Genomic DNA, 56614 nt, shown 5'->3' with positions numbered 1-56614 from the left:
GGGAGTCTGTACTGGGGTGAGCACCACTACCCGGGGTTGGCGACGGACATCATGCAGGCCATCGATGGGGACGGTGCCGGGCTGCTGTTCGCCTCGGACCTCAACACGGACTACGACGACGGGTGGCTGCAGGCGGCCTCGGCCCTGCCGGCGGTGGTGTGTGCGGATCGGCCGGATCGGGGGTTCCTGGCCGCCCTGGAGGAGTTGGTGGGGGTGCGTGCGGAGGCCCCGGTGTTCGCGGCCTCGTTGGGTACCCAGCCGATGTGCGAGTTCTGGACCGCGTGGGTGCAGCCACCGTTGCAGCTGCGGGGTGAGGGGGCACCTCCGATCCTCGTCATCGGTCGTACGGGTGATCCGGTGACGCCGCTGGAGAACTCGGCCCGGTTGAGTGAGCGGCTGGAGTCGGCACAGCTGCTGACCGTCGACGGCATCGGGCACGTCTCCCTCAATCGTCGCGATCCGTGCGTCGAGCGGGCGGTGGCACGATATCTGACGCTGGGGATTCTTCCGGGGCCGGGTGAGTCCTGCCCCGGGTGAGCTCTCGGCGCATCCTGCGTCCTTCCTCCGCGCCGAAGGCGACCGCCAGCGACAACAGCGTCATGTGGATCCAGTCGAACGCGTCGATCCTCAGCTGCAGCATCAGGACGACGGCAAACCAGAGGGTCACCGTGGCGGCGGCCGTGACGATGATCCGCCTGCCGCGCGGCAGTGCGTCGATCCAGATCCAGATGTCCTTCCATGGGTTCATGCTGTGCTCCCGCTTTGGTCCTGGGGTAAGGCTAAGGCGGGTTCGGGTCCTCCCGCTGTCCTCGCGAGTCCGCACGTCCTTCTCCCGGGCACGAATCGCCGTTCTGCTTGTCTGGCAGCGTTGACATCGCGGTCCCGAGCAAGCAACCCGCCAGTTCGTGACGGACCCGGAACCCCGCACGGTCCTCAAAGGGCGTTCGCGCCCGATACCCTTGGACCATGTCTGCCCTATCGCGGCTCCTGGATCGCATCTGGCCCCCGGCGTGGCTCTACTCCACGTATGAGTCCGGGGTCCTGAAGCGGCTCGACCCGCGGAGCCTGCCCCAGCACGTCGCCGTGCTGGCGGATGGGAACCGACGCTGGGCGCGGTTGAACGCTCCCGGGCAGCCGCTCGTCGCCGGCTATCGGGCCGGGGCGGCGAAGCTGCAGCAGTTCTGCGACTGGTGTGACGACGCCGGTATCCCCGTCATCACGTTGTGGGTGCTGAGCACCGACAACCTGACCCGTTCCGCCTCCGATGAGCTGGAGCCGTTGCTCGACGTCATCGACGAGTTGGTGGCGGCACTGGCCGCGACGAACCGGTGGCGGGTGCAGGCGGTCGGGGCCCTGGACCTGTTGCCGACGCAGCGGGCCGAGAGCCTCCGGGCCTCGGCGGAGCGCACCCGGGACGTGACGGGCATGCACATCAACGTCGCGGTCTCCTACGGGGGCAGGCACGAACTGCGGGACGCCTTCCGGTCGCTGCTGGCGGAGCGTGCCGCGCAGGGACGGAGTCTGGAGGAGGTCGCGGGCAGCCTGGAGATCGACGAGATCTCCGAGCATCTCTACACCGCGGGCCAGCCGGACCCGGACCTCATCATCCGCACCTCCGGGGAGCAGCGGCTGTCCGGTTTCCTGCTGTGGCAGTCCGCGCACAGCGAGTACTACTTCTGCGAGGCCCTGTGGCCGGACTTCCGGAAGGTCGACTTCGTGCGGGCGCTGCGCAGCTACGCCCAGCGGGAGCGCCGCTTCGGGAAGTGAGAGGACAAGCCCTCAGTCCTGCTCGTCCCGCTTGGTGCAGGCATCCGCGATCAGGTAGGCCACGACACAACCGAGCACCCAGCGCATTGCCTCGATCGATGGGCGGAAGACCGCGTCGATGACAACGAAGCCGATGAGGATGCACAGCATCAGCAACAGGACACGCACGTGGCGTGGTCGTTTCGGTTTCATGACTCCTCCTTCTCGGCGACGGCGGCCCGGGCGGCATCCAGGTGGGCCTGGCAGATGGCGGCCAGCTCCTCGCCCCGCTTCCACAGTGCCATCGTCTCGGCCAGGCTGATCCCGCCGGATTCGAGGGTGGCGACGGTGGTGGCCAGTTCGTCGCGGGCGGTCTCGTAGCTCGGGGTATCACTCATCGGTGCTCCTTGTCGCGGTGACCTTCAGGTCCAGTTCGCCGTCGGCGAGATGAGCGGTGATCGTCTCACCCACCCGGGCGGTGGCGGCGGTGACGGGGGTGGTGCCGGCGGTCAGCAGGGAGTAGCCGCGTTGCAGCGTCGCCTGCGGGGACAGCGCCCGCACCACCTGCAGGTGGGCGTCCAGTTGGCTCTGCTCAGCGGCCAGACGGCGCTCGACGGCGGCACGCAGCTGAAGTCGGAGCAGCGCCAGGCGGTCGGTGTGTCCGCTCAGGGCCGCCAGCGGGGAGGCCAGCACGGGTCGGGCACGCAGCCCGGCCAGCTCCTGTTCGCAGCGCTGCAGGAAGGTCTCGACGGCACCCTGCAGCCGCTGCCGGGCCTGGGTGAGGAACTGTTCCTCGGCGTCGAGCTCCGGCACGATCCTGGCTGCGGCATCGGTGGGGGTGGAGGCACGCAGATCGGCGGCGAAGTCGATCAAGGGGGCGTCGGATTCGTGTCCGATCGCGGAGACGACCGGGGTGCGGCAGGCGGCGACGGCCCGGACCAGGCCCTCGTCGGAGAACGGCAGCAGGTCCTCCAGGGAGCCGCCGCCGCGGGCGATGACGATGACATCCACCTCGGGGTGCTCGTCGAGGTGCCGCAGGGAGGTGATGATCTGGGTGGCGGCCTGCGGGCCCTGGACGAGGGTGTGCTCGATCTCGAAGACGGCGGGCCAGCGACGGCGGGTGTTGCGCAGCACGTCGCGTTCGGCGTCGGAGCCCTTGCCGGTGATGAGCCCGATGCGGCGGGGCAGGAAGGGCACGGGGCGTTTGCGGTGCGGGTCGAACAGGCCCTCGGCCTGGAGTGCGCGGCGACGGTGGTCGAGCTCTGCCAGGAGACGGCCCGTGCCTGCGACCTGCAGCTCCAGGCACTCGAAGTTGAGGGAACCGCTGCGCTCCCACACCCTGGGCCTCAACCGGGCGATCACCTCGGAGCCCTCGGGGATCGGACCGGCGGCGTCCAGCACGAACGCCGTCGTGGTGACGGAGCAGGAGATGTCGACGGTGCGGTCACGCAGGGTGAGGAACTGGGTGGCGTAGCTGCGGCGTTTGATCTCGATGACCTGGGCGCTGACCCAGATCTCACCGAGCCGACCGACCCAGTCGGCGACGGCCCCCACGACCCGGGACAGGGCCTGGGGACTCTCGGGGGAACTGGACATCGCCATGACCTGAGCCTATCCCGAGGACCCGACGATCAGGGGGCACGAACCGTCGGTTCCCCGGCGTTCCGACGCCACCACCTGTTTCTGAGGTTCTGAAACCGCCCACCGTCCCATCCGAGCACGAATCGCCGTTCTGCTTGTTTGGCAGCGTTGACATCGACGTCTCGTGCAGGCAGACCGGCGGTTCCTGCACGGGTTGGAAGGGGCCCGAGGCGGCTCTTGGGACCCCGGATCTAGACTTGACCCATGACGGAGCCACTGGACAAGTCCGAGTTCGAAGCCGTGCTGAAGGCCCGCCAGGATCTGGGCCCTGAGATGGAGCCGGCACTGGTGGACTCGTTCGCCGAGAAGGTGCTGGCGGAGGTCCGCAGGCAGCAGGGCCAGACCACCGGGCCGCTGACCCGCGCCCACGAGCAGCAGTTCGGTGTGGTTCCCGGACGTCAGCGAAAGGCCGAGAAGACGCAGAGCACGATACTGGCGGTCATCTCCTTGGCCCTGGCGATCCCGCTGACCGCCATCGCCTTCTCGACGGGCGGTTTCTTCGCGGGCGCGCTGGCGTGGGTCGGGATCGTGATGGTGAACTTCGCCGCGGCCCTGAACAACCGTCGCGGCGACTGACCGCCCCCGCGCCCTGTCCCCGTCGGCCCGCTCGCTCATCGAACCGCCCGCCGGTCCGCGCCGTCCCCTCGAGCACGAATCGCCGTTCTGCTTTGTTGGCAGCGTTGACATCGCGACCTCGCGCAAGCAACCCGCCAGTTGGTGCACGCTCGGGGTGCCCCTTGTGTGAAGCAGAATGGGCCGCATGGAGACGAAGCAGACAGTGAGGGACGGGGCCAGCGCGGTGTGGCGGTGGGTGCGGTCGTGTCTGGTGGGTGTGTGCCTGGGATTGGGGGCTGCTGGTCTGTGGTTCCTGCTTGCAGCTGCATTCCCTGAGGTGTCTGGGCCGAGTCAGTTGTCGGCGTTGTTGTGGGCGTTGTTCGGGTCCGGGGTCGCGGTGTTGGTGGTGGCGCTGGTGTTCCTGCGTTCTCGTGTGATGCGGGTGGCCTGTGTGGTGGGGCTGGGGCTGATGATCGCGGCGACGGTGCAGGCGTGGCGCATCGTCACCACAGCGTTGACCTGGGCGGGGCCTGATCCGGCGGCTGCGATGGGGTTCAGCTGTTTGGTGGGGGCTGGAGTTGTTCTGCTGTTCGTGATGATTCCGGTGGCGGAGAAGGAGCGGCTGCGGGGGCGTGTGGTGGTGTTGCCCGTGGCGGCTGGCGTGATGCTGGCGGTGGCGGGTGCTGGGTTCGGGGTGCAGAAGGTCACGGCTGATCTGTCGCCGGTGCTCTCCATCACGGCTGAGGCTTCTGCAGAGGTGCCGAGGATGCCGGGGCGGCTTCCGAACGACACGGTGAAGGGGGAGTTGGTGGCGACCTTCACCTCCTTGGAGCTGATGGATGGGACGCAGGTTGTTCCGGGGGCTCGGGGTCCGATCCTGAGTGACGATGACACCGTCGTCGGGGTTGACGGTGAGACGGGGGAGCAACTGTGGCAGTACCAGCTCCAGCGCCGGAAGGCCTATTTTCCGTTGGCTGGGTACCTCCTCGCAGAGGGGTGGGATGATCGGCTGGTGCTGTCCCCTGACGGTACCACCGTGGTCTTCGCCACCTGTGGTGGGAAACAGGGGGTGCTCACGGTGCTGGATGGGCTCACCGGTCAGGTGCGTTTCGTTCTTCCTTTTTCCTGTGACAAGGAGAGGGTGTCGGTGACCGATCATGTTGTGGTGGTGGATCGGATCGCCTACGACATCCACACCGGGGAGCAGAAGTGGGAGGCCAAGAGGTCTCAGGAATTCCTGCCCGGGACCAACAGCTCGTCCCGGCTGGTGGTGCTGCCTGACATCTCGGCGGCTGACGATCCAGTGCCGGGGTGTGGGGACTGCATTGTGAGGCCGATGGATGTGGTCTCGGATCAGGAGCCGACAAAGGTCGTCGCCCAGCTGGACCGAGGAGTCAAGAACCCGCCGGAGCAGCAAGTGAAGCTGTATCGGGGATGGACCCTGGTCCACGACCCCTCGGATGGGACGAACCGATGGACCAACATCGAGACCCAGGAGACGCTGCAGGCCCCTGCTGGCGATCCGGAGATCGGGGGCTCGTTCACCGGATTCCCGACGGTTTACGTCTCCTCCGAGTCAGGGCAGATGCTGGATTCGTGGAGCGGACAGGCGTGGGAACCCCCCGAGGCGAGCAAGGGTGTGGGCAATGATCCACTGGCCGAGAATGCATGGGTTCCGGGTCTGTTCGGCACTGAGGAGCTGACCCTTACCAGAAGCGATGGCGAACCCTTGGCTCCCCCGATTCCGCTCCCCACCCCGGAGGGGGAGTCCTACAGCTCCGGGTCCTGGAGCATCATGGACACCATCCGCACCCGGGACGGCGGAGCCACGCTGCTGAAGTGGGCGGACAACTCCAAGGGGGGATGGCGCATCCTGCTGGCCATCCACCGGTGACGTTTTCGCGACGACCTGCCCCGCAACCCCCCGCTCACCGCAGGGTCCCTAGTATCGGGGCATGGTGCGAGCACAGGGCCGGGGGCGCTCCCAGGGGTGGGTCCCGAATCACCACGGGGCGTGGGCGATGGTCCTCCTGCCCTACGTTTTGGCGCTGATCTGGGCCGGTGGTTCGAGTGAGTTCCACCCCGCCGTCGCGGTGCTGGGGCCGACCTGGCTGCTCGGCTACTTCGCCTTCTTCGCAGCCGGGCTGTGGCTGAAGTCGCGCTTCAAGCCGCGCTACCGCAACGCCGTCGCCACCTACGGCGGCATCACCGCAGCACTGGGGATCGTGCTGCTGGCGCTGCAGCCCCAGTGGTGGGTCTGGGGGCTGGTCTTCGGCCCGCTCACGGCAGCGGGACTGTGGTTCTCGTGGCGACGCGACGAACGTTCGCTGCTGTCCGATCTGGTCACCGTCGCCGCGGCCTGTCTGCTGCCGCTGGTGGTGAGTCCGACGCTGTACGGGGTGGCGCTGGTGTGCTTCGGCTACTTCTTCGGCACCGTGTTCTACGTCAAGACCAACATCCGGGAGCGGGGGCGCGTCGACTTCATCGTCTACTCCGTGGCCTGGCACCTGGCGTTCACGGTGCTGTTCGCCGTCTGGGACGTCGGACTGGGACGCTGGTGGCTGGTCGCCTTCTTCGCGGCGACGACGCTCAGGGCCTGGCTCGTGCCCTGGCTCGGGGCGATGCGTGGCCGACCGGTGACGGCCAAGGCCCTGGGGAGGTGGGAGATCGTCACGACACTCATTCTGGCGGCCATCCTGGTCCCGGCAGTCATCGGGTGAGTGCGGCCAGGGCCTCATCCAGGGCCGAGATGGCCGCGTCGGGGCTGAGGCTGCCCGAGGTGACGCGGAGGGCCAAACCCTCGGTAAGGGCCTGGAGGTGCAGGGCCGTCTGCTCGGGGTGAGGTGCCCCGAGGTCGCGCAGAAGGTCGGCGATCGTCGCCACCCCTGCCTCGTGGCCGTGGCGGACAAGCTCAGCGATCCCCGGGTCGCTGGCTCCCTGGGCGACGAAGCTCAGCCACACGGTGACCCCTGTGGCGAACTGTGGGGTGGTGGGGATCTGGGCGTGGAGGCAGCGGCTGAGTCGTGCGGCGACGGTGCCCCGGGTGTCGTCGGCGACGGTGGCGGCGAGGTCGAGAATCCGACGGCAGCTGTCGTGCAGCATCTCCTCGCGGCTGGGGTAGTAGTGCTGGATCCGTCCCACGGAGACTCCGGCGGCACGGGCCACCGCGCGCAGCGTGACGGCCTCGATGCCGTTGCGGGCGATGACTGCCCAGACGGCCCGGCAGATCTCGTCGCGACGGGCGTCAGTGTCGACGATTCTCGGCATGGGTGCCTCCAATGCACTTGCACTGCAACGGTTACAGTGCAATTGTATTGTCATGGCTGTGGAGCGAGAAACCAAGTCGCGGCGTCGCCGCCGTTGGATGGTCACGGTTCTGGTGCTGTCCGTGCTGTTGAACGTGGTGCTGCTGTGGCCGCGCGGACCGCAGATCGGACGGTGGCGCAGCCGTTCCAGCCGCGACGCCTACGTCGCCGCCTACGAGAAACTGATGGCTGAACTGCCCCCGGTGGACCGGACCTGGGATGTGCCGACCGACTGGGGAATGGTCCACATCGTCCGCTTCCCCGGGCCCCGAACCGGCGACCCCACTCCCATCCTGCTGCTCCCGGGCTGGGGCTCCGGTATCCCCATGTGGCGGGAACTGCTGCCCGTCCTCGCCGCCGATCGCCCCGTCTACGCCCTCGACGCCCTGGGCGATGCGGGGCTGAGTCATCAGAGCGTTCCCATCGTCTCGAGCCAGGACCAGGCCCGGTGGATCAGCCAGACCCTCGACGGGATCGGTGTGTCCCGGGCCCACGTCGTCGGGCACTCGTTCGGTGGCTGGCTGGCTGCCAACCTCGGGTATCACGAGCCGGGGCGGGTGGCGTCGGTGACCCTTCTCGACCCGGCGCAGGTGCTCTCGGGGTTGCGCCCGGAGGTCCTGTTCGAGGCCCTGCCCGCCGCGCTGCCCTTCCTGCCACAGTCCTGGCGGGACGCGGCCCTAGAACGGATCGGCGGAGGGCCCATCGACCCCGATGACACGATGGTTCAACTCATCGACGCCGGGACCAAGGGGTACTCCTCCGCACGGTCCCTGCCCGAGCTGTTCAGCGACGAACAGCTCCGTGGCTACCCGGTGCCCCTCCACGTGTCGCTGGCCGGGGACAGCGCCGTGCTGACCGACCCGGTGGTCGCAGCGGCCCGTGCGGACCTGCTTCCCGTGGGTGAGGCGACGGTGTGGCCGGGCGCATCGCATTCGCTGCCCATGGAGCAGCCCGACGAGGTCGGGGCCGCCGCGCTGGACTTCATGCGCCGTCACGACGGCTGAGCGACGCGGTCAGGTTCGTCACCTCTCGTACACTGTCACGCATGAGCAACACCAAGCGGGTCATCGTCGCGGCCCCCCGGGGCTACTGCGCGGGGGTCGACCGCGCCGTCGTCACCGTCGAGAAGGCGCTGGAGACCTACGGCCCGCCCGTGTACGTGCGCAAGCAGATCGTGCACAACAAGCACGTGGTCTCGACGCTGGAGCAGCGCGGGGCGATCTTCGTCGACGAGCTCGACGAGGTGCCCACCGATGCCCTGGTGGTCTTCTCCGCCCACGGGGTCTCTCCGGCGGTGCACGAGGAGGCCGCCCGGCGGGAGCTGCGCACCATCGATGCCACCTGCCCGCTGGTGACCAAGGTGCACCGGGAGGCCAAGCGGTTCGCCAGCCAGGACACCGACATCCTGCTCATCGGTCACGCGGGACACGAGGAGGTCGAGGGCACGATGGGGGAGGCCCCGGAGCGGACCACCCTGGTGGAGCATCCCGACGACGTGGACCACCTCGACATGCCCACCGACAAGCCCCTGGTGTGGCTGTCGCAGACCACGCTGAGCGTCGACGAGACCATGGAGACCGTCTCCCGGCTGCGGACCCGGTTCCCGTTGTTGCAGGACCCGCCGTCGGACGACATCTGCTACGCCACCCAGAACCGGCAGCTGGCGGTCAAGCAGATCGCGCCGAAGGTGGATCTCATGATCGTGGTGGGTTCGCGCAACTCGTCGAACTCGGTGCGGCTCGTGGAGGTCGCGCTCGAGGCCGGGGCGAAGCGCTCCGAGCGCATCGACTACGCCTCAGAGATCCGGCCCGAGTGGCTCGACGGGGTGGAGACCGTCGGTGTCACCTCCGGTGCCTCGGTGCCCGATGAACTGGTCCAGGGGGTGCTCGACCACCTGGAGGAACGGGGCTTCCCGAAGGCGGAGGAGGAGCGCCTGACGGAGGAGAACCTCACCTTCGCGCTGCCACCCGAACTGCGCCGCGCCATCAAGAAGCACGACCTGACGTAGCTTGCGGAGGCCCGTGCCGAGACACCGTGGGATTCCCCCTCAAGTCGAGGTCCTGCAGCGTGGGCAGAGGTCTGGTCTCGGATGGCTCGCTGGTGCTCACGCTCTGGTTCGGCCAACGGAGAAGAAGCGGAGGCGTGTTCTGGCAGGCGGTAACAGCGGATCTGGGTAGGTTGCTCCGCTGTTGCTGGAACGGGCCTCGTGGGTCAGGGTGGCTGACGCCAGGACGAGACAGGCGAAACTGCCAGGGTCGCGAACCGCCGTCCTGCTTCCATGGCAGCGTTGTCATCGGCGGGCTCAGGGAAGCAGAGCGGCGGTTCGTGTACGCCATGATCGGTCCTTCCCAAGGGCGACGTGCGGGTGCTCGACCTCGTGGCGCAGGGCGGGGCGCGCCGCGGCTCGTGATCCTGTCAGACCAGGAAGCGGAAGTACGGGCTGGTGGAGTCGACCTCGGAGACCTGCATGCCGCACTCGGCGATGCGATCCATGAGGAAGCGGTAGTCGCCCGGGTTGCTCAGCTCCACCCCCACCAGGGCCGGGCCCACCTCACGGCTGGAGCGTTTCACGTACTCGAAGTAGGTGATGTCGTCCTCGGGGCCGAGCACGTCGTCGAGGAACCGACGCAGTGCCCCCGGCTCCTGCGGGAACTCCACCAGGAAGTAGTGCTTGCGGCCCTCGTGCACCAGGGAACGCTCCACCACCTCCGCGTAGCGGGAGACGTCGTTGTTGCCACCGGAGACGATGCTGAGCACCTTCGAGCCGTGGGGGAGGTGGATCCTCGGACCGACCCCGCCGGTCGGCAGGCAGGAGGCCGCCAGGGCCCCGGCGGGTTCGGCGATGATGCCGTCACTCTGGTACATCGCCAGCATCTCGGAGCACACCTGGCCCTCCGGTACCCGGGTCAGTTCGACATCCGCCTGACGGATGATCTCGAAGGTGAAGTCGCCCACCCGGCTGACCGCGGCACCGTCGACGAAGGTGTCGATGGTGGTCAGGGCGAACGGGCGCCCCGCCGAGATCGCAGCTGCCACGCAGGGGGCGCCGTCGGGCTCCACCCCGACGATCCGCACCTCCGGATGGTGGGTCCTGAGCCAGGATGCGGCTCCGGCCAGGAGACCACCGCCACCCACCGGCAGGACCACCACATCCGGGACGAACCCCAGCTGCTCGATGGCCTCGGCGATGGCCGTGGCCTGACCGGCGGCCGTCCGGGGGTCGTTGAAGGCCGGCACGACGGTGCTGCCGCGCTCGGCAGCCAGCCGAGCCGCCGCCTCCGAGGCCTGATCGTAGGTGGAACCCTCCAGCAGCAGCTCCGCATGGCCCCGGCCCAGTGCCTGGATGCGCTGCCGCTTCTGCCGAGGTGTCGTGGTCGGCACCACGACGGTGGCCGTCATCCCCAGAGCTGCCGCGGCGAACGCCACCCCTTGCCCGTGGTTGCCCGCCGAGGCGCACACCACCCCGGCCGCGTGAGCCTCGTCGCTCAGCTGCGCCATGAGGTTGTAGGCCCCGCGCAGCTTGTAGGAACGCACCGGCTGCAGGTCCTCCCGCTTGACCCAGATCTCGGAGCCGGTGGCCTCCGTCAGGCGCAGGTTGATCTCCACGGGGGTCTGGCGTGCGACCCCGGTCAGCCTCAGACGGGCGTCGGGGACCAGGGCGGCGAGTTCGGGCAGTGTGGTCACGGTGTCCCATTGTGCTCGGTTGCCGCCTCACCCACCAGCTCGGCGGCGACCGGTTGCCTCACCCCCTCCTCCACGGCGCGGGGCTGTGGCAACTCATCGGTGGCCACCTGCAGTGCCTCGAGACGACGAGCCGTCACCAGCACCCGTGACTCCAGGGCACCCACGGCTGCGTTGTAACTGCGTACCGCCGTGCCGAGAGAACTGCCGAGCTTGTCGAAGTGGGCTCCCAGAGTCGACAGCCGGGAGTGCAACTCCCGTCCCAGCGCACTGACCTGGGCCGCGGACTCCGCCAGACGTGACTGCCGCCAGCCGTGGGAGATGGTCCGCAGCAACGGGATGAGCAGCCCCGGCCCGGCCAGCGTGATCCGACGTGCAGCCGCGTACTCGTGGAGCCCGGGTTCCTGATCGAGGGCCAGCCGGTAGAACTCGTCGCTGCCGAGGAACAGCACGACGAATTCCGGGCTACCGGCATCCAGGGCCCAGTACTCCTTGCCTGAGAGCTGATCGATGTGGGTGCGGATGTGGCGTGAGAAACGACGCAGCTGGGCGCTGCGCTCCTCCTCCGTCTCGGCCTGACAGGCCTCGATGATCGCAGCCAACGGCACCTTGGAGTCGACGAAGACCGCGCGCCCGTCGGCGAGATCCACCCGCATGTCCGGGCGCAACCGATGGCCGTCCTCGGTGGTGTAGCTGGTCTGGGTCTCGAAGTGGCAGTGCTCCACCAGACCGGAGATCTCCACGATCCGTTTGAGTGAGGTCTCGCCCCAGGTGCCCCGCACCTGAGGATTCCGCAGCGCCGTCGCCAACGACTGCGCCTCCTTGCGCACCGCCTCGGAGGACTGCCGCACCCCCTCCACCTGGGTCCGCAGTTCGGCCGACAGGCTGGCGCGCTGCTGCTCCACCTCCATCAGTCGGTGTTGCAGCAACCGGAGGGCCTCGTTCACCGGGGCCAGCCGCTGGTCGGTGGCCTCGTCGGACAGCCGGGTCTGCTTCTCCAATGCATCCGCCGACATCGAACGGAACTCCAGCGCCATCCGGGAGCGGTCCTCCGCGATGTCGACGGCGCGCTGCAGGGCCGCGTCGCGTTCCGCCTCCGCCCTGACCGCGCGGGAGTGGAGGCCGGAGCGGGCAGCGAGGTATCCCAGCGCCGCCCCCACCAGGAGGGCTGCCAGGGCCAGGATCAGGGAAGTGATGCTCATGGTCCAAGGGTTGCAGGTGGGTCTGACATTTTTTTCACGACAGGGGTGAACCCATGGGTGTGAAGAATGGGGCCATGGACCCGAACGCGGACCACCTGCTCACCCAACTGCGTGATCCCGGCTTCTTCAAGCGGCACGTGGGCAGACGGAGACGCTCCCGAACCACCGTCGTGGTGTCGGCGGTCCTGTTCCTGCTGTCCCTTTCGGGAGCGGTCGCGCTGCACCTGATGCTGCGGGACCTTCCGAACAACTCGGGACCGAAGGGGAATGCGTACTTCGACACGGGGGTGTCGCTGCTGTTCGGGATGTTGCTCCTTGGCATCGTCTCCGTCATCTGCCTGCTCGTGCTCGTGGTACCGGCCATCGGGCGTCTGTTCTGGAGGCGTGGCGATTACGTTGCCTTCCAGGAAGGGGGTGAACTGTGCTGGCAGGCCGATCTCGGGATCGTCATCGATGCGGTGGACAACGAGTCGAAGCAGGTAGCCATGCTGGGACTGATCCTGCCGCTCGACGCGTCAGAGGATCAGGCACAGCAGGCGGCAGCGGTGATCGGGCAACGGATCGCTGCGGCCCGAGGGACATCCTTCATGGCCGTCGAGAGCACCCTGGTGCAGACCGGACGGGACTGGCCGAGGCATGGGGTCGGGGTTGACGACCTCGGGCACCGGTTCGCCCCGATGGGCCCGGGACGCTACGTTGCGGTGCTGCCCGACGGTGCGGCTCTCGGCATCGACCCGGGGGTGGGACAGCCGCTGGACGTCAGCGGGATCGTGCAGGAGCAGGGCAGGAAGCCACAGTTCAGGTGCTCCGGTGGCGAGATGGTCTTCCGTCAGTCCGTCCTGGCCAAGCTGGCGGTCCTGGTCTGCATCGCTTTCATGGCCTTTGGCAGCCACAGCCTGTGGCGCTCGTTCAGCACATCCTCCGGCGTGTTCTTCCGGGTCATTTCCTGGACCATACCCGCGGCCCTGATCCCCTTGCTGGTGTATGTGCTGAACAGCTTGTTCGCCAAGACCCTCGTCGCCACCGAGGGGATCCACATGATGAGCCCGCTGCATCGATGGTCGCTGCCGTGGAACCAGGTACGGGGTTTCGGCGTGATGCGCAGCGGGACGAGTGATCGGTCGAATGAGTCCAACTGGGGCTCGGAGCACCACGGGAACGTTGGCTACCTGTACCAGATCGTCGTGGTCGATCGGAGCGGTCGGGCCAGGAGGTTGTCGGGACTGGAGTACCGGAGTCGCCGACGACAGGCGCGGCCTCAATGGGTCGTTGAGCGACTGTGCCAGCTCGATGAGTTCCGACGTGCGCGGCAGTGATCCTCCGCAGCGGACCCGACGATCCCATGCCGCGGGTTTGTGGGATGGTGGATACTCTGCGAGAGTGGACCGGTTCTTGGTGACAGGAGTGGACTGTGAGGATTCCCCCGGTGGTGCTGCTGCTGGCTGCGGCCACAGTGCAGCACGGGATCTGCAGAGGGCAGAAGGGCACCTGGGGCTCAGCTGCGGCGAGCACACCATGGTGGGCCGCGGCAGCGTGGCTGATCGGCGGCAGCGTCCTCAGGTTTCGGGCACAGCGCACCACCGTTGATCCGGTCGATGTCGGCGCTGTGAGGTCCTTGGTGACCAGTGGGCCGAACCAGGTGACCCGCAATCCGATGTACGTCGGGATGACGAGTGCACTGGTCGCTCACGCCCTGCTCCGCAGGTCGGCCGTCGCACTTCTCCCGGCTGCAGCGTTCGGCCTGGTCATCGATCGTCTCCAGATCCCGGAGGAGGAAGCGGCACTGGCCGAGGCCTTCGCGGACGACTTCGAGCAGTATCGACGTGAGGTGCCACGCTGGGTGAACACCCATTCGGTGCGGAAGCTCCTTGCTGCCGCCATCAGAGCGACGGGGCGCAGGTGACGGCTGCATCCCAGATGTCTCGTGGAATGACCCCACCCATGTGAAGAATGAGGCCATGGGGTTGAATCCGGGAGAACTGAACACCCAGGTGCAGGATCGTGGTTTCTTCATGAGGAATGCGTGGGACCGGCGTCGTCCGTGTGGTCGGCTGGTGATCCTGTGGATCGGTTTCGTGCTGTCCTCCCTGGCCGCCGGCGCGATGTGGGTGCCGGTGATCCTGATCCTCTCCGCGGCGGGTGGCCGGTTCTCCTTCGCGACGCCGCCGATGCTGATCATCGCGGTGGTGAGCTCCTTGACCGCCGTCGGCTGCCTGCTCGGGATCGTCGTCCCCGCCGTCATGCAGCGGAGGCGGGTTCGTCGCAGCCATGCCGAGTTCATGGCGGGTGGGGCCCTGTGGTGGCAGGCCGATCTGGGGATCATCATCGACTCCTTGGACTACCTCACGAAGAAGGTCGAGACCCTGGCCCTGATCCTGCCGCCCGAGGCGGGACAGGAGGAGGCGTACGCGGCCGCCCAGGTGATCGGCCAGCGGATCTCGACCGGGCAGGGAACGGCCTTCATGGCCATCGACGAGTCCGTGGTGCACCGGGGGCGCGGCTGGCCGGCGGACGGCAGCGCCGTCGATCATCTCGGGTACCGGTTCGCGCCGCTCAGGCCAGGACGTCACGTGGCGGTGCTGCCCGACGGTGCAGTGCTCGGCATCGCGTCGGGACAGCCCCTTGACGTCAGTGAGGTCGTGCGTCGTCATGACGCCGACCGCATCCCGTTGTCCGCAGGGAGCGAGCAGGTGTTCCGGACACCTGTGTGGTTCAAGGCGCTCTGCACGATGGTCATCTTCCTGGTGGCCGGGGTGCTTGGCCACATGGCAGGGATCCTCCTCGCCGTGGGCAAGGGGTTCCCCGGGTTTCCCACCGCCCTCATGATCTGGTTCCTGATCGTCGCCGGGGGCAGCCTGGGTGTGGTGGTGTTCCTGATCAGCCTCCTCTTCGGGGAGACCCGCATCGGCGACGACGGGGTCCACATCTCGCGGGTGTTCTGGCGTCGGACCATTCCCTGGCACCGGGTGCGTGGCTTCGCGGTGTGGTGCCGGGGACAGCTCACGAGGGTGGGCGAGAGCTCCATGCACACGATGCTTCGGAGTCGGCAGGTGGTTGTCGTGGAGGATTCGGGGCGCACCCGGGTGCTCCCGGGGGCGCTGGTTCCGGGAGACAGGCGTGCCCCGGAGGCCGTCGAGATGTTGTGCCGTCTCGATGGGTTGCGACGGTGGTGGCAGTGACTGCGGCTGGTTGAATGGAGCCATGTTCACCGATTCCGCATCGCATCTCGACGATCTCGCCCAGTTCGTTCTCGACTCGCCCACCAGCTTCCACGCCGCCCACACCGTCGCTTCCCGGCTGACGACGGCGGGTTTCACGCAGGTCGACGAGAAGGGGGCCTTCCCGGCCGGGGCGGGCCGGTTCTTCGTCGTGCGTGGGGGAGCGGTGATCGCGTGGCGGCAGCCGGAGCGGTTCGACGACACCACCGGACTGCGCGTCGTCGGCGCCCACACCGACTCCCCGGCGTTCAAGGTCAAGCCGGACGTGGAGTTCACCGCGTGTGGGTGGCGGCAGCTGGCCGTCGAGATCTACGGCGGGATGCTGATCAACTCGTGGCTGGATCGCGACCTCGGCATCGCCGGACGTCTGCTCAGCCGCGACGGTGCCACGCACCTGGTTCGGCTGGCCGGTGTGGCACGGGTGCCGCAGCTGGCCATCCACCTCGACCGTGGCGTGAACGACGGGTTGAAGCTCGACCGCCAGGCCCACACCCAGCCCGTCGTCGGACTGGAGACCGGGGTGGGGGTGCTGGAGGCGCTGGCCGAGCAGGCCGGGGTCGCGCCCGAGGAGGTCGTCGGGCATGACCTGTTCACCTTCGACTCCCAGGCCCCGGCCCGGATCGGGTTGGGTGGGGAGTTGTTCGCCAGCGGGCGGTTGGACAACCTCTCCAGCACGCACGCGGGCCTGGCCGCCGTCGAGGACCTCGGGGATGGCGATGATCTGGTCCTCTTCGCCACCTTCGACCACGAGGAGGTCGGGTCCGAGACCTCGACGGGGGCAGCCGGGCCGTTCCTGGCGGATGTGCTGGAGCGCATCGCCGCCGTCGCGGGATTGGGGGTCGACGGGTTCAAGGCGCTGATCGCGCGGGGTTCCTGCATCTCGGCGGATGCCGGGCACCTGGTGCACCCGAACTACCCGCAGCACCACGATCCGCGCATCGAGCTCGGCCCGAATGCCGGACCGATGCTCAAGGTCAATGCCAATCAGCGGTACGCGACGGACGCCGTCGGGGAGGCGCTGTGGGTGCAGGCCTGTGAACGGGCGGGGATCCCGCACCAGAGGTTCGTCTCCAACAACGCGATGCCGTGCGGGTCGACCATCGGTCCCATCACCGCGACCCGGCTCGGGCTCACCACCGTCGACGTCGGCATCGGGTTGTTGTCGATGCACTCGGCCCGGGAGCTGTGTGGGGCTGACGACCCGCATCATCTCAGCCGCGCGCTGCGGGTCTACCTGGCGGGGTGAGACAGTGCAGACCCGCCGCGTTCCGCCCCAAGGAGAGAGAAGAGCGGCGCGGCGGGCCTGCGGGGCGCTTGTGGCATAGCGCGCGTGCGGTGGTCCTGAACACCTGTTCCCGACGCGGAACACGTCTCCGACGTCGTTCACTGAGGCGAGCCTAACCCAGATGAATTCGGTTATGCAAGTCGAGCGTAAATCGTGTCGCGCCGGTGTTCGTGCGGTCATCGTGTGGGGTGTGCCGTAGAATCCCGCCTCGTGGCTCTCACCATTGGAATCGTCGGTCTCCCCAACGCCGGCAAGTCGACCCTGTTCAACGCGCTGACCCGCAACAACGTGCTGGCGGCGAACTACCCGTTCGCGACGATCGAGCCGAACGTCGGCGTCGTCGGGGTGCCCGATGCGCGGCTGCCGGTGCTGGCCGAGATCTACGGGTCGGCGCGGATCCTGCCTGCGACGGTGAGTTTCGTGGACATCGCGGGCATCGTGCGGGGGGCCTCGAAGGGTGAGGGCATGGGCAACGCGTTCCTGGCCAACATCCGTGAGGCCGACGCGATCTGCCAGGTGACCCGGGTGTTCGAGGATGAGGACGTCACCCACGTCGACGGGAAGGTGGACCCGGCGGGGGACATCGACACCATCACCACCGAGCTGATCCTGGCTGATCTGCAGACCCTGGAGAAGGCGCTGCCGCGCGTGGAGAAGGAGGCGCGGATCAAGAAGGAGTCGCGCCCGAAGCTGGAGGCGATGCAGGCGGCGGTGCAGGTGCTGGAGTCCGGGAAGCGGGTGCATGGCTCGGGCCTGGAGCTGGAACACCTGAGGGATCTGTTCCTCCTGACCGCCAAGCCGTTCATCTACGTCTTCAACTGCGACCAGGACGAGTTGGCGGACGAGGAGCTCAAGGCACGGATGCGCGAGGTGGTGGCCCCGGCGGAGGCCATCTTCCTGGACGCGAAGTTCGAGTCGGAGCTGGTGGAGATGGACGAGGAGGAGGGGCGCGCCTTCCTCGAGGAGATGGGGGTGGAGGAGCCGGGCCTCGACGTCCTGGCGCGCGTCGGCTACGCGACCCTCGGCCTGCAGTCCTACCTCACAGCGGGGCCGAAGGAGGCCAGGGCCTGGACGATCCCGCAGGGGGCGACGGCACCCGAGGCGGCGGGCGTCATCCACACCGACTTCCAGAAGGGCTTCATCAAGGCCCAGGTCGTGAGCTTCGACGACCTCGTCGAGGCGGGTTCCGAGGCCGCGGCCAAGGCTGCGGGCAAGCTGCGCCTCGAGGGCAAGGACTACGTCATGGCCGACGGCGACGTGGTCGAGTTCAGGACAGGACTAACTTCTAAGAAGTAAACTGGTGGCATGAGTCATCCCCTCGCCACGTCCCGCAAGGCGGCCATCTATCTGCGCATCTCTCAAGACAGGGAGATGGATGGCTTGGCCATCGACCGGCAACGCGAGCAGTGTGAGGCCCTGGCTAAGTATCGTCAGTGGGAGGTCGTCGAGACCTACGTCGACCAGTCGAAGAGCGCCACTGACAGGACGAAGTCGCGGCCCGACTACGACCGCATGGTGGCCGACTATAAGGCGGGTCGGTTTACCGCGATCATCTGCTATGACCTCGACCGGCTAACTCGTCAGCCCCGCCAGCTTGAGGACTGGATCGACGCGGCCGAGCTCAACGGGCTTGCTCTCGTCACCGCTAACGGCGACGCCGACCTGTCCACGGATGGCGGGCGCATGTACGCCCGCATCAAGGCCGCCGTCGCCCGGGCCGAGATGGAGCGCAAGGGCGCGCGCCAGTCGGCGGCGCAGCTGCAACGCGCTAAGCAAGGCCGCGCTCCCAAGGGTATGAGGCCGCTTGGCTACGCGACCAACGGCGATGTCCTTCCCGACGAAGCACAAGCGGTCCAGGCGATCTACACCCTGTTCACGCGGCCCGCACACCCGGAGTCCCTGCGCTCGCTTGCGCGTGCCCTCAGCGGCACGCAGGAGATCAAAGGGATCTCGCCCCGGCCCAAGCACTCCCACGTGGTGTCCTCCGAGCGGGCTGAGCGAAGGCTCGCCGCGGGCAAGGAGCCCCGCCCCATCGAACCTGACGGCCCGTGGAGCCCCTCGACCGTGCTGGGCATCCTGCGGAACCCCCGGTACGCGCGGATGTCCACCTATACGCCGAAGACCGCACAAGCCGACGGTGGTCGTCGGCGCTCCTGGCGTGCGCAGATCCTTCGTGACGACGCAGGCGAGCCCATCCGGGGGCAGTGGGAAGCCATCGTCGACGACGAGACCTGGTGGCGTGCCCAGGACATCCTCGACAACACCGAGCGGGTCACGAACACCTCGGGCTCGACCAAGCGCAAGCACCTGGGCTCCGGCCTGTACCGATGCGCTGTGTGTGGCGGCAAGGTGACGGGAGCGCCACGCGGATACCGCTGCGCGGGGCATGTGATGCGAACAGGCAGCCACATCGACGAGTTCGTTACCGAGGTCATCGCTGGTCGGCTCGGTCAGCCGGACGCCCTCGCCAAGCACAAGACGAGCGACAAGGCCCCAGACACTTCAGGAATCAGCGCCTCCATCGCTGAGCAACGCGGTCGTATCCTTCGGGCGCAGCGGGACTACGACGCTGAAGTGATCGAGGGCCGCGACCTCAAGCGCATTCGCGAAGCGGCGGAGGCTCGGATCGCGGAGCTTGAGGCTGAGCGCCTGCTGCGAGGTCGGGGCGGGGTGCTGGCCCCGATCTTGGGAACTGAGGACCCGGCGGCGGCGTTCCGCGAGGCACCTCTCGAGGTTCAGCGGCAGGTCATCGACACGCTCGCCACGGTGACACTCTACCCGCAGCCCCGCGGGCGCAAGGGCTTCGATCCAGCATCGGTCGACGTCGACTTTGGTGGCGCGGTTGCGACTGGCGAGATGTGAAGCGCCTTCGCTGTTTGCTCGCCCTTGACGCCTTCTCAGGATGTAACAGTTTTGATACATTGAGGTTTGCTGCCCGGTCGGGTGCCGCTGCAGGATGAGGAAGAGAGAATCGCTCCATGACGATCCAGGTTGACGCTCCGCATGGTGGCTTGGCCATCGTGCCACCGGGGAAGGTGCTCGACTTCATTGACGGCATCACCCTTCGGCAGGACACTCCCGAGGAGTATGTCCGCCAAGAGATCCTGAAGTCCTTGGTGCGCGAGTACGGCTACGCCAAGCAGGACATCCGCGTGGAGTTCCCGATCAAGTTCGGCAGCAAGCGCGTCCGTGTCGACATCGCCGTGTTCCCGCCCGGGCTGCGCCCCGCCGAGCAGACTCAAGCGGCTGCCTGGCTCATCATCGAGTGCAAGAGCGCCAAGATCCGCCCCTCGATGAAGAAGGACGGGGTCGAGCAGATGCTCAGCTACATGGCTGCGTGCCCCAACGTCGAGGTTGGCATGTGGACCAACGGCGAGGACATGGCCTCCTTCGCGTTCGATACCGACGGCAACGGCAGCCGAGTGTCGGTAGAGATCCCCGACATCCCGCACTGCGGGGACACCGCTGAGGCTGGCACCCCGCGCTTTGACCAGCTGCGACCCGCGGCGTCCGACTCGCTGCTGTTCGCCTTCCGGCGTGCACACAGTTACATCGCGGGCAACCAGGGCATGCAGAAGCCCGAGGCCTTCTGGGAGCTGCTCAAGCTCATCTTCTGCAAGATCCAGGACGAGCGTGAGTCCAGTGACCCCCAGTTCTACGCCACCCCCAAGGAGCGCCAGAATATTACTGGGCTGATGCGATGCGCGAGCCGCATCGGCAAGCTGTTCGACAGTGTCAAGCGTCAGTACTCGCAGATCTTCAAGGCCAACGAGACCATCGAGCTCGAAGACAAGGTGTTGGCCTACATCGTGACCCAGCTCCAGATGTTCTCCCTGCTGGACTCCGACGTCGACGTCAAGGGCAAGGCCTACGAAGAGGTGGTGGGCTCCAACCTGCGCGGGGACCGAGGCGAGTTCTTCACCCCCCGCAACGTCTGCAACATGATGGTCGAGATGCTGGACCCCAGCGACAAGGACCTCATCCTCGACCCCGCCTGTGGCACCGGTGGCTTCCTGATCGCCGCTATGAACCACGTCGTTTCCTCGATCAAGACCGAGGTGCGGGCTTCCGGACGCAGCCGGCAGCTGCAGGACGAGTCGATCCGTGACCGCAAACGATACTTCCTGGAGCACAACCTCGTGGGGCTGGACTTCAACCCCAACCTCGTGCGCGCCACGAAGATGAACATGGTCATGAACAACGACGGCTCCGGTGGCCTGTACCAGGCCAACTCACTGGACGCATCGTCACGCTGGAACGATGACCTGCGTGCCCGCAACCTGATGGGGGCGGTCGACGTGATCCTCACCAACCCGCCGTTCGGCTCGAAAATTCCCATCGATGACCCGGCCATCCTGGAACAGTTCGACCTCGGCCACCAGTGGGACTACGACGAGGACACCGACACCTGGATGAAGACGACCAAGACAACCTCTCGGCCGCCGGAGATCCTCTTCATCGAGCGATGTGTGCAGCTTCTCAAGTCTGGGACCGGCCGCGCGGCGCTCGTGCTGCCGGACGGCATCCTGGGCAGCCCCGGCCTCGGCTTCGTGCGCCAGTGGATCCTCACGCACACGACCATCCTTGCCTCGGTAGACCTCCACCCTGACACCTTCCAGCCCGGCACCAGCGTGCAGACCTCCGTCTTGGTCCTGCAGCGCAAGTCAGAGCGCCAGATCCGAGATGAGATCGCAGCAGGCAGGATCAAGGACTACGAGATCTTCATGGCCATCTGTGACCGGATCGGCCATGACAAGCGCGGCAACGCCGTCTACATGCGGGACGACCAGGGCTTCGAGATCGTGCGTGAGACCGCCGACGCGGTCACCACAGCTGCGGACGGCGACGACGACGAGCAGCAGCACCTCGCCAAGGAGCGCGTGGTCGACGACAACACCCAGGACATCGCCAAGGAGTTCAAGGCATGGCTGAGCACGCTCTGAACAAGGCCCTCGCGCCGGCCGGGCCGGCGATAAACTCCGACGTGCTGTGGGCACCGGTGAGCGTGAAGATGCTCACCGGAGGCGATCGACGGCTGGAAGCATCCACCTTCCTCACCGATGGCTTCGGCCTGCGTCAAGGGCTGGAGGCGGTGCCGTCGACTGTCCCCATGTCCGACCTCGCCGCGGTGTGGCAACCCTCCCGGCTCAAGGGATACCCCGTCGACCCGGGCAAGGGTCTGCCGTTCCTGTCGGCCGGCCAGGTCCTGGAGAGTCAGCATCGAGTGCGCAAATGGCTCGCAGAAGCGATGGTGCCCGCTGTGGAGACCCGCTACCTTGAGCGTGACTGGCTGCTGCTCTCGTGTTCCGGCGAGGTGGGTCGCCTGACCGCTGTCTACGACGAACACCTCAACAAGGTCATCACCCACGACCTGCTGCGCATCGTGCCCCACAATCCACAGGACTACGGCTGGCTGTACGCCTACATGAAGACGCCGACGTTCTTCGCCATCGCGCGCAGCTCCCAGTACGGCCACATGATCAAGCACCTGGAACCGGAGCACGTGCTGGCGATGCCGGTGGCCATGCCGGATGCCATCGCTCGAAACGCCATCGGGCAGGATGCGAAGAACGCGCTGGAGATGCGCCAGGCGTCTCGTCGACTGCAGGCCAAAGCAGACGCTATGTTGGCCGAGCTGGTCAACCCAGGCGGCACGCCCGCACCCGACAGCCCGACGGTGACCATCCGAGCCTCAGACATCTGGTCCGGCCGTCGCCGCATCGAGGGGCAGTTCCATCGCGCTGACGTCGTCTGGCTCGAACACCGCGTCGAGCTCGCGTCGAACTCGGTTGAGGCGCTGGAGGACCTGGTCGAGTCGGTGTCCGTGGGCTCCCGCTTCAAGCGATACTTCGGCCCAAACGGCACCCCGTACCGCTCCGCCAGCGAACTATTCGACGTGAACCCGCCCGTCACCAAGCGCATCTACTCTGCCCTGCTGCCCGATCCCGAGCGCTACATGCTCAAGGCCGGATGGATCATCATGGCCTGCTCTGGGCAGACCTATGGGCTCTTGGGACGAACCACCGTCCTCACCGGGGATCACGACAACGTCTTCGGCAGCCATGACCTCATCCGCATCGTCCCTGACCAGACCAAGGTCCGCACCGGGTACCTCCAGACCGTGCTGAACCACGTCGACTACGGACGCCCACGTGTGGTCCGCTACGCGTCAGGCACCTCAGTGCCTCATCTGGACCCCCAGGACATTCGACAAGTCCCGATTCCGCGGTTCGATCGAACCCAGGAGGACGCCATCGCGGATCTGAGCGACGAGGCGACCCACTTGGCCGCCAAAGCCGACCGCCTCGAAACTGAGGCAGTCAGCGCTGCGGAACAAGCCCTTTCACAGCTCACAGGGCGCCACGGTTCGATCAGGGTCGTCGGCGACGAGGAGTGACATGTCTGTTTCAACGGTTGACACCGGGGGCCGGGCAGCACCCTTGTCACGGAAGGTGCGCGAGGCTCGAAAGGCACGCGGGTGGAGTCAGACCGAACTGGCCACCCACGCAGGAGTTTCACGCCTCACGGTGACCCGCCTTGAAGCGGGCAAGTCCGTCTCCTCATCCACATTGCTTAAGGTCGCTGACTCGCTGGGGCTGCGATTGGCGCTGCACGAGTAGGCACCGCAACGCGGCGCCGGGAGCCCTCCTGAGAGCGGGAGTCCGGTGTAAGCGCTGATTCTCCGAGCACGGCCGGTCGGGCCCCGTTCTCATCCGAACTGCTTGGAGGAGAACACCATGACCGTCACCACTCACATCGCGCCCCGCGTCTGGGCCGCCTGTTTGAACTGCTACAACGCCGGCCGCCTCGTCGGCTGCTGGGTCGAATGCACCGATGTCGCCGAGATCACCCTGGAGACCATCCACGAGGGCGCAGACGGCCCGTACGTGGGGTGTGAGGAGATCTGGTGCCTCGACCTGGACTGCCTCCCCGTCGACCATGAGATGGATCTGTTGGAGGCTGCTGAGTGGGGGCGCGTCTATACCGAGGTGGGGGTCGAGCGCTGGCCAGCGCTGTGCGCCTGGGTGCGCTCAGGCGCGTACGTTGCCGAGGGTACTGGCGAGATCCCGTGCCTCAGCGACTTCGAGGAGTGCTACTGCGGGCTGTGGGACAGCTTCCGCGAGTATGCCGAACAGCTCGCCGACGACATCGGTCTGACTACCGGCTGGCCCGAGGAAGCCCAACGCTACTTCGACTGGAACGCATGGACCCGCGACCTGCAGCAGGAGTTCAGCGTCGTCAACGCCCCAGCGCCTGCGTACGGTGTTTTCGTGTTCCGTGACCTCTGACATCCAAGAACCCCGCAGCCGATGGCTGCGGGGTTCTGTTTTCATCACCAGTGCCGGAAGTCCTCACCGAGCCGCTGGGCCAACCACCACACGAGCGCACCGAACCCTGCCAGCCCGCCCAACGTCCCGATGGCGATGAGCGCCTTTTGCCACCACACCGATGTTCCCGAGAATGAACCCCAGGCCCAGCCCAGAAGCGGACCGACCCCGGCGGCGTAGGCCACACCCCCGACGAGCCCGCCGATCACGAGGAGCACGGCGGTCAACGGCAGTAGCGCCAGCCCCATGCGCCCGACGGCAGTCCACGTCACCTTGCTCTCCAATGCGGCCACACGCCGTTCAGCGGCCTTCACAGCGTCCACCACATCGTCGGCCTTGGCAACGACTGCCTCGACCTCCTGGACGGCCTGTACAGCGCGCTGCCTGCCAACGTTAGCCACCCGGGCCTCGAATCCGTCGAGAGCTTGCTCAAGGCGTGCGACTGAGGGCTCCAGCGCCTTCTGGAGCCGCCCGTCGAGCTGACCGGCGAAGTGCGCGTTGACCTTGTCGACGTCGATAGTCACCCGACCCCGCTTCTTCACAGCCTCCGCGAGCTCAGCCGAACTCTGGGCCGTCGTCGCGAGCTGCTTCTCGATCCTCGCCATCATCGAGTGCGCATCCAAGTCTGACCTGCGCACCGACGACCCGTCGGGCAGTTTCACGGCTTCGCTGCTGCTCAGCTGCGATGCGACGGCGGCGAGCGTCTTTTCGATCTCGGCGATCCTGCTCCTCGTCTCGTCGTCGAGCTGCGGCCTCGAGGGCTGCTCGCGCTGCTGCGAGGTCAACGCGGTCAGCTTGCCCGTCTGGGCTTCGTCCATCACCTTCACGTACTGCGCCAGCTCGCTCACTGCCGTGGTCAGCTTGGTCAACTGCTGCTCGATGGCGTCGAGCCTCGACATCGAGGGATTCGACGTCGGCGAACTCGACTGCTGCTCCTGCAAGTTCTTCAGCACGCTCATGGTTGATCCTTTCTGCGTTTGCGCGGTGATAGTCGAAGATGGGCTGCACGCCCGAAGCCGTGAACTCGTCGCACAGGCCGGAAGCCTTCTTGCGCCCGAGCTTGTTGTTGTCCGTGCGGCGCATCTTGTAGGTCCATCCGTCGCGCTCGGTCTCCGCGAGAGTGACACCCCGCTCGGCGAGGGCCTCCTCGAACCCATCCCGGTCGACCGATCGGGGGTCCATGAGCGCGTCAGCCACCTTGTCGCCAAGGGTCTGCTCGAACCCACCAGGTTTGAAGGCCTGGCGACGCAGGTCCCAGTCAGGCTTCGGGGCTTCGGGGGAGGGCAGCACCTCGCAGCCCTCGGCGCGCATGAGCTCGTCGTTGACCTGGTGCAGACCGTGGGTCCACGAGGTACAGCGCTTGAGGGCCTTCCCGGTCAACTGGTCGTGGTTGATGACGTAGATGTGGTTGTGGAGGTGCCCACCCGCACTGTCGACGTGAGTGACCACGAGGTAGTCGGCGGAGTTCATGCGCTTGGCCAGGAGCACACCGAGCATGTTGACCCGGAGCACATGGTCGGGGTTGTTGAGGTCGAACTCATCCGGCGAGAAGTTCTGCGTGTAGGTGTACAGCTCGTTGCGACGATGGTGGGCATGGGCGAGCTGCTCGGCACGGGCGATGAAGTCTTCGACCGACGACACCGACGATGAAAGAGCGGCCGCGCGCGTGGTGCGGTCCTTCTCGTGTTGCTCGCGCTGCTTCCCCTTGCCCACCAAGGCGTAGGTGATCGCGTCGCGCGCCGACGTGGATGCCTGGACGTTGACCGTGCTCACAGCGCCACCTCGTCCCCAAGGGCAGCACGCACCGCGTCGACCTGCTTGAGCACGTCGAGCAGCAGGTGGCCGTCTACGACGTCGCCAGCTCGGCGAGTCTGGTTCAGGTTGACCCCGACTCGCCGAAGCTGCTCAACCGCCCGAGCAAGCTCGGGACGAGGCCGAGGCACGACCGCTTGCGCGGCCAAGGCCTCGACCTCATGGCGTCGGTCGTCCAGCGCGTCGCGCAGGACAGCCCTGGCCCATGCACTCGGCTTGACGCCGAGTGCCTTCGCACGACGCCTGACGGCATCGCGCTCAGCACGGGAGACGCGCACATCAAGGTGCGAGTCGAGCGCCTCCCGTGGAGTCACAGCCCCCGCGCTGGAGCACCTGGGAGCGGGTTCTGTGACACGGCCAGCAGGGATCTTGTCCGACAACTTCGCTTCGCTCGTGTCGTCCAATATCCGCTGGCCTCCGTCCTCAGTCGCTTCGCTCCCTGCGGGCGGAGGGGGGTAGGACACACCAAGGACCGCGCGACGAGGGATCACCCGTTCCACGGCTGCCTCACCTCCTCGCTGTGCTCGGTGGTGTCGGCAGTCGTGGCGACGGGCTCGGCGGCAGACTCTTCTGCCGCCCGCTTCGCCTTGGCCGAGCGCTTCGCCTTCTCGGAGGCGAGGATCGACCGAGCCTCCTTGGCCAAGCGCTGGTACAGCTCCGCCGACTGAGTCTGGAGCAGCTCGACGACCTTCGCGTCGACCCTGCGCTGCTCGGCAGCGGCATCGCGCTTGAGCTTCGCGATGCGGGCATTGGCCTTCGCGCGCTCAGCGGCGATCAGCTCGTCAAGATGGGTGGACTCACTCATTGTTGTTCCTTCCGGTTGAGCGACCAGTGGGCCGCAGGTTGGTGATGCACTTCTTGATCGACCAGTTGTCGGCCGACCCGTCCTCGCGTAGGACGAGGAAGTTGCGGGTGCCCCATTCGGGGATGAGCGCGACGACGATGGCGTCAACACCCACCCCGTGCTTCCGAGGAGCGTCGGGGTGGCTGGACAGGAGGGCACGGGCGAACACGTCGTCGGGGCCTATCAGGATCTAGCCAAGCCCCACTCGGTTGAGCACGCGGCTGGCGTGCGCACGGACGTCATCCTTGGTGGCGAAGGTCAAGGTGCCGACGGTGTAGGTCATGAGGCACCCTCCCCAACTTCGACTGGGGCTGCGCTTGCGAACGGATCGACGTTGAGCATGTCCTCGACGTACGGCTCGATGGCGTCGAAGTCGATGTCGATTTGGCGTTCGGTCTTTGAGCGCGCATGGGACCAAAACCGCTCCTTCGGACGCGGCAGCCCGAACTTCTCGAAGGCATCGAGCCGCTCAGCCAGGGGACGGTCAGACGCGAGCCACGGGATGTTGATGATGCCCTGACGCTGGGCGATCACAATGCCCTTGGCGATGCGATCCAGTCGCTCGGCCTCGGCGACCGAGCCGTCCTCGTCCAGCAGCACCTGGAGTCGGTCGAAGTAGTCGAGCCACTGGTCACGGGTCCTGCGCACCGGCGAGCGATCCCACACGGGCTCACCCAGCTCATCGTCCCAACGCTTCAGCCCCCGGTCGACCGAGCGGCCCAGCTCGACCTCCTCCGGGGAGTTCCACGGCACGGTCTGGACGTGGGCGACCTCGAATACCTCGTCACCCACCATCACCATGTTGGCCGTCATGCCGTCGGGCACCGGACGACGCTTGCGGTCGAACTCGATGGTCTGCTGCTTGTGGACGACGATGGGGGAGAAGTCCAGTCGGTTGTGGACGCGGGTCAGCTCCTCCATCGACGGGAAGACCTTCATCGTCACCGGCAGTGCTCCGTCGCGGGAGACCATCAGCTCATACATGTGGTCCCGGTCGGCCTGACTGTCCTCCTCGATTCCCTCAGGCAGCTTGTACCCACCGTGGGCGAGAACACCACCAGGCTGGCGAGAGAAGTTGGCACGGGTGGTGACGTTGAGCAGGTCCGTCTGGGTGTGCTTCTCCTCCCACATGTCCCGCGAGCCAGTCAGGGCTTCCCGGGCTTCGCGCCACAGGTTCGACAGCCCGTACAGGTCCAGACCGTCTACCACAGCCAGCTCGGCGTCGGTGATGAACCCGTCGGTCGTGCAACTCGGCGTGGAGTAACCAAGGTCGTGCAACTCGTTGAGCGTGGCCAACAGCACCGCGCGGGGAAGGGACGTGGTCATGGAGGCGTGCCACGGGGACGTGATCGCCGAACCACCGACCTCGTCGCGTTCCTGCGCCCAGGCGTCCCACCCACGCTGACCCATTACACCTTGGGCGAGCTTGCCGTAGGGGGAGTTGGCCATCAGCTTGAGCACGGTCTGCTGGAAAGACTTCTTACCGAATTCCTTCTTGGCTTGTGCCCGGTCGTCCAGCAGCGTCTTGTAGGGGCGGCGAAGCAGACGCGACGGCGTGCCGTCCTCAAGCCGCAGGGTGCGCCCAAAGTGCCCGATCTGGCACATCACGCGCGCACCCAGCTTCAGCGCCAGCCAGACTTCGGGAGCCATCGACCACACCCCGCGTGCACCGCCCGACGTCCGGGGGTAGACCATCGACCCCTCGACGGGCACGGGCAGACAGGGGAAGGCCACCGACTCGGGGAACTCGAACGACACAAAGCCGACGAACGGCGTCAATGGCCCGCCCTCGGCAAAGTCGTCCAGCGACAGCTCGACGTTGTTCACCGTCCGCAGGATCACGCCGTCGGGGTGCAGGTAGTCGACGTCCCAGATGGTCGAGCTTGCCGTCGGGTAACACGACTGAAGGTCGAGGTCATGCGTGGTCTGCTCGAACAGCCCCAGCTCGGCGCTCATGTTGTACCCGCCCCGGAAGGACAGAGCACAGGCATGAATCCACGTGGCCGCAGCGCCGTCGAGAGGCTGCAGTTCGCGCTGCCGATAGTAGGCGAGCTGGTTCTCGAAGCTCACGGTCTGTTCGGTCTTCTTGGTGACCTTCTCCAAGCCGCCGAACACGAGGTTGAAGTTGATCTTGGGACCGGCCTCCACCAGTGGCTTGCCCGCGTGACGCTCCGCGAGTTCGCTAGCGATGATGCCGCGCACGGCGCGGGCCGCAGCCGTCGGCAGCGTGAGGGCGACCTCCTGGTCCTCTCCGTACATCTGGCTGACGTACTCCAGGGCGATCACGGCGTCATTCGAGGCGTAGTCGAGAAAATCGACAGGGTGCGCGACCAGGTACTCGTCCATGCGAGCAATCCAGTCACCGGGAACATCAAGTTTCGCCACGCCCACGGCGTCGCCCAGCTCGGAGAGCTTCGAAGCGCCCGACTGCGCCATCGTGTCGCGGATCGAGATCACCACAGGACGTGCCCAGCGCTTGTTCTCGCCGGGAAGCACCCATTCGACGGGCTTGGGCGAGACCATGCCCGCACTGGCAGAGATCACCGCACGCAGGATGTCCGGCTCTCGGTCGTCCAGCCGACGATTCCGATAGCCCGAGTAGCCAGCCTTCGCCCGGCGGCGCTTTCTACCCGTCGGGTAGGAAGCATCCCAGGTGTTGTGCATCTTCACCGGGTCGACGAAGGCCGTCAGGTCGGCGTTCTGGAAATGCGCCACGAGAGTGATCGGCAGCGCGTGAGCGTGCTCGCCCTTCTGCCGGAACCACCACTCCCGATGCCACTTGCCTGCGGCGTCCACAACGGCCTGGCGGGGCACGCCCTTGGCCGTCCAGCCCTCGGCCAGCGGATGCTCATGCAAGCCCAGCGCCGTGATGGCCAACTCCAGCGCCTTGCCGAACGACAGCCTGGCAACGCGGGGACCACGAGGCCCGGGGTAGATGGCAGGGAGGACCACAGCCAGCCGCAGCCGGTCGGAGTCGGTCGGGTCGATGGCGGCGAACTGGTAGGACACGATCCGGCGCGTGACCTGCTCACTCTCGCCGATCCAGCCGCGCTCGGCGTCGAACGTACCGTCGCTGACGAACTCGGTGTCGAACCCGATGACGACCGATCCCTTGCCCGACCGCATCCCCTGCACCGACGGGTATGAACCGAAGCCGCCCGTCGCGCGGGTGGCGGTCCGCTCGACCGTCTTGGTCAGCACGACGAACGAGGCCGGGTGCTTGCGCGAGGTCGCGGTGTCGGCAACCCGGCTCACCTGCCACCCGTTGGCGGCGGCGGCAATGGGGACTTCCCCATAGGGGGTTGCCGCCAGTGGCCTCTGACTAGGGGTTTTGTCCTCTTCTCGCGTCCCAATAACGTCTTTCTGGGACGCGAGCGTGTCCTTGCTGGCAGTCCCGAGGGAGGCATTGCCCAGCCCGCTCATGACGCCTCCCCAAGGAGGTCGCGCAGGCAGCGGGTCTGCTCCGGCGTGAGCGGGGGAGCGGCTGCGACAAGGCGCTCGATGGCGGCCTCGATCGGATCGACGCCGACTGGCCTGGCCAATGCATCGAGGTCGGAGCGAAGGATCTTGACGCGCGATCCGGTCTTTGATGCGGGCAGCTTGCCCTGTGCGATCCACGAGCGCAGGGTCGAGTAGGCTCCGTAGCCCTCGGCTACGGCCTCTTGGAGGGTGAGGTAGTGCGTCCGCGATGATGCGGGGGAGTAGGCGGTGCCCACGATGAACTCCAGACAGCTTGAACTGTCCGGAGACGGGGGGATAGTTGTCCGGCTACCTTCCCGGTCGCCGTGCGCGATGCTCCACTGAGGCCGTTGGCCTACCGTGCCTTACGGGAGAAGTCACTCCCTGCCGGGTCGTCATATTCATCAATCTCGACGGGGCTCCCGGCGCTATCCGGTGCTGACTAAGAGCGGCTCGCCACCGCCCCCGTGGGGTGATCCCTCTTCGCCCACCTTGCGGTCGCGGTGGTTGAAGACTTGACGCGATCCTAGCACTGCCTGTCAAGTCCCGTCAATCGGTGGCGCTACCAAACGTTCGTTCTGTCCGTAATGTGGTGGAGTTCCGCTTCAACGTGTGACCCGGTCCCTTCGACCGGGTCGTGAAGCTCGTGGATCATCCCTGGGCGCGAACTGTCGTCCTTGCCTTGCGGCCGACCGAGCAGGATGGGCACGAGTCGCCGTTCTGACCGGCTGGGGGCCCCAGGGCTCATGGCGGGTCCAGGCGACCCGTCAATGCCCACCTCGCCATCGCCGTCAAAGTCGGCGACCATACCCTCGCCGCCAAAGACCCCTGTCCTCAGGCGCTGCAGCCTGGCTCCACGCCGCCCTGGATGCGCGCTGAATGAGCCAGGTCGGGGACACAGCGAGTGATATCGCGATATCATCTTCGCGGAGGTGGTCACGATGGTGAACGTGCTGATCCGTGGACTGAGTATGGCTGCCGTCGAACACATCGATGCTGAGGCCGCGGCGCTGGGGCTGTCGCGCAACGAGTTCCTGCGTCGGCGGCTGGAGCAGGACGCCTCGACTCCGGTCGCCGGAATGGTCACTGCCCATGACTGGGCCTGCTCGGCTGCGGCCTTCGAGAACCTCGCCGACCCTGACGTGATGGATGCCGCGTGGCGGTGAGGAGCTGGCTGGTCGACAAGTCGGCATACGTGCGCATGCAGGCGGGCCAGGCTGCGGGAATGGCTGAGTGGAACTCGCGCATCGAGCGTGGGCTGTTGCGTCTTTCGACGGTGACGCGGCTCGAACTCGGCTTCTCCGCCCGCTCGGGTGAAGCGGCCCGCGAGGCGTTTCGGCGGCCGCCGCTGTCGCTCATGCCGATCGAGCACCTCACACCTGCGGTGGAGGACCGCGCCTTCGAGGTGCAGCTGCTCCTTGCTGACCATGGTCAGCACCGCGCCCCCTCCATCCCGGATCTGCTCATCGCAGCGACAGCGGAAAAGGCTGGTCTGACGGTTCTGGCGGTTGACAAGGACTTCCAACTGATCGCCGAGGTCACAGGTCAGTCCGTGGAGACGCTGGCGCTGATCTGACCCATCAAGGTTGTCCCGCCGTGACAGATGGTGTCACATACCGGAACGTGGTTGAATGCCGGTACTCATGGCCTCAGAGGAAGGGGACCCCGTGGTGCGAGGGGTCAGCGACGGCGTTCCGGGTTCGGCCGCCTGGGCCGATCGACTGAGGAGCGTACGCGCCAAGACATCGATGGTCGGCTGGGATTTCGGCCAGTTGGATGGGCGGATGAGTGCGGAGGAGCCTTGGTGGGACTTCGAGGAGGACTGTCGATCGGCGATGACGACCACGCGTCGGATCCTGGATCTGGGAACCGGGGGAGGGGAACGTCTGCTGCGACTCCTGCAGGAGGTCGATGGTCGATCCAGAACCGTGGTCGCTACCGAAGGGTGGGAACCGAACCTGTCCGTGGCTCGCCGAGCGCTTGCAGACCACGGTGTTGCGGTGCTCTTTTACGACCCGGAACACGGGAAAGCCCTGCCTTTCCCCGATGGGTGCTTCGATCTGGTGATGTGCCGTCACGAGGCCTTCGACGCCGGTGAGGTCTCCCGCATCATGACACCGGGCGGGCTGTTCCTGACACAGCAGGTGGATGGCCGTGACGTCGAGGAGATCCACGAGTGGTTTGGTGTGCCCTTTCTCTATCCGGATGTCACGGCCTCCCGTCAGGTGGAGGAGCTCCAGGCTGCCGGGTTGCACGTCGTCACGGTGGATCAGTGGCAGGGGAGCCAGACATTCAAGGACGCTGAGGCCTTGGTCACCTACCTGGCGCTGTGCCCCTGGGATGCGGAGGGATTCACTGTGGATAGGCATCTCGAGACGCTCGCCCGTCTCGACTCGGAAGCCCCGATCCATGTCACCCAGAGACGCCTCCGGATCCATGCGGTCAAAGCGGCAACCCAGTGAGAAGGTACTCGAATCGGACACCATGGATGGAGGTGCGACATGGGATCCAGGTTGGGCGTGGTGATCAAGGATCACATCGGCTGGGACATCCGTTACGACCACTGGGGAGCCCAGACCATTGGGCTGGACATCGCACTTGACGGTGTGACGGCGACGCTGGAGCGGGTGCGGCAGATGGAGCCGATGGGGTCGTCGCCGTATCTGTGGCAGGAGGCCTCATGGATGGAAGGAAGCCTGCTCATCGACCTCACCACTCAGCGGGTCGTGTGGGCTGAGGAGAGCGACGCGATCTACCTCCCGCGTCTCATCAACGCTGCCATCGAGGTGACCTGGCCCGGGTGGAGCGCCATCTGGTCCAGTGAGGGAACTCGCGGTGTCCTGGCGCTGTGCGGGGTCAACCCTGCCACCATCTTCACTCACACCGATTTCCACACCATCGGGCTGGACTGCATCGAGCGGATGACTCCCTGGGGCGAGTTCCCGGAGGGACACCTCATCTCGATTCGCCTCGAGGACGGTGGGCTCGCGGTCTGGGAGGGGGACTGTGCCGTCGATGACATCGCCTCGCTCGGCCCCGCCAACACCCACCACCTCGCCACCGAGGTGCTGCGACGCCTCCGCATCGGTGAACCTGTGCAACGTGACAAGGAACCGACCGGTTGGGAGATCCCCGATACCGGCATCCATGTGGACTTCAGGTCGTCATCGCTCAGGTGGTGGTCCCTTTGCGACACCGACCTGGGGCTGGAGGCCTTCGCCGGGCAGTGGCCCGACTGGTCGGTGGAGCCGCTGGGCGACTGGTACGAGTGGCAGGAGTGCATCATCGGCAGACCCATTCGCACCTGGCACCACGAACTTCGGGCCTTCCGCAGGCATGTCGAGGAGGCCTACCGCGAAGGGCGACGGGCGAACCCGATGCTCAGCCTGATGAGTAGGATGGTCGAGCACGGGGAACGGGTCGTCCCCACACCGGTGGCCATGATCACGGTCCCAGCCCGGCGGCAGGGAACGGCACAGGATCTGGACCGCCTGCTGTCCCGCCTCGAGATCACAGGCCCCCTCCCACCTGCCCGGTACGTCAACCGCAACGGCGTGGTACGGCAGCCGTTGCCGTGATCAGGTGCGGATCGACGACCCAGCTGCTCCTGTGGCTGGCCGCTGCAACGAGGGGATGGCAATGGTGCGGTCGCTGATCTCGACGGGGACCTGGGGTTCCCCGAGAGCCCGGGGGAGGCCCCCGTCCTTGGTCGTGGGCCTCGGGTGCGCCAGAGGACGCGTCGTGTGATCATGTCTGCTCTGTTGGAAAGCTCATGTTTGCTTATCAGGATGGCTCAAGAATGCTAGGTTGGGTCCATGAGGCTGACAGGTGTCGTTCCGCGCCGGGTGAGCGAGCTACTCGTGGAACAGGTGCGCGTGGAGCCGGTGGTGGCGCTTCACGGTCCCCGATCGGTCGGCAAATCGACGGTTCTGCGTGCGTTCGCGGCGCAGGCGGGCAGTACCGTCATCGACCTCGACGACATCGAGGTCCGTGAGGCCGTGGAAGGGAACCTGGCGTCCTCTGTCTCGACGGCCACGACGCTGTGCGTCGATGAGTACCAGCGCCTCCCGGACGTCCTGGACGCGATCAAGGTTCGCCTCAACCGAGAGGGAAGCAATCCGGGTACTGCGGTCATCACGGGGTCCACTCGGCAGGACGCCTTGCCGCGCATGACCCAAGCGCTCACGGGGCGCTTGCACTCGCAAGTGATCTGGCCCTTGTCGCAAGGGGAGATCGTCGGCGTTCGAGAGGATCTCCTCGAGTGTCTGCTCGAGGACGTCGTGGCGACGGTGGCGGCGATCCCCACATCGACGACCGCGAGGGAGGAGTACGTGGATCGGGTCTGCTCAGGCGGAATGCCGTTGGCGCTGCGCCGTACCGGGCCGTCACGTGCGCGATGGTTCGACGACTTCGTCCGCGCTTCCGTCGAACGCGATGTGGTCGAGCTCAGTCGAATTCGCGAGCGCCAGGCTCTCGCCGATCTACTGGGTCACGTGGCTTCGCGGACCGGGCAGTTGTTGAATGTCTCCGCAGGAGCGGAGGAACTGGGGATCAGCAGGGCCACCGCCGAGAATCACCTGCGCCTGTTGGAGGATCTGTTCCTGGTCGTGCGGCTTCCAGCCTGGGGCAAGACGTTGCGTTCCCGGGTGAGCGTCAAGCCCAAGGTCCACGTCGTCGATTCTGGAGTTGCCGCACGGCTGCTTCGGCTCACCCCAGACAAGCTGCGGGGCGTTGATCCGGCGGCGCTGACCGATTTCGGCCATCTTCTGGAGACGTTCGTGGTGGGGGAGGTGCGCAAACAGGCTTCGTGGCTGGGGGAGCCGGTTGCGCTCGGGCATTGGCGCACCAGTGACGGAGACGAGGTCGATCTGGTGATCGAACGCGACGACGGACGCGTGCTGGCACTGGAGGTCAAGGCGAGCGAACGAGCGCCAGGCCCGGAGTTTCGCGGCATGGCCAAACTTCGTGATCTTCTCGGTGAGCGTTTCCTGGGCGGCATCATGATGACGACTGGCAAACGCTCCTACACCTACCAGGATCGCCTGCATGTGCTCCCCGTCGACCGCCTGTGGACGACCGTCGGCGGGTATACGTCTGGTGTGAGGGCGAGGGGCTAGATCTGTCGGAGGCCCCGTCGGGTTCCGCTTCAACGTGTAGGTCCGCCCCGTCGCGGACGAGGGCCCTGATGATGTGGGTGCAGCCGTTGGCGTGATTCGCCTGTCTTGGGGCCGATTCGCCTGCCATTTCTGCGGCTCGCCTGTCTTGTTTGGCAGGCGTTTCGCGACAAGGCAGGCCTTTCCGACCCAAGGCAGGCGAACCAGTCGTAAGGCAGGCGAATCCTCCGGGGTCACGAGATCGGGATGACCAGCGGGCGGCACATCAGGGGCGGCTGGCTCCCTTGGCCTGGCAGGATGCGTGCATGCAGCTCTTGACGCACGAACTGAGTCCCGACGGGGTCTGGGGCAGTGCGACTACCGGTTGACCTGGCCCTATGGGTGGGAGTTCGTCCTCGAGCCCACGCAGTCCCTGCTCGACTCCGACATGGATCAGGTGCAGCAGCTCCAGGTCGGGGTCCTGGGGCGCGAGGAGATCGACATCCTGCACGAGCTGGCACCGGCCGGGCGGCAGATCCACAGGACCTCCGCCGTCACCGAGCGGGCTTCCTGTCCATCTCCGGGATCAGCCGCATCATGGAGTGCCCCATGACGATCATGCTCGTCAACCAGACCGCCTGGCTCAGGGTCTTCGCCCACCTGCCCTACCCTGCCGCAGGAGGCCCGCAGCAACCCGCAGGCGTTCACCACCTACGTCTCCTCCCGCGAGATCAAGACCTGCATGACCCTGGCCCGCAAGGAGCCTCAGTGGCGAATCCGTGGTTCTCCCTTGTGGGAAGCCGAGAGCAGCGTTGTCCCATGGAGACGACGATCGATTCCGGAGGGTGGCTGCTGCCCACGAGCATCCATGATTCACGAGGCCTCATGGCAGGTTCCAAGGTGGATGTCTCCCTCTACCGCAATGGCATTCAGATCACGCCCGAGCCCGGGTGACTCGCTCGGAACGTGATGCCCAGGGGCTTGATGCGCCGCAGCCGGGTGCGTGCCCGGTCAGCGGCCCGACCCGGGTGGCGCGGTGCTGGCCCGGATCACGAGTTCGGTCGGGATGATGACGTGTCGGCCACCGTCGCGCGGCCCGCCGTTCAACTGCTCCGCGATGAGGTCGACCATTGTGCGTCCTGCCAGGTGGAAGTCCTGCTTCACCGTCGTCAGGGGCGGGAACGAGTACTCGGCCAGGGGAAGCCCGTCGAAACCGACGACGGAGACGTCCTCGGGGACCCGTCGTCCCTTCTCGTGCATCGCCCGGATCAGCCCCAGGGCCACCTCGTCGTTCGCGCAGAACACCGCCGTGACCTCCGGGTCGTCGGCCAGCTTCAGCCCGGCCCGGTAGCCGTCGGTGGGGCTCCAGCCGCCGGGGACCGGCTCGGGTGCAGGGATCCCGGCCTCCTCGAGGCGGCGACGCCAGGCCGCCAGGCGGATGGTGCCGGACTGGGAGTCGGAAGGGCCACTGACGTGGTGGACGCTCCGGTGCCCCAGGTCGAGCAGGTGGCCGACCGCGTCCCGGACCCCTTGGACCTGGTCCGCCGAGGCGGAGGGGTAGTACCCGACCAGGGCCGAGTCCGAGGAGGCGACGGGGAGCGTGGCGGGCAGGGCCATGTGCTGGTGGGTCGCCGTGCCCGACTGGACGATGACCAGGCCTTCGATCGGTTGGCGCGAGAGCTGACGGATGGCGTCGTGGACCTCATCGGCCTCGGGGTGGTGCACCTGGGAGACGATGACGGCGTAACCGAGGTCCTTGGCGGCGTCCAGCACCCCACTGGTGGTGAATGATTCCCCGGTGCGCTCGACCTGCTGGGTGAGGACCCCGATGAGTTTGAGGGAGCCGTTGCGCAGTGCCCGGGCGGCATGGTTGGGGGTGTAGCCGAGCTGCTCCATGGCCGTGAGCACCCTGGCCCGCGTCGCCTCCCGCACCTGGTCGGAACCGCGTGAGACGCGGGAGACGGTCTGTGGGGAGACCCCGGCCAGTCTGGCGACGTCGTCGATGGACGGTGCTCTGCCCCGATCTTGCGATGACCCCATGTGGCGACGATACCAAGAAGCCCGGTTGAGGGTCCCAACACTGTGCTCCGGGAGTGAACGGATCGCTGTCCGAGCGCCCTCCCGAACCAAGAATGTTTACGTCATCATCTGGCGTTTCGGGACCCACTCTTGGCTCTGTAACCCGTGAAATCGCTGGTCAGATCGCTGGAACATTGCGCCGGTGTGAGTTAAAATGGCGACGTCAATATTCTAGTTGACGGGCCCCTCCTCCCTCCGGATTGGAACGCAATGATGATTGTTCCCCGCCACCACGAGAACCTCTCCGTGCTCCACGAGCACACCCTGCCCCCGAGGGCCTACTACGTCCCCACCCCGGTCGGCTCCTCCTTCGACCCGCTGAGGCGCGAGGAGTCCGACCGTTTCCAGTCGTTGAACGGGACCTGGCGCTTCCGCCATCACCCATCCGTCCACGACGTGACCCCGTTCTGGAACGACGAGGAGGAGGTGACGGACTTCGGGACGATCCAGGTGCCCGGGACATGGCAGTTCCAGGGCCACGACGCGCACCAGTACACGAACGTGCGCTACCCCATCCCGCTGGATCCGCCGTTCGTCCCCCACGCCAACCCGGCCGGCGCCCACCTCACCGAGTTCGACTACGAGATCGACCCCGACGCACCCACCTGCACCCTCGTCCTCGAGGGCGTCGACTCCTGCTGCTACGTCTGGCTGAACGGCGCCTACGTCGGCTACAGCCAGGTGTCCCACGCCACGGCGGAGTTCGACGTGACCGCCCACCTCGTCACCGGGACCAACCGGCTCGCGATCCTGGTGCTCAAGTGGTGTGACGGAACCTACCTCGAGGACCAGGACAAGTTCCGCACCTCGGGCATCTTCCGGGACGTCTACCTCCTCAAACGCCCCGAGTCCGTGCTGTTCGACCACTTCGTCACCACCACCCTGCAGGACGACGGCACCGCCCTCGTCGAGGTCCGAGGCCGCTTCAACGGCGCCCCGGTGCCCACGCGCCTGGAGCTCGCCGACCCCGCCGGCCGCGTCGTCGCCACCGGGACCCTCGCGGCGCATCCCGACGAGGACCGCTTCACACACCGGGCCGAGCTGCACGTGGCGTCCCCGCGCCTGTGGAGCGCCGAGGACCCCCACCTGTACCACCTGAGCATCACCTGCCCCGACGAGACCATCCACGACCGCGTCGGCATCCGCGAGGTCGTCGTCGACGGCGCCGTGCTCAAGGTCAACGGCCGCCCCGTCACCCTGCGCGGGGTGAACCGTCACGACTCCGACCCGCTGACCGGGCCGACGGTGGACGTCGAGCACATGCGCCGCGACCTGCAGCTGATGAAGGAGCACAACATCAACGCTGTCCGCACCGCGCACTACCCCAGCGATCCCCGCTTCTACCAGATGTGTGACGAGTACGGCTTCTACGTGATGTCCGAGGCCGACAACGAGAGCCACGGGACGCAGACACAGTACCTGGCCGACGACTCCTGGCCCAACGTGGTGGAGCACTGGAACGCGCGCATCGCCAACAACCCCGACTGGGCCGAACCCACCCTCGACCGGGTCAGGCTGTGCGTGGAGCGGGAGAAGAACCGGCCCTGCGTCATCTCCTGGTCCGCCGGCAACGAGTGTGCCTACGGATCGACGTTCGAGGCGGCGCTGCGCTGGATGAAGGAGTACGACCCCACCCGCGTCACGCACTACGAATCGGCCTTCTACCGGTCCGGGGATCGACGCTACGACTACTCCGACATCGACCTGTACTCCCGCATGTACCCGTCGTTCCAGGAGATCCGCGACTACCTCGACTCCGACCCCGACAAGCCCCTCGTCCTCGTCGAGTACTCCCACGCCATGGGCAACGGTCCGGGGGATCTCGAGGACTACTGGCGGATGATCCTCGCTGACGAGCGGCTCTGCGGTGGCTTCGTGTGGGAGTGGTGCGACCACGCCGTCCAGGACGGTGTCGACGACGACGGCAACCCCCGCTACCTCTACGGCGGGGACCACGGCGAGGAGGTCCACGACGGCAACTTCTGCGTCGACGGGCTGGTGGATCCGCACCGCAACCCCCACCCGGGCCTGAAGGAGCTGTGGAACGTGCAGCGCCCCGCCCGCGTCGTCGGCGTCGACTGGGAACGCGACACCATCGCGCTGCGCAACCAACTGGACTTCCTCGACCTCCGCGACCACGTCGCCGTCGACTTCGAGCTGACCCTCGACGGGCGGATGATCGACGCGGGGCGCTGCCAGCTGCCGGACCGGGTGGACCCCCATGCCACGGTCGAGATCCCGTTGCCGCCCTCCGCGCGCGAGGCCGCCGACCTGCGTGGCCGATGCTTCCTCACGCTCACCCAGCGTCTGGTCCACGACGACGATCCGCTGGTGCCGCGGGGGCACCTGCTCGGCGTCGATGAGATCGAGGTGCCGACCGCCGACCGGCGCAACCAGCGGGCCGTGGCCGTCCTGGAACGCGGTGCCTCGGGCGGCTCCCTCGACGTCGTCGCCTCCGACGACCTGATCGTGGTGGAGGGGGTCGGGTTCAGCCACGGGTTCTCCCGGCGAACCGGACTCCTCGCGCGCAGCACCGTCGGTCAGGTCGAGGTGTTGAGCCGTCCCGCGGAGGTCAACATCTGGCGGGCCCCCACCGACAACGACCGGCACACCGAGGTCCAGTGGCGACGCGCCCGCTACCACCAGGCGACGGCGCGGGCCTACTCCTGCGAGGCCAGCCGGGTGGGGGAGCGCGTCGTCATCCGGTCACGCCTGGCCCTCGTGGCGCCGACGATCCAGCCCATCATGCAGGTTGACGCGACCTGGGAGGTCGACGCCGACGGCAGGATCGACCTGGAGCTGGTCGGCCGCCGCGACCCGGAGTTCCCGGCGCTGCCGCGGTTCGGGATGCGGTTCCTCCTCGCGCCCGAGCTGCAGGAGGTGACGTACTTCGGGCTCGGCCCCCACGAGAACCACGTGGACAAGCGACGCTCCGTCCGACACGACTGGTTCTCGACGAGCCTCGACGGCCTCGGCGAGAACTACACCCGGCCCCAGGAGAACGGGTCGCGGGGTGACTGCGATGTCGTCACGCTCCGCTCCGACCGGTTGACCGTCGACGTCGCCGCCGCCACCCCGTTCTCGTTCAACGCCTCCCGGTTCACCCAGGAGGAACTCACCGCGAAGCGGCACAACTTCGAGTTGATCCCCAGCGGATCGACCGTCCTCTGCATCGACGCGGCGCATGCCGGGGTCGGGTCGGCCAGTTGCGGCCCTGAGCTCTCGCCCCGGTACCGCGTCGACGCCCCGGAGCTCGTGCTCCGGCTGCGTCTGGTGGTCGCGAATCCCTCCTCCTGAGGGCGCGATTCACGCCCTTTTCCGCGGGTCGAGCCGGACTGCGGGTGCTGCGCGCAGTCCGTGTCGAGACCTCTGGCACACGGTGCTGGGACTCCAGCCGGGTGGGAATCCCCCGGGGTCTCGACACGGGTCCTCCGCAGCCTGCGGACCCGGTGGGAAGAACAGGCCGCAACCCGTCATGAACAACGCCTTCACCGTTCCACGCCCCCATCCATTGAAAGGAGAATGCCGTGAGTGGCGACGTCACCCAGAAGAAATACCTCAAGTGGTACAACAAGGTCGGTTACGGAAGTGGGGACATCGCAGGCAATGTCGTCTACGCGTTCCTCTCCGCCTTCGTCATGATCTACCTCACCGACACCATGGGCATGCAGGCCGGTGTGGTCGCGACGCTGATGATGCTGTCGCGTTTCTTCGACGGCTTCTCCGACTTCGTGTTCGGGATCCTCATGGACAAGACCCGGACCCGGATGGGCAAGGCCCGGCCGTGGATGTTCTGGGCCTTCTTCGGCTGTGCCGCGATGGTCGTCGCCGTGTACGCGATCCCGCCCGGCCTGGGCATGGCGGCGAAGTACGCGTGGTTCTTCATCGCCTACACGCTGCTGAACTCCGTCTTCTACACCGCCAACAACATCGCGTACTCGGCCCTGACCGCCCTGGTGACGAAGAATGTCAACGAGCGCGTCCAGATGGGCTCCATCCGATTCGTGTTCGCCTTCGGGACGAGCTTCGCGATCCAGGCCGTGACGGTGGAGGCGGTTCGCATGATGGGCGGGGGAGCCGAGGGCTGGCGTGCCGTCGCGATCATCTACGCCCTGATCGGTCTCGCCTCCAACAGCCTGGCGGCGTTCTCCGTCAGAGAGCTCACCCCCGAGCAGCTGACCGACGGGCGGGAGACGACGGAGGAGGCGAAGCTCCCGGTCCTGGAGTCGCTGCGCCTGGTGGTGCGCAACAAGTACTTCCTGTTGATCGTGGTGATGTTCATCACGATGCAGCTCTACGGGGCGCTCACCGCGATGGGCATCTATTTCATGACCTACGTGCTGGGCAATCCGGATCTCCTCGGGTCGTTCGCGTTCGCGATCAACATTCCGCAGATGGTCGCCCTCATCGCCCTGCCGTTGATCGTGGCCCGGGCGAAGGGAATGTACCGGGTGAACCTCATCGGCTACGTCATCGCCGTCGCGGCGCGGATCGGCGTCATCGTGGCCGGATACATGGTCAACGTGCCCCTCATGCTGGTGTTCACGGCGATTGCATCGTTGACGATCGCGCCGGTTCAGGGAACGTTGACGGCGCTCATTGCGGAGGCGAGCGAGTACACCTTCCTCAAATCGGGCAAGCGCATCGACGGGCTCATGTTCTCGTGCACGTCGTTGGGGACGAAACTGGGCGGCGGCATCGGGACGGCGCTCACCGGTTGGTTGCTGGAGGCCTCCGGCTACGTCAGCTCGACCACCGGCGGCGGCGACACGGTGACCCAGCCGGAGTCCGTCATCCAGATGCTCCACGTCACCTACCTGTGGCTCCCGGCGCTCGCCTGCCTGGTCATCCTGCTCCTGGTGGCCAACCTGGACGTCGAGAAACGTAACCGGGCCTTGCGGGCAGAGGCGACGGTCACGCCCTGAGGTCTCCGCCGGGCAGGGCCGTGGGCCGGTGTCGTGTCAGCCTTTTGGCGGCGCACACCGACCCGCGGAGGGGGAGCGTGTGGGTCGCGTCGCTGGTGGGAGCGGGTTCGTGCCCGCTGCGGAGGGATCTCGGAGGTGACCTCGTCCGGTCAATTTTTCAAGACTCCTTTCAAAAGGGCGGGGCACTTTGTTAGGTTGGCTTCACAAGACGGCTCGACCGTCGGGGTGCGGCCCAGGAGAATCGGCCGCGAGCGTTCAGTTCAGCCCCGGACGATGGCTCGAGCCCGACCAGATGGAAATGCAGTCGAACTCCCGCAAGGAGTGTCCATGTCCAGCAAGAAGAACATCAACCGTCGTGGCTTCCTCGGGGCCAGTGGGGTCGTCGCGGCCTCGGCCCTGGGAGCCGGAGCCATCGGCCTGGGGGCCTCCCCGGCCCACGCCGATCTTCGCGGAGCACCCAGAGAGATCGAGAACCAGGGCCGCATCCTGAGTTACGAGTTCAACACGACCTCGGTGGAGACCCGATGGCCTCATCTCCATCCGCCGAGGGCCACGGTGTTGCTGCCCGACGGCTACCACACGAGCGGCAAGCGCTACCCGGTGCTCTACCTCCTCCACGGGGGACTTGGCAGCTACATGCAGTTCAGGGACCTGGGCATCGAGGGGCTCACCGCGGGCAAGGAACTCATCGTCGTCATGCCCGAGGGTGGGTACGCCGGGTGGTACAGCAACCCGGCATCGACCAGTATCACGGTTGGTCCCCGCAACTGGGAGACCTTCCACATCAACGAGCTGCTCCCGTGGGTGGACGCCACCTTCCGCACCCACGCGGAGTACGCCGGTCGTGCGGTCTCCGGGTTCTCCATGGGTGGCTTCGGGGCGCTGAAGTACACCGCCAAGTACTACGGCCACTTCTGCTCGGTGAGCTCCCACTCCGGCCCGGCCAGTCTGCGCGAGCCCTTCGATGCGATCCGGGTGGCCGACTACATCAATTTGACCGGTTTCGCCGAGTGCGGGCGCTCGATGTACGGCGTGCCATGGCGTGAGGACCTGGTGAGCGCGGACAACCCGGTGGAGCGGATCGAGAGCTACCGCAACAAGCGGATCTTCCTCGTGGCCGGTACGGCACGCAGCGCGCTGTTCAACGGCAAGGCGGAATGGAACGAGCTGCAGGAGCAGCAGGTGGCCGACGGCCAGCGGCAGTTCGGCGCCCTGCTCGACCAGGCAGGCATCCCGCACACCCGCTACGAGGAGCCCGGTGGGCACTTCGTGCGCCAGCACCGACTGCAGGAGGACATCGACGGCATCGTCGCCCACCTCAAGAAGGCCGGCTGACGCGTCACGGTGAGAACTGGGGGGTGGGCCTCGGCCCACCCCCCAGTCTCGTCCCGGCTCACCTCGTCGGGGACAGCATCCCCTCGTAGAAGAAGACCGGCACGAAATTGTCCGAGTAGAACGAGTTCATGTAGAGGTCACTCTCCTCAGGGAACCCGGAGACCTCGGAGGTGACCACCGGATTGTTCCCGAAACGCTCCACCAGCGGCAGCACCGGCAGCAGCTCATTGAAGGCCTGGGCCAGCCGGGTGGTCTTGGCCACCTGCTCCTCAGGCCTGCCGAACGCACTGTCTGTGACCTCCTGCTCCAGATCCATCGGCCCCAACACGTCGGTCTCCACCTGGAGGTCGAAGCCCATGCCCTTGCCCTCCCCGAGCTTCGGGTGGTTGAAGTTGATCAGCGTCGCGTTGTAGGAATCCGTCGGGAACGGATTCGACGCCCCCCAGGCCTGGATCGCCAGCTGGAAGTTGCCCTCCTGGACATCCACCTCCTGTTGGCTCGAGTCCACCCCGACCGGGGTGATCCGGATCCCGAAGGCGTTGGCCTGCTCCGCCAGGCTCTGCCCCGTCGCCGCCCAGTCGACGTAGTCGGCGGGGAAGATGAGGTCGTACTGCGCGGGGGTCCCTGCACTGGTGATCCACTGGTCCCCGCTCTTGCTCCACCCTGCCTCCTCGAGCAGCTGCGTGGCCCGCTCCAGGTCCAGGTCGTAGGCGGTCAGCCCGGCGGCGGCCTCAGGGGTGACCCAGGTCTCGATGGCGTTGTCGGACAACCCGGTCATGTACCGGACCCCCTTCCCGGAATCACCGAGGGAGAGCGTGCCCATCTCGTCCCGGTTGAGGAAGAACCCGAAGGCCTGCCGAACCCGCTTGTCCTGGAACTCCGGCAGCCTGGAGTAGTTGAAGAACAGGGCCGGGCCCGTGTACGTCGGGGGACGCAGGATGCGGTAGCCCTGCTGCTCGAACTGCTTCGCCGTCGCGACGGGGAACCCGTCGGTGGCGTAGTGGACATCCCCGGAGAGCACCAACGGGGTGATGGTCTCCGTGGAGCCGCTGTGGACGGTGATGGTGTCGTAGCCCACGGAGTCGGCGCGGTAGCCGTGCTCGTTCAACGTCAAGGTCAGCTGGGAGTTGGTCATCGTCGAGGTGTCGATCGTGAAGGGTCCCGACACGATGGGGGCATCGATCCTGACCTCGGCGATGCGTGCGGCCAGTGCCTTCGCCTCCGGGGAGTCCGCAGGGGTCCGGGCCTCGAACAGCGTCACGGCATCCTCGACCACCTCACCGTACTGTGCGCTCGAGGCGGGTCTTTCCCGCATGATCCAGTAGACCGCGATGGGCGTGGGCTCCAGCAGCCTGAACTCCAGGGTCGAGTCGTCGACCACGGTGATGTCCTCGAGGTAGTTGAACACCGGCTGCTGCATCACGTAACGCATCGCGAAGGAGTGGTGCACGTCCTTCGCCGTCAGCGGTGAGCCATCGCTCCACTTTAGGCCCTGACGCACCTTGTACGTGAAGGTGAGCCCGTCGTCGGACACGGTGGAGGACTCGTCGGCCAGCAGATGGTAGTACTCCTGCTTCTCCCAGTTGTAGATGCCACCGGGCAGCATGATCATGTCGTTGAGGTAGCCGAGGTTCGTCGGGATGGAACCGGTCACGCCCGCCAAGGTGTGGAAGTTGCCCTTGGGAGGCAGGTCGAAGGACTGGTCGGCGCCGAAGTTGCGGGTCGCAGCTGAGTCCTTTCCGGCCGGACCGCCACCGGTGGCGCACCCGGCCAGCAGCAGGGCGGCCGCGACAGCCGTGCCCATCGCTGCGATGACACGACGTCTCAGTCCTCGTCGTGATGGTGTGTGGATCATCATTCCTCTCCTTGTCCGGGGGTGGGTCTGGCGTGATCCGAGGATCGGGAGGTGAGAAGGAGCAGCAGCACGCCCAGGCCAGTCAGGAGCGCGCCGATCATGAGGGACAGGGCGGACATCACCTGAGCGGCGGAACCGCTGGGCAGGGCCACCAGGCCGATGCCCGCCAGGAGGGCGATCGTGAGTCCTGCGGCGATCGCGTGACGCGCCATGCCGCCGGTCATGATCCACCCCCGTTCGGTTCGTCCTCGAACCGGATCATGGGGAGCGCATCGATGAGCGCTCTGGTGTAGGCGTGGCTGGGGGAGTCCATGACCTCAGGGGTGGGGCCGTACTCCACCAGACGCCCGAGCCGGAGCACGGCGGTTCGACCGTGCCAGGCGAAATGCCGTGCCAGGGTGAAGTCGTGGGTGATGAACAGGAAACCGACACCGAGGTCGTCACGCAGTTCCGCCAACAGGTTGATCATGCTGCCACGGATCGAGGCGTCCAGCATCGAGGTGGTCTCGTCCGCGATGATCAACTCGGGCTCGGTGGCCAGGGCCCGTGCCAGGGCCACCCGTTGGCGTTGCCCGCCCGAGAGCTGATGGGGATGGCGGTCCAGGAACAGGTCGACGGGGGTCAGCTCCACCCGCTCCAGCAGCCCGGCGGCATGCTTCCGGGTGCGACGGGAACGTGCCCTCAGGGCGGAACGCAGTGTGCTGAACACGGTGCGGGTGGGATTCAGCGAGGCGTAGGGGTCCTGGTGCACGTACTGCACGCGGCGTCGGAACCCGAGGAGGTCCGCTCCCCGCAGGGTCGAGATGTCCCGTCCACGGTGGTGGATGCTTCCGGCGGTGGGGCGGTCCAGCCCGGCAGCGATGCGGGCGAGGGTCGTCTTGCCGGAGCCCGACTCGCCGACCAGGCAGGTCACCGAACCCGCATCCACCTCGACGCTGACCTCGGACACCGCCACCACCTCCCGGGACGAGGTGCGGAACCGTTGGGTGACGCCCCGGATCTCCAACAATCTCTCAGCCATGGCCCCTCCTCGGGATGCGCCTCGGCAGGTGGGCGACGACATGGGTGGGACTGAGCCACGTCGGTTCGTCCTCGTCGGAGGTGAGGCTCTGGGTGGTTCCCTCCTCGGTGGCGATGAGGTAGTCCGCGAGGGACTCCTTGATGGTGCGCAACCGGGTGGGTTCCCCGTCCCACCGTGGGATCGTCCCCAGCAGGGCCTGGGTGTAGGGGTGCCCCGGTCGGGTGAACACCTCCCGGGTGGTGCCGAGCTCGACGATGCGCCCGCCGTACATCACGGCCACCCGGTCCGCGATCTCAGCCGCGAGGGCCAGGTCATGGGTGATGAAGATCATCGCGAACCCGATGCGCTCCTGCAGGGAGCGCAGGATGGTGATGATCGCCTTCTGGGTGAGGACGTCCAGCGCCGTCGTCGGTTCGTCGAGCACCACCAGGCGGGGTCGCAGCAGCAGGCCGAGCGCGATGAGCACGCGCTGTCTCATCCCGCCCGAGAGCTGATGGGGATAGGAGGCGAGGACCCGCTCCGGTTCCAGCATCACCATTCCCATGAGCTCCTCGATCCAGCTGTCGAGCTCGGCTCCTCGCGGACTGCCCGCGTGGGCGCGGGCCGTCTCGAGGAAGTGCTGCCGAACCGTGAGCAGTGGGTTGAGTGAGTTCATCGCCCCTTGGAAGACGACGGACAGCTCACTCCACCGCAGCTCACGTTCGGCCTGCCGGGACAGCGTCGTCAGCTCCACCCGCTCTCCCGCCTTGGTGCGCAGCATGATGGTTCCCGAGGAGATGCGACCTCCTCGGGGCAGCAGCCCCAGGACCGCCAGGGCCAGGGTGGTCTTGCCACATCCGCTCTCCCCGGCCAGGACCAAGGTCTCCTGTGGGTCGAGGTGGAGGGTGACCTCGGACACGGCCGTGACCGGACGCCGATCCGTGGCGTAGGTGATCGCCAGATCCGAGATCTCCAGCAGGGGCTGTGCCCCGGGGGAACGAGTGCTCATCAGTACCTGCCTGCCAACCGAGGATCGAGGAGGTGTTCAAGGGTGCGGGCGAACCAGATGGCCGAGAGCTGGAGCACGCTGACCACCAGCAGGGGGGCCAGGATCGACCATGCGGCGTCGGCGAAGAAGAGCGCCCCCTTCGCCCAGGCGTTGTTGATCATGATGCCCCAGTTGACACCGGTCATCGGGGCCAGGCCGAGCAGGTACAGCCCCACCATCGAATAGGTCGCCCCCGTCATCGCGAAGATGAAGTGGATCATCAGGTAGCTCGCCATGTTCGGCAGGATCTCGCGGCCGATGACGACCGGTGTGGACAGGCCGACGATCCGAGCCGCCTCCACGTACTCCCGCTCCTTGAGGGAGAGCACCTGGGCGCGAACCGCGCGGAGCAGCCCCGGCCAGCCGAGCACCCCGAGCAGCAGCGCCAGCATCACAGGGTTGTCGAGACGGATGTATGCGGCCAGCACCACCAGGAGCGCGAACTGGGGGATCGTCAACATGAAGTCGGTCAGCTGGATCACCAGTGAGTCCACCCAGCCACGCAGGTAGGCCGCCAGGGCTCCCAGGGTGACGGCGATGCCGGTGGACACCGTCGCCGAGATGGTGCTGACGATGATGACGTCACGTCCACCCAGCAGGATCATCCGCAGCACGTCGCGCCCGTCGGAGTCGGTGCCGAGGGGGTGGGCCGCCGACGGCGGGGAGTAGATCGCCGTGGTGTCCGCCGGCGGCATCTCGATGAACCAGGGCAGGATCAGCGCGGCCACGCACATGACGAGGAACACCACCCCGCCGATGGTGCCGGTCACGCTGATGCGCAGCGCACCGGCCCAGCGGCTCCTCCCGGGGCGTCGACGGCCACTCATCGTCGGGCTCCCTCGACTCGGATCCTGGGGTCGATGCGGGACAGCAGCAGGTCCGCCGCCAGGTTGGCCAGGACCACGGAGACCGTGATGACCAGGATGAATCCCTGGACGACGGGGTAGTCACGGGCCTCGATCGCGTCGTAGAAGTAGTACCCGACACCGTCGTACTTGAAGATCTGCTCCACCAGGGTCGAGCCACCGACGACGAAACCCAGCTGGACCGCGAACTGCGTGAACAGGGGCAGGATGGCGTTGCGCCCGACGTAGTGGACGTGGATGCGGGAGGCGGGCAGGCCACGGGCCCGGGCGTTGAGCACGTAGTCGTCCTCGAGCACCTGGGTGGTGGAGGACTTCATCTGCAGGATCCAGCCACCGACGGAGGTCAGGGTGTAGACGGTGATCGGCAGGGCCGCGTGGGCCAGCACGTCGAGGATGAACTCGGCGGTGAGGCCGGGTTGGATCCCGGGGGTCACCGTGCCGCGCAACGCACTGACGTTGAACCAGCGCAGCTGCACGCCGAGGACCACGATCACCAGCATCGCCCACACGTAGTTGGGCACCGCGTTCAGTGCGGAGGAGATGTTGGTCACGACGTGGTCCAGCCAGCTGCCGCGTCGATGGGCGATGAGCACCCCGAGGCCGACCCCGATGAGGAAGGACAGCAGCAGCCCGGTCCCGACGCTGAAGAGGGTCCACGGCAGGTAGGCCAGGATGTGGTCGGTCACCGGGGTCCCGGGGGCGACGATGGACTGTCCCAGATTGCCCCGCAGCAGTCCGTTGAGGTAGTCGAGGTACTGCTGCAGCAGGGGCGCCGAGGGGTCGTAGGACAGCAGGGAGGAGGCGCGGGCCAGGGCTTCCTCGCGACTCAGGCCCTGCTGGCTCATGAGCCGTTGCACGTAGGCCTGCAAGGGGTTGCCCGGCATCCAACGGACCAGCACGAAGGACAGGGAGGCCACCGCCCAGATCGTGATGATGCTCTTGAGGACCCGACCCAGCACGTAGTTGTGCCGGATCCGGTGCCATGCGCCGCGGTGCTCGGCCTCCTCGCGCTCCCGGGACAGTTCGGGTGAGAGCAGGGTCACCTCGTCGGCAGGGATGTCATCGCGCATGGGGAGTCCGGAACGTGGTGGTGAGGTCGACGACACGGCCGGTGGCGGCGGATTCCACCGCGGCGGTCATGACCTCGAGGGCGTGTCGGGCCCGGTGGGCATCGGCGATGGGGGGCTGCCCGGTCCTGACGCAGTCGACCAGGTGCTCCATCAGCATGGCGCGGTGCAGCTCCTGTTCACGGAGGTTCTCGGCCCGGGTGAGCTCCCGTGGGTCCAGCCAGGCATCCACCCCGGGTTCGAGGTCCTGGACGAAGACCTCGAGGGGGTTGGTGTCGCGGTGGTGGATGGCGAGTGCCCCTCGTCTGCCGAAGACCTCCACCTTGGGCGCCCGGGTGGCCAGGACGTTGAAGGTGGCGTCGATCACGGCGTAGGTGGAGTCCCCGAAGTCGAGCATGAACAGGAAGTTGTCGGGGGTGGTCACGGGGATCTCCAGGCCACCGAACGGCCCGGTGCCGCGGACGGTGCGGATGTCCTCGGTGATGCCGCCGAAGGCGGAGACGCGCCTGGCCGGTCCCAGCAGGCTGGTGATCTCGTGGATGCCGTAGACCCCCATGTCGAACAGGGGGCCACCACCCGGCTGGTAGAACCAGGTGGGGTCGAAGGGCCAGCCGTCGGGGCCGCCACCGGGTCCGGCGTGGGAGCTGCGCACGCGGGCGAAGCAGACCTTCCCGATCCGGCCCTGGTCGATGATGCGGCGGGCTTCCTGGTACTGGGCGTAGAGGGTGTCGGGGGGAGCGCACACGACGACCACCGACTGCCGCGTGGCCTCCTCGATGAGCGCGTCGGCCTCGGCCACGGTGGTGGCCAGCGGTTTCTCGGAGAGCAGGTGGCGGCCGCTGCGGAGGATGGACATGGAGGTCTCCGCGTGCACTGAGATGGGGGTGAGGTTGGCCACGGCCTCGACGCGGTCGTCTCGGAGCATCTCCGCCAGGGACGCGTGGACGGTGTCGATGCCGAACCTCCGGGCCGTGTGTTCCGCGTGGTCAGGCACCACATCGGCGACCGCGACCACTTCAACTTTGTCCGTGAGGCCGGATAGGTTGGGCAGGTATCCGTCCTCGTCGCCAGCGATCATGCCTGCCCCGAGGATCCCGAACCGTAGCGGGGACTGCTGAGTCATGGTGCTCCTTGCTCCGTTGCACAAGATTGTTAATAGTATTAACTAACAGGGTTGAGTTGGCAACACTGTGGAGAGGACTGACATGTCGGCGGGTGGCGATCGGCTTCTGGGCAAAGGCCCCAAGCTCATCCGTGAGATGAACCAGCGGGTGTTGTTCGACACCCTGCTGTCCCAGGGGGCGTCGACCCGCCCCGCACTGGCCCGGGCCTCGGGGCTGTCCCAGCCCACGGTCATCGCGGCCCTCAACGAGATGGAGGAGGCGCAGCTCGTCGTCGCGTTGGGCAACGACGCCCGGGAGCTGGGGCGACCGGCCCGGCTCTACCAGGTCAGGGCGGATGCGGGGTTCGTCGTCGCCATCGACATCGGTCGGGTCTGGGTGCGGGTGGCGGTGGTCGACATCGCTGGTGGTGAGTTGTACCGCCACGACGTGCGCAACGTCGCCAGGAGTGCCGGTGCGTTGGTGGAGCTGATCTCCGCGGAGGTGGCCCAGGCCAGGAAGAGGCTCGGCCTCGACCCCGAGCGCACCCATGCGGTCATCGGCTCCCCGGGGGTGTTCGCCCCGAAGCGTGGGGTGGTGGACTACGCCGATCAGCTGCCGGGCTGGCATCGGCCGAAGCTGATCAACATGCTCGTCGAGGAGCTCGGCGGGCAGGTGCGGATCGAGAACGACGTCAACCTCGCGGCCCTCGCCGAGTCCATCCACGGACGTGCGGGACGCTACGAGTCCTTCGCCTACTTCCACATCGGCACCGGTGCCGGACTGGCCACCATCCTCAACGGCCGGCTCCATCGCGGCTTCCACGGGGCCGCGGGTGAGCTGGCCTACCTGCTCACCGCCGCCGACGGGGGCGGTGGTGAGCGGGTGCTGGAGGACGTCGTCTCGGCGCGTGCGCTCACCGCCTCGGCCAGGGAGCTGGGGTTGGGTGGTGTCGGTCCGGAGGACGTCCTGCGGCTGCTGGACGAGGGGGATCCCGCGGCGGGGCGGGTGATGGAGCGTTTCGTGGCGGGGGTCGCGGCGGCGGTGATCGCCATCAATGCGGTCCTGGATCCCGAGTGCATCGTCCTGGGTGGGGGCATCGGGGCCAGGCTCGGCGGTCATCTCGAGCAGATCGGGGAGGCGGTGGCCAGGCGCAGTCCGTTCCGGGTCCGCCTCGACGTGGCGGCGCTGAATGCCGATGCCACGCTGCGAGGGGCGCTCGACCTGGGGCTCGAGGCCGCACGTGAGGCCATGTTCCGCTCGGGGGTGCGGCGGGCTTCCGATTGACAGGATCGATGTATTAATGAATACTCCTTAGAAAATGTTCCGCGAGGACGCGGGCCATGATCGGAGGTGAACCCATGACATCGATCAACTTCGCACTCATCGGTCTCGACCACTGGTACTCGGCCGTGCCGCTGGCCCACGGGTTGAGCGCCCACCCCGAGACCACCCTGCAGCTCATCGTCGACCGTGATCCGCGACGCGGCAGGGTCCTCGCGGACGAACTGGGGGTGCGATTCACGACCTCGGTGGCGGAAGCCCTGGCCGACCCCGGGATCGAGGCGATCGGCTCCTTCCCCAGCGTGGACGAGAACCCGCAGGTCTGCATCGACGCGGCGGAGGCCGGCAAGCACGTCGTCTCGGTCAAACCGGTGGCGCGAACGCTGCAGGAGGCCAGCGCCGTGGTCAGGGCCGTCGAGGAGGCCGGGGTGCAGTTCATCCCCGCCGAGTCGCGCTCCCGGATGACCGCGCAGAACCAACGGCTCCTCGAGCTGGTCCGTTCCGGCGCCCTGGGGGAGATCGTCTCCGCCGACTTCGCCCTGTGCGGGGTGTTGCCGAAGGCCTGGCACGACTCCGACTCCCCGGGCTGGTGGGTGGAGGAGGCGCGGGCTCCCGGCGGGGCCTGGATCGACCACTCGATCTACCAGATCGACCGGTTGCGCTGGCTGCTCGGGCAGGAACCGGTGGACGTGGTGGGTGTCACGGCGAACCTGCGGTACCCGGAGCTCGCGGTGGAGGACTACGGCCACGCCATCTTCACCTTCGACGGCGGGGTGGTCGCGACGATGGAGGACACCTGGACCGGTGCCGAGGGGGCATGGCGGATCACCACCACCCTCAACGGGACATCCGGGTCGCTGGCCATCGACACCATCAACTCCCGCACCACTGTCCTGCGCGCCTCGGGGGGTGCCCCCTCGGGGTGGGTGGAGCTCGACCCCCTGCCCGACGACTCCGACCTGATCCAGCCCCTGGTGGACCGGATCCGCGGGAAGCACAACGCGCTCGGCACCGTCCGCGACGCCTGGCGCAACCTAGCCGCGGCGCGAGCCTTCTACGACGCGGCTGCCTCCGGTGCGAGACGCCGGGTCCCGGTGCCGGAGGACGAAACCGACGAAACCCACGATCTTGTGAAAGGAGTTCACCGATGAAGACGATCCTCAGAACCCTCGCCGCCGTCATGGCGGTGGCCCTGTGTCTGCCCGCCCCGGCGCACGCCAGCACCGAGAGCACGGCGGTCCGCAACGCCTACCTTCACCTCGACGAGGCGATGGACGAGTGGGGCAGCGGCGACCAGCTGCGTGTCCCGTCGAGCTATCACCGGGGTTTCCTGGACTTCTGGGACAACTCGCTCACCTACGACAACGCCTTGATGATCATCGTCTACGCCAACCGCAAGGACAGCCCCGACTCCTTGGCCCGGGCTCGGATCATGGGGGATGCACTGCTGCAGATGCAGGCCAACGACCCGATCGGTGATGGTCGACTGCGCAACGCCTACGGCCCCGAGCACCTCTTCGACGCCGAGGGCGTTCCCAACATCCAGACCTGGGGATCGGCCGCGGGCAACCAGGCCTGGGCCGGCATGGCCCTGGCCCATCTCGCCCACGTCACCGGGGAACGCAAGTACCTCGACGGGGCGGTGCGCATCGGTGAGTGGTTGCTCGACGAGACCGGTGACATCCGCGGTGTCGGGGGCTTCACCGGTGGGTACCGCTCCGGTGGAGACAAGCTCGAGTGGAAGTCGACCGAGCACAACATCGACATGGTGGGTCTGTTCGGGATGCTCGGAGAGCTGACCGGGGAACCCCGGTGGAGCATGGCGCGGATGCGTGCCGAGACCTTCGTGCGCAGCATGTGGGACGTGCTCGAGGGGCGCTTCCACATCGGCAGCACCGAGAACGGCATCGCCACCAATGTCGACGAGTTCAACCCCGAGGACGTGCAGTCGTGGGGATACATGGTCCGGGGCAGGCACCGCTACCTGATGGCCCTCGACTGGGTCATGGGCAACCTCGAGGTGACCGATCCCACCTATGCCGAGAAGATGATCACCGGGGTCCTCTACGCCTGGCAGACCAATCCCGACAATGCAGATCACAACGACGACACGGTCTGGTTGGAGGGCACCGCCCACATGGCCCTCGCGCTCAAGCTCAGCGGCAACCCCTCGCACCGGGCCCAGGCCGAGGTCTACCTCCAGACCCTGCGTGAGATCCAGGTCAACGGCATCAATGCCGACGGCAAGGGGATCCAGGCCAACTCGAAGGAGGGATACGCCGGTGGGGAGGAGCGCAACCACGCCAGCCTGCACACCGGCACCACGGCCTGGTTCATCATGGCCGAGCAGGGGCTCAACCCGTTCGTGCTGGCCGGGACCAAGAAGTGACCCCGGACCGTGGCGCTGACCCTGCGGTCTCGGCGTTGGCCATCGACATCGGTGGCACGAAGACCGCCTTCGCCCGGGTCAGCGCCACCGGGGACATCCTCGACTCCTTCCGGGTGGCCACACCCACCGCGACGACACCGCGTGACCTCGCCCTCGAGCGGCTGCGGGAGCACGTGCGTCGGACACTGCGGTGGAGCAGCCGATTCGAGCTGTGCGTGGTCGTGCGCCCGGGACTGCTCGCGGGCGAGGACGTCGTCGAACTGTCCCCCAACACCCCGGCCTGGCAGGACACCGCCCTGGCCGGGCTGTTGCGTCAGGAACTCGGTGACCTCAGCATCCGCTTCGAGAACGATGTCAGGGCCGCCGCCCACGCGGAGGTGACCACCGGTCAGCTGCGGGGGGTCGACCCCGGCCTGTACGTCAACCTCGGCACCGGGGTGGCCGCCGCGCTGGTGGTCCACGGGCGGATCCTCGTCGGGGCACACCGGGCCGCCGGGGAGATCGGCTACATGAGGCCGGACCCGTTGTCGGGGAGCACGGCACCCGAGGGGTTCCCGGCACCACTGGAGGAACTGCTCGGGGGCCAGGCCCTGGGACGGCGTGCCTCACGTCTGCTGGGTCGTCAGCTGGGGGCCCGGGAACTCTTCGAGGCCACGGACCCGCTGGCCCGGGCCGTCGTCGGGCAGAGTGCGCTGCTGCTGGCCACGATGCTGGGGAATCTCTGCACCCTGGTGGACCCGGAGCTGATCGTGTTCGGAGGTGGGCTGGCCGGTTCCTTCCAGCACTGGGCCCCGATCGTCAGGGCGCACCTGGTGGCCGGCTTCCCCTGCGTCCCGGAGCTGAGGGTGTCCCGACACCTCACCGACGGTTCCCTGGTCGGGGCGGCGACGTTGTGTCGGGCCGAGTTGGCAGGGGGACGACAGGAACCCTGCGTCGTGAAGGAGGGATGACCATGACCGGTGTCCGGGTCCTCATGTTCGGGGCGCATCCGGATGACTGCGAGTTCGAGTGCGCCGGACTGGCGGCACTGGTCACCCGGGCCGGCGGGACGGTGGAATTCGTCTCCGCCACGGACGGCTCCAGCGGGCACCACCAGATCTTCGGTGAGGAGTTGGTGGCGCGTCGGCTCCGGGAGGCCGAGGCCGGTGCCGCTGCCGTGGGGGCGACGGTGACCAACCTGGGCTTCCCCGACGGCTGGTTGTTCCCCGACCGTGTGCTGCGCGAGGCCGTGATCACCGCGATCCGGGGCTTCGGGCCCGATGTCGTGGTGTGCCCCAGACCCTGCGACTACCACCCGGACCACCGTGCCGTCGCGACGGCGGTGCTGGATGCGGGATACCTCCTCATGGTGCCCGGGATCGTCGCGGAGGTCCCGGTGCCCGCGCGGCGACCGGTCATCCTGCACACCTGCGACACGTTCACCGATCCTCGCCCGTTCCGCGCGGACCTGCTGGTCGACATCGACGCGGTGGTGGAGCAGAAGGTGGACGCCATCATGGCCCACGAGAGCCAGGTGCGGGAGTGGCTGCCCCACGTCAACGGGTTCGCATCCGAGATCCCGGTGACGGAACCGGCCAGGACGGCCCACCTCCGTGCCCGGGAGCGGGCGAAGGCACATGGTGTGGCTCGCCGTTTCGCCGATGAGCTGGAACGGCGCCACGGTCGGCTGCCGGAGACCGCGGAGGCCTACGAGATCTCCGAGTACGGGGCCAGCGCGGATCCGGGCTCCGTCCGCAGGATCCTGGGGCTGGCGGCCGTCAGGTGAACCGCCGGGCCTCGGCCCGGAACTCCTCGCTGAGGCCGGCGTCGTTGGCCACCACCGCGGCCCGGCGACGCCACGCCAGCGAGTGCGGATTGGCCAGGCCACACCACAGGCGCGGACGTCCCCCGAAGGCGATGGCGATCTGCACCAGGGTCCGCAGCAGTTTGGGGTTCACCCCGGCCGCCTGGTCGCAGAGGGTCGCGACGGGGGCGTTCACCAGCCGTGCGCGGCCCACCGTGACCCCCAGGCAGGTCCGGTGGTCGGCTCCGGTGATGGTCATCTCCTCCCACAACGGCTCCAGGTCCTCAGTGGTGCCGTACCAGCCGAGCAGGGGGACCTGCACCAGGTCGTCCCAGGCGGGGAAGTGCGTGCGGATGTGGGCGTCGAAGGAGCTCCGCGCCGGATGTCCCAGCTCGGCCAACGCGATCCCCAGGGCCACGACGGCGGGCACGCAGGAGTAGGTCTCACCGGCCAGTTGGGTGAGGAACCGGTCCTGCCAGCCGTCGACCAGCACGTCCAGGTCCTCGGTGGTCAGCGCATCCGCGTCCATGACCCGTCTGAGGCACAGCCCCAGCGCAACGCCCTTGATCCCCGGGTCGTGGAACTGGCGACGACACCACTCCAGCTGTCCGGGGGCCAGCCGGGTCTGGACCTCGAACCAGTGGCGGGCCTGCGGGTCGTCGAGGTCGATCCCCGGCCACTGCTCAGCGGACCAGACGGCGTGCTCGGCCTCAT

54 protein-coding genes and 1 pseudogene (2 of these 55 cut by a window edge) are annotated in these 56614 nt (G+C 67.2%); 32 read left to right on the top strand and 23 right to left on the bottom strand.

The genetic code is table 11. The annotated features are described in order from the left end of the window. A protein-coding gene (locus EII34_RS07740) for an alpha/beta hydrolase (RefSeq protein WP_124844576.1) crosses the window boundary here: on the top strand, nt 1-537 show its final stretch. It extends 1059 nt beyond the left edge of the window; only the last 537 of its 1596 coding nucleotides appear in the window; the start codon falls outside the window, past its left edge; it ends in the stop codon at nt 535-537. Here EII34_RS07740 and EII34_RS07735 read toward each other — a convergent pair. Beyond that, on the bottom strand, nt 446-748 hold the full coding sequence (locus tag EII34_RS07735) for a hypothetical protein (protein WP_124844575.1): 303 nt from the start codon (nt 746-748) through the stop codon (nt 446-448). The genes EII34_RS07740 and EII34_RS07735 overlap by 92 nt on opposite strands. A gap of 218 nt (nt 749-966) precedes the next feature. Between EII34_RS07735 and EII34_RS07730 the strand changes: the two genes are divergently transcribed. Next, entirely contained in the window at nt 967-1767 is an 801-nt protein-coding gene (locus EII34_RS07730) for an isoprenyl transferase (protein ID WP_124844574.1), read from the top strand. Between the two features lie 12 nt (nt 1768-1779). On the opposite strand, the gene EII34_RS07725 is transcribed toward EII34_RS07730, so the two are convergent. From EII34_RS07725 to xseA, 3 genes are read right to left on the bottom strand one after another with little or no spacing between them, the layout of a single operon-like run. Then, nucleotides 1780-1959, bottom strand: a complete 180-nt coding sequence (locus tag EII34_RS07725; protein WP_124844573.1) for a hypothetical protein — start codon at nt 1957-1959, stop codon at nt 1780-1782. Next, entirely contained in the window at nt 1956-2144 is a 189-nt protein-coding gene (locus tag EII34_RS07720) for an exodeoxyribonuclease VII small subunit (RefSeq protein WP_124844572.1), read from the bottom strand. The genes EII34_RS07725 and EII34_RS07720 overlap by 4 nt, the downstream gene beginning before the upstream one ends. After that, nucleotides 2137-3348: an exodeoxyribonuclease VII large subunit gene (gene xseA / locus EII34_RS07715; protein WP_124844571.1), complete on the bottom strand. Its 1212-nt coding sequence runs from the start codon at nt 3346-3348 to the stop codon at nt 2137-2139. Before xseA ends, EII34_RS07720 begins: the two co-directional genes overlap by 8 nt. Before the next feature lie 243 nt (nt 3349-3591). Between xseA and EII34_RS07710 the strand changes: the two genes are divergently transcribed. From EII34_RS07710 to EII34_RS07700, 3 genes are all read left to right on the top strand, one after another. Further along, a complete protein-coding gene (locus EII34_RS07710; RefSeq protein WP_124844570.1) occupies nt 3592-3963 on the top strand; it encodes a hypothetical protein in 372 nt (123 codons plus the stop codon). Between the two features lie 184 nt (nt 3964-4147). Next, complete coding sequence (locus tag EII34_RS07705) at nt 4148-5836, top strand: outer membrane protein assembly factor BamB family protein (protein ID WP_185711228.1); 1689 nt, start codon at nt 4148-4150, stop codon at nt 5834-5836. A 61-nt stretch (nt 5837-5897) separates the two neighbouring features. After that, nucleotides 5898-6662 carry a YwiC-like family protein gene (locus EII34_RS07700; RefSeq protein ID WP_124844568.1) on the top strand — a complete coding sequence of 255 codons (765 nt, stop codon included), beginning with the start codon at nt 5898-5900 and terminating at the stop codon, nt 6660-6662. On the opposite strand, the gene EII34_RS07695 is transcribed toward EII34_RS07700, so the two are convergent. Beyond that, nucleotides 6652-7209 carry a TetR/AcrR family transcriptional regulator gene (locus EII34_RS07695; RefSeq protein ID WP_185711227.1) on the bottom strand — a complete coding sequence of 186 codons (558 nt, stop codon included), beginning with the start codon at nt 7207-7209 and terminating at the stop codon, nt 6652-6654. The genes EII34_RS07700 and EII34_RS07695 overlap by 11 nt on opposite strands. 52 nt (nt 7210-7261) lie before the next feature. Between EII34_RS07695 and EII34_RS07690 the strand changes: the two genes are divergently transcribed. Together EII34_RS07690 and EII34_RS07685 are read left to right on the top strand one after the other, a co-directional pair. Continuing rightward, nucleotides 7262-8251 carry an alpha/beta fold hydrolase gene (locus tag EII34_RS07690; RefSeq protein WP_260425085.1) on the top strand — a complete coding sequence of 330 codons (990 nt, stop codon included), beginning with the start codon at nt 7262-7264 and terminating at the stop codon, nt 8249-8251. A 41-nt stretch (nt 8252-8292) separates the two neighbouring features. Continuing rightward, nucleotides 8293-9255 carry a 4-hydroxy-3-methylbut-2-enyl diphosphate reductase gene (locus tag EII34_RS07685; RefSeq protein ID WP_124844564.1) on the top strand — a complete coding sequence of 321 codons (963 nt, stop codon included), beginning with the start codon at nt 8293-8295 and terminating at the stop codon, nt 9253-9255. 407 nt (nt 9256-9662) lie between these two features. Here EII34_RS07685 and ilvA read toward each other — a convergent pair whose 3' ends face one another. Both ilvA and EII34_RS07675 read right to left on the bottom strand, forming a co-directional pair. Next, a complete protein-coding gene (gene ilvA / locus EII34_RS07680; protein ID WP_185711226.1) occupies nt 9663-10931 on the bottom strand; it encodes a threonine ammonia-lyase IlvA in 1269 nt (422 codons plus the stop codon). Continuing rightward, on the bottom strand, nt 10928-12130 hold the full coding sequence (locus EII34_RS07675) for a DNA recombination protein RmuC (protein WP_185711225.1): 1203 nt from the start codon (nt 12128-12130) through the stop codon (nt 10928-10930). Before EII34_RS07675 ends, ilvA begins: the two co-directional genes overlap by 4 nt. Before the next feature lie 74 nt (nt 12131-12204). On the opposite strand from EII34_RS07675, the gene EII34_RS07670 reads away from it, so the two are divergent. The 10 genes from EII34_RS07670 to EII34_RS07625 all read left to right on the top strand — a co-directional run bounded on the left by EII34_RS07670 (nt 12205) and on the right by EII34_RS07625 (nt 23922). Further along, nucleotides 12205-13446: a hypothetical protein gene (locus tag EII34_RS07670; protein ID WP_124844562.1), complete on the top strand. Its 1242-nt coding sequence runs from the start codon at nt 12205-12207 to the stop codon at nt 13444-13446. 95 nt (nt 13447-13541) lie between these two features. Continuing rightward, a complete protein-coding gene (locus EII34_RS07665) occupies nt 13542-14033 on the top strand; it encodes a methyltransferase family protein (protein WP_124844560.1) in 492 nt (163 codons plus the stop codon). A gap of 55 nt (nt 14034-14088) precedes the next feature. Further along, complete coding sequence (locus EII34_RS07660; RefSeq protein ID WP_124844558.1) at nt 14089-15309, top strand: hypothetical protein; 1221 nt, start codon at nt 14089-14091, stop codon at nt 15307-15309. 22 nt (nt 15310-15331) lie between these two features. Next, on the top strand, nt 15332-16594 hold the full coding sequence (locus EII34_RS07655) for a M18 family aminopeptidase (protein ID WP_124844556.1): 1263 nt from the start codon (nt 15332-15334) through the stop codon (nt 16592-16594). A 249-nt stretch (nt 16595-16843) separates the two neighbouring features. Then, nucleotides 16844-17929, top strand: a complete 1086-nt coding sequence (ychF, locus tag EII34_RS07650) for a redox-regulated ATPase YchF (RefSeq protein WP_124844554.1) — start codon at nt 16844-16846, stop codon at nt 17927-17929. Nucleotides 17930-17938: 9 nt separating this feature from the next. Then, a complete protein-coding gene (locus EII34_RS07645) occupies nt 17939-19495 on the top strand; it encodes a recombinase family protein (RefSeq protein WP_124844552.1) in 1557 nt (518 codons plus the stop codon). 116 nt (nt 19496-19611) lie between these two features. Further along, the gene (locus EII34_RS07640) at nt 19612-21576 is read left to right on the top strand and encodes an N-6 DNA methylase (RefSeq protein WP_124844550.1); all 1965 of its coding nucleotides are present in this window, start codon (nt 19612-19614) and stop codon (nt 21574-21576) included. Beyond that, a complete protein-coding gene (locus EII34_RS07635) occupies nt 21558-23030 on the top strand; it encodes a restriction endonuclease subunit S domain-containing protein (protein ID WP_124844548.1) in 1473 nt (490 codons plus the stop codon). Before EII34_RS07640 ends, EII34_RS07635 begins: the two co-directional genes overlap by 19 nt. Before the next feature lies 1 nt (nt 23031). Continuing rightward, nucleotides 23032-23253, top strand: a complete 222-nt coding sequence (locus tag EII34_RS16810; RefSeq protein ID WP_124844546.1) for a helix-turn-helix transcriptional regulator — start codon at nt 23032-23034, stop codon at nt 23251-23253. 117 nt (nt 23254-23370) lie between these two features. Then, on the top strand, nt 23371-23922 hold the full coding sequence (locus tag EII34_RS07625; protein WP_124844544.1) for an antirestriction protein ArdA: 552 nt from the start codon (nt 23371-23373) through the stop codon (nt 23920-23922). A 44-nt stretch (nt 23923-23966) separates the two neighbouring features. Here EII34_RS07625 and EII34_RS16520 read toward each other — a convergent pair whose 3' ends face one another. The 7 genes and pseudogenes from EII34_RS16520 to EII34_RS07590 all read right to left on the bottom strand — a co-directional run bounded on the left by EII34_RS16520 (nt 23967) and on the right by EII34_RS07590 (nt 30333). After that, nucleotides 23967-24920, bottom strand: coding sequence for a hypothetical protein (locus EII34_RS16520; protein ID WP_124844542.1), 954 nt, complete (start codon nt 24918-24920; stop codon nt 23967-23969). Nucleotides 24921-25317: 397 nt separating this feature from the next. Further along, nucleotides 25318-25602 (bottom strand): annotated as a pseudogene (locus tag EII34_RS16805) (relaxase/mobilization nuclease domain-containing protein); the annotation flags it as partial. Between the two features lie 128 nt (nt 25603-25730). Next, on the bottom strand, nt 25731-26087 hold the full coding sequence (locus EII34_RS07610; protein ID WP_260425084.1) for a plasmid mobilization protein: 357 nt from the start codon (nt 26085-26087) through the stop codon (nt 25731-25733). 173 nt (nt 26088-26260) lie between these two features. Then, the gene (locus tag EII34_RS07605) at nt 26261-26578 is read right to left on the bottom strand and encodes a hypothetical protein (protein WP_124844538.1); all 318 of its coding nucleotides are present in this window, start codon (nt 26576-26578) and stop codon (nt 26261-26263) included. After that, a complete protein-coding gene (locus EII34_RS07600) occupies nt 26571-26786 on the bottom strand; it encodes a DCL family protein (protein ID WP_221620231.1) in 216 nt (71 codons plus the stop codon). Before EII34_RS07600 ends, EII34_RS07605 begins: the two co-directional genes overlap by 8 nt. A gap of 110 nt (nt 26787-26896) precedes the next feature. Next, entirely contained in the window at nt 26897-30040 is a 3144-nt protein-coding gene (locus EII34_RS07595; RefSeq protein WP_260425083.1) for a DNA-directed DNA polymerase, read from the bottom strand. Further along, nucleotides 30037-30333 carry a helix-turn-helix domain-containing protein gene (locus EII34_RS07590; protein ID WP_124844536.1) on the bottom strand — a complete coding sequence of 99 codons (297 nt, stop codon included), beginning with the start codon at nt 30331-30333 and terminating at the stop codon, nt 30037-30039. The genes EII34_RS07595 and EII34_RS07590 overlap by 4 nt, the downstream gene beginning before the upstream one ends. A gap of 684 nt (nt 30334-31017) precedes the next feature. On the opposite strand from EII34_RS07590, the gene vapB reads away from it, so the two are divergent. From vapB to EII34_RS16510, 7 genes are all read left to right on the top strand, one after another. Next, on the top strand, nt 31018-31242 hold the full coding sequence (gene vapB, locus EII34_RS07585; RefSeq protein WP_124844534.1) for a type II toxin-antitoxin system VapB family antitoxin: 225 nt from the start codon (nt 31018-31020) through the stop codon (nt 31240-31242). After that, on the top strand, nt 31233-31652 hold the full coding sequence (locus EII34_RS07580; protein ID WP_124844532.1) for a PIN domain nuclease: 420 nt from the start codon (nt 31233-31235) through the stop codon (nt 31650-31652). Before vapB ends, EII34_RS07580 begins: the two co-directional genes overlap by 10 nt. A 55-nt stretch (nt 31653-31707) precedes the next feature. Next, a complete protein-coding gene (locus tag EII34_RS07575) occupies nt 31708-32538 on the top strand; it encodes a class I SAM-dependent methyltransferase (RefSeq protein WP_311767285.1) in 831 nt (276 codons plus the stop codon). A gap of 39 nt (nt 32539-32577) precedes the next feature. Further along, nucleotides 32578-33654 carry a hypothetical protein gene (locus tag EII34_RS07570; RefSeq protein WP_124844528.1) on the top strand — a complete coding sequence of 359 codons (1077 nt, stop codon included), beginning with the start codon at nt 32578-32580 and terminating at the stop codon, nt 33652-33654. A gap of 237 nt (nt 33655-33891) precedes the next feature. Further along, nucleotides 33892-35193 carry an ATP-binding protein gene (locus tag EII34_RS07565; protein WP_124844526.1) on the top strand — a complete coding sequence of 434 codons (1302 nt, stop codon included), beginning with the start codon at nt 33892-33894 and terminating at the stop codon, nt 35191-35193. Between the two features lie 298 nt (nt 35194-35491). After that, nucleotides 35492-35782 (top strand): hypothetical protein, encoded by a 291-nt coding sequence (locus tag EII34_RS07560; protein WP_124844524.1) that lies wholly within the window; start codon nt 35492-35494, stop codon nt 35780-35782. Between the two features lie 206 nt (nt 35783-35988). Next, on the top strand, nt 35989-36123 hold the full coding sequence (locus EII34_RS16510) for a hypothetical protein (RefSeq protein WP_260425081.1): 135 nt from the start codon (nt 35989-35991) through the stop codon (nt 36121-36123). A 57-nt stretch (nt 36124-36180) separates the two neighbouring features. Here the strand turns inward: EII34_RS16510 and EII34_RS07555 are convergent, their stop codons facing one another. After that, on the bottom strand, nt 36181-37209 hold the full coding sequence (locus EII34_RS07555) for a LacI family DNA-binding transcriptional regulator (RefSeq protein WP_185711224.1): 1029 nt from the start codon (nt 37207-37209) through the stop codon (nt 36181-36183). Between the two features lie 249 nt (nt 37210-37458). Between EII34_RS07555 and EII34_RS07550 the strand changes: the two genes are divergently transcribed. The 3 genes from EII34_RS07550 (at nt 37459) to EII34_RS07540 (ending at nt 43508) form a co-directional block, all read left to right on the top strand. Further along, on the top strand, nt 37459-40545 hold the full coding sequence (locus EII34_RS07550) for a glycoside hydrolase family 2 TIM barrel-domain containing protein (protein WP_260425080.1): 3087 nt from the start codon (nt 37459-37461) through the stop codon (nt 40543-40545). 230 nt (nt 40546-40775) lie between these two features. Continuing rightward, nucleotides 40776-42173 carry an MFS transporter gene (locus EII34_RS07545; protein WP_124844522.1) on the top strand — a complete coding sequence of 466 codons (1398 nt, stop codon included), beginning with the start codon at nt 40776-40778 and terminating at the stop codon, nt 42171-42173. Nucleotides 42174-42500: 327 nt separating this feature from the next. Next, on the top strand, nt 42501-43508 hold the full coding sequence (locus tag EII34_RS07540) for an alpha/beta hydrolase (protein ID WP_124844520.1): 1008 nt from the start codon (nt 42501-42503) through the stop codon (nt 43506-43508). 58 nt (nt 43509-43566) lie between these two features. Here EII34_RS07540 and EII34_RS07535 read toward each other — a convergent pair whose 3' ends face one another. Genes EII34_RS07535 through EII34_RS07505 form a run of 7 tightly spaced genes read right to left on the bottom strand, consistent with a single transcriptional unit; the run spans nt 43567 to nt 50467 of the window. Then, nucleotides 43567-45363: an ABC transporter substrate-binding protein gene (locus tag EII34_RS07535; protein WP_185711223.1), complete on the bottom strand. Its 1797-nt coding sequence runs from the start codon at nt 45361-45363 to the stop codon at nt 43567-43569. After that, nucleotides 45363-45575 (bottom strand): hypothetical protein, encoded by a 213-nt coding sequence (locus EII34_RS07530; protein ID WP_124844516.1) that lies wholly within the window; start codon nt 45573-45575, stop codon nt 45363-45365. The genes EII34_RS07535 and EII34_RS07530 overlap by 1 nt, the downstream gene beginning before the upstream one ends. Nucleotides 45576-45583: 8 nt before the next feature. Beyond that, entirely contained in the window at nt 45584-46384 is an 801-nt protein-coding gene (locus EII34_RS07525) for an ABC transporter ATP-binding protein (RefSeq protein ID WP_124844514.1), read from the bottom strand. After that, entirely contained in the window at nt 46377-47372 is a 996-nt protein-coding gene (locus EII34_RS07520) for an ABC transporter ATP-binding protein (RefSeq protein WP_124844512.1), read from the bottom strand. The genes EII34_RS07525 and EII34_RS07520 overlap by 8 nt, the downstream gene beginning before the upstream one ends. Continuing rightward, nucleotides 47372-48238 (bottom strand): ABC transporter permease, encoded by an 867-nt coding sequence (locus EII34_RS07515; protein WP_124844510.1) that lies wholly within the window; start codon nt 48236-48238, stop codon nt 47372-47374. Before EII34_RS07515 ends, EII34_RS07520 begins: the two co-directional genes overlap by 1 nt. Next, the gene (locus tag EII34_RS07510; RefSeq protein ID WP_124844508.1) at nt 48235-49347 is read right to left on the bottom strand and encodes an ABC transporter permease; all 1113 of its coding nucleotides are present in this window, start codon (nt 49345-49347) and stop codon (nt 48235-48237) included. The genes EII34_RS07515 and EII34_RS07510 overlap by 4 nt, the downstream gene beginning before the upstream one ends. Further along, nucleotides 49337-50467 carry a Gfo/Idh/MocA family protein gene (locus EII34_RS07505; protein ID WP_124844506.1) on the bottom strand — a complete coding sequence of 377 codons (1131 nt, stop codon included), beginning with the start codon at nt 50465-50467 and terminating at the stop codon, nt 49337-49339. The genes EII34_RS07510 and EII34_RS07505 overlap by 11 nt, the downstream gene beginning before the upstream one ends. Nucleotides 50468-50549: 82 nt before the next feature. Between EII34_RS07505 and EII34_RS07500 the strand changes: the two genes are divergently transcribed. From EII34_RS07500 to EII34_RS07480, 5 genes are all read left to right on the top strand, one after another. Next, nucleotides 50550-51731 (top strand): ROK family transcriptional regulator, encoded by a 1182-nt coding sequence (locus tag EII34_RS07500; protein WP_124844504.1) that lies wholly within the window; start codon nt 50550-50552, stop codon nt 51729-51731. Nucleotides 51732-51805: 74 nt separating this feature from the next. After that, a complete protein-coding gene (locus EII34_RS07495) occupies nt 51806-52879 on the top strand; it encodes a Gfo/Idh/MocA family protein (RefSeq protein WP_124844502.1) in 1074 nt (357 codons plus the stop codon). Further along, the gene (locus tag EII34_RS07490; RefSeq protein WP_124844500.1) at nt 52876-54117 is read left to right on the top strand and encodes a YyaL domain-containing protein; all 1242 of its coding nucleotides are present in this window, start codon (nt 52876-52878) and stop codon (nt 54115-54117) included. The genes EII34_RS07495 and EII34_RS07490 overlap by 4 nt, the downstream gene beginning before the upstream one ends. Then, the gene (locus EII34_RS07485) at nt 54114-55067 is read left to right on the top strand and encodes an ROK family protein (protein ID WP_185711222.1); all 954 of its coding nucleotides are present in this window, start codon (nt 54114-54116) and stop codon (nt 55065-55067) included. Before EII34_RS07490 ends, EII34_RS07485 begins: the two co-directional genes overlap by 4 nt. Beyond that, nucleotides 55064-55882 carry a PIG-L deacetylase family protein gene (locus EII34_RS07480; protein ID WP_124844496.1) on the top strand — a complete coding sequence of 273 codons (819 nt, stop codon included), beginning with the start codon at nt 55064-55066 and terminating at the stop codon, nt 55880-55882. The genes EII34_RS07485 and EII34_RS07480 overlap by 4 nt, the downstream gene beginning before the upstream one ends. On the opposite strand, the gene EII34_RS07475 is transcribed toward EII34_RS07480, so the two are convergent. Then, nucleotides 55875-56614 carry the 3' portion of a hypothetical protein gene (locus tag EII34_RS07475; protein WP_124844494.1) on the bottom strand. 406 nt of this gene lie beyond the right edge of the window, so only the last 740 of its 1146 coding nucleotides appear in the window; its start codon lies off the right edge, out of view; it ends in the stop codon at nt 55875-55877. The genes EII34_RS07480 and EII34_RS07475 overlap by 8 nt on opposite strands.

This window comes from Arachnia propionica (genome assembly GCF_003859805.1).
In the GTDB taxonomy this organism is placed as follows: domain Bacteria; phylum Actinomycetota; class Actinomycetes; order Propionibacteriales; family Propionibacteriaceae; genus Arachnia; species Arachnia propionica_C.
Note: the sequence above shows the minus strand (reverse complement) of the source record. Positions and strands in the feature narration are given on the sequence as shown.

Excerpts from the sequence above, each read along its gene's own strand:
- EII34_RS07515 (WP_124844510.1), bottom strand. The coding sequence starts at position 48,238 with ATGAGTGGCCGTCGACGCCCCGGGAGGAGCCGCTGGGCCGGTGCGCTG.
- EII34_RS07530 (WP_124844516.1), bottom strand. The coding sequence starts at position 45,575 with ATGGCGCGTCACGCGATCGCCGCAGGACTCACGATCGCCCTCCTGGCG.
- EII34_RS07535 (WP_185711223.1), bottom strand. The coding sequence starts at position 45,363 with ATGATCCACACACCATCACGACGAGGACTGAGACGTCGTGTCATCGCA.
- EII34_RS07720 (WP_124844572.1), bottom strand. The coding sequence starts at position 2,144 with ATGAGTGATACCCCGAGCTACGAGACCGCCCGCGACGAACTGGCCACC.
- EII34_RS07505 (WP_124844506.1), bottom strand. The coding sequence starts at position 50,467 with ATGACTCAGCAGTCCCCGCTACGGTTCGGGATCCTCGGGGCAGGCATG.
- EII34_RS07700 (WP_124844568.1), top strand. The coding sequence starts at position 5,898 with ATGGTGCGAGCACAGGGCCGGGGGCGCTCCCAGGGGTGGGTCCCGAAT.
- EII34_RS07625 (WP_124844544.1), top strand. The coding sequence starts at position 23,371 with ATGACCGTCACCACTCACATCGCGCCCCGCGTCTGGGCCGCCTGTTTG.
- EII34_RS07695 (WP_185711227.1), bottom strand. The coding sequence starts at position 7,209 with ATGCCGAGAATCGTCGACACTGACGCCCGTCGCGACGAGATCTGCCGG.
- EII34_RS07705 (WP_185711228.1), top strand. The coding sequence starts at position 4,148 with ATGGAGACGAAGCAGACAGTGAGGGACGGGGCCAGCGCGGTGTGGCGG.
- EII34_RS07635 (WP_124844548.1), top strand. The coding sequence starts at position 21,558 with ATGGCTGAGCACGCTCTGAACAAGGCCCTCGCGCCGGCCGGGCCGGCG.
- EII34_RS07540 (WP_124844520.1), top strand. The coding sequence starts at position 42,501 with ATGTCCAGCAAGAAGAACATCAACCGTCGTGGCTTCCTCGGGGCCAGT.
- EII34_RS07655 (WP_124844556.1), top strand. The coding sequence starts at position 15,332 with ATGTTCACCGATTCCGCATCGCATCTCGACGATCTCGCCCAGTTCGTT.
- EII34_RS07575 (WP_311767285.1), top strand. The coding sequence starts at position 31,708 with ATGCCGGTACTCATGGCCTCAGAGGAAGGGGACCCCGTGGTGCGAGGG.
- EII34_RS07725 (WP_124844573.1), bottom strand. The coding sequence starts at position 1,959 with ATGAAACCGAAACGACCACGCCACGTGCGTGTCCTGTTGCTGATGCTG.
- EII34_RS07690 (WP_260425085.1), top strand. The coding sequence starts at position 7,262 with ATGGCTGTGGAGCGAGAAACCAAGTCGCGGCGTCGCCGCCGTTGGATG.
- EII34_RS07595 (WP_260425083.1), bottom strand. The coding sequence starts at position 30,040 with ATGAGCGGGCTGGGCAATGCCTCCCTCGGGACTGCCAGCAAGGACACG.
- EII34_RS07550 (WP_260425080.1), top strand. The coding sequence starts at position 37,459 with ATGATGATTGTTCCCCGCCACCACGAGAACCTCTCCGTGCTCCACGAG.
- EII34_RS07480 (WP_124844496.1), top strand. The coding sequence starts at position 55,064 with ATGACCATGACCGGTGTCCGGGTCCTCATGTTCGGGGCGCATCCGGAT.
- EII34_RS07605 (WP_124844538.1), bottom strand. The coding sequence starts at position 26,578 with ATGAGTGAGTCCACCCATCTTGACGAGCTGATCGCCGCTGAGCGCGCG.
- xseA (WP_124844571.1), bottom strand. The coding sequence starts at position 3,348 with ATGGCGATGTCCAGTTCCCCCGAGAGTCCCCAGGCCCTGTCCCGGGTC.
- EII34_RS07525 (WP_124844514.1), bottom strand. The coding sequence starts at position 46,384 with ATGGCTGAGAGATTGTTGGAGATCCGGGGCGTCACCCAACGGTTCCGC.
- EII34_RS07675 (WP_185711225.1), bottom strand. The coding sequence starts at position 12,130 with ATGAGCATCACTTCCCTGATCCTGGCCCTGGCAGCCCTCCTGGTGGGG.
- vapB (WP_124844534.1), top strand. The coding sequence starts at position 31,018 with ATGGTGAACGTGCTGATCCGTGGACTGAGTATGGCTGCCGTCGAACAC.
- EII34_RS16810 (WP_124844546.1), top strand. The coding sequence starts at position 23,032 with ATGTCTGTTTCAACGGTTGACACCGGGGGCCGGGCAGCACCCTTGTCA.
- EII34_RS07555 (WP_185711224.1), bottom strand. The coding sequence starts at position 37,209 with ATGGGGTCATCGCAAGATCGGGGCAGAGCACCGTCCATCGACGACGTC.
- EII34_RS07570 (WP_124844528.1), top strand. The coding sequence starts at position 32,578 with ATGGGATCCAGGTTGGGCGTGGTGATCAAGGATCACATCGGCTGGGAC.
- EII34_RS07645 (WP_124844552.1), top strand. The coding sequence starts at position 17,939 with ATGAGTCATCCCCTCGCCACGTCCCGCAAGGCGGCCATCTATCTGCGC.
- EII34_RS16510 (WP_260425081.1), top strand. The coding sequence starts at position 35,989 with ATGGAGACGACGATCGATTCCGGAGGGTGGCTGCTGCCCACGAGCATC.
- EII34_RS07640 (WP_124844550.1), top strand. The coding sequence starts at position 19,612 with ATGACGATCCAGGTTGACGCTCCGCATGGTGGCTTGGCCATCGTGCCA.
- EII34_RS07500 (WP_124844504.1), top strand. The coding sequence starts at position 50,550 with ATGTCGGCGGGTGGCGATCGGCTTCTGGGCAAAGGCCCCAAGCTCATC.
- EII34_RS07565 (WP_124844526.1), top strand. The coding sequence starts at position 33,892 with ATGAGGCTGACAGGTGTCGTTCCGCGCCGGGTGAGCGAGCTACTCGTG.
- EII34_RS07520 (WP_124844512.1), bottom strand. The coding sequence starts at position 47,372 with ATGAGCACTCGTTCCCCCGGGGCACAGCCCCTGCTGGAGATCTCGGAT.
- EII34_RS07660 (WP_124844558.1), top strand. The coding sequence starts at position 14,089 with ATGGGGTTGAATCCGGGAGAACTGAACACCCAGGTGCAGGATCGTGGT.
- EII34_RS07710 (WP_124844570.1), top strand. The coding sequence starts at position 3,592 with ATGACGGAGCCACTGGACAAGTCCGAGTTCGAAGCCGTGCTGAAGGCC.
- EII34_RS07730 (WP_124844574.1), top strand. The coding sequence starts at position 967 with ATGTCTGCCCTATCGCGGCTCCTGGATCGCATCTGGCCCCCGGCGTGG.
- EII34_RS07670 (WP_124844562.1), top strand. The coding sequence starts at position 12,205 with ATGGACCCGAACGCGGACCACCTGCTCACCCAACTGCGTGATCCCGGC.
- EII34_RS16520 (WP_124844542.1), bottom strand. The coding sequence starts at position 24,920 with ATGAGCGTGCTGAAGAACTTGCAGGAGCAGCAGTCGAGTTCGCCGACG.
- EII34_RS07490 (WP_124844500.1), top strand. The coding sequence starts at position 52,876 with ATGAAGACGATCCTCAGAACCCTCGCCGCCGTCATGGCGGTGGCCCTG.
- EII34_RS07495 (WP_124844502.1), top strand. The coding sequence starts at position 51,806 with ATGACATCGATCAACTTCGCACTCATCGGTCTCGACCACTGGTACTCG.
- EII34_RS07510 (WP_124844508.1), bottom strand. The coding sequence starts at position 49,347 with ATGCGCGATGACATCCCTGCCGACGAGGTGACCCTGCTCTCACCCGAA.
- EII34_RS07735 (WP_124844575.1), bottom strand. The coding sequence starts at position 748 with ATGAACCCATGGAAGGACATCTGGATCTGGATCGACGCACTGCCGCGC.
- EII34_RS07685 (WP_124844564.1), top strand. The coding sequence starts at position 8,293 with ATGAGCAACACCAAGCGGGTCATCGTCGCGGCCCCCCGGGGCTACTGC.